Origin of the sequence: Microtetraspora glauca (genome assembly GCF_040656155.1) — a bacterium.
GTDB lineage: Bacteria > Actinomycetota > Actinomycetes > Streptosporangiales > Streptosporangiaceae > Microtetraspora > Microtetraspora glauca.
In genome coordinates, this window is sequence record NZ_JBFALK010000007.1 from 1 (window position 1) to 56,384 (window position 56,384).

At 71.0% G+C, this 56,384-nt stretch carries 53 protein-coding genes and 1 riboswitch; of the genes, 31 read left to right on the forward strand and 22 right to left on the reverse strand.

From position 1 onward, the window contains the following. Positions 1–1,493: DUF222 domain-containing protein (locus tag AB0I59_RS14540; RefSeq protein ID WP_358132869.1), on the reverse strand; the 1,493-nt coding region annotated here is incomplete at its 3' end. Between the two features lie 1,683 nt (positions 1,494–3,176). On the opposite strand from AB0I59_RS14540, the gene thyX reads away from it, so the two are divergent. The 3 genes from thyX (at position 3,177) to AB0I59_RS14555 (ending at position 5,788) form a co-directional block, all read left to right on the forward strand. Then, the gene (thyX, locus tag AB0I59_RS14545; RefSeq protein ID WP_061258634.1) at positions 3,177–3,959 is read left to right on the forward strand and encodes an FAD-dependent thymidylate synthase; all 783 of its coding nucleotides are present in this window, start codon (positions 3,177–3,179) and stop codon (positions 3,957–3,959) included. Between the two features lie 365 nt (positions 3,960–4,324). Beyond that, the gene (locus AB0I59_RS14550; RefSeq protein ID WP_358132871.1) at positions 4,325–5,095 is read left to right on the forward strand and encodes a hypothetical protein; all 771 of its coding nucleotides are present in this window, start codon (positions 4,325–4,327) and stop codon (positions 5,093–5,095) included. 48 nt (positions 5,096–5,143) lie between these two features. After that, entirely contained in the window at positions 5,144–5,788 is a 645-nt protein-coding gene (locus tag AB0I59_RS14555; protein WP_358132873.1) for a hypothetical protein, read from the forward strand. Here AB0I59_RS14555 and AB0I59_RS14560 read toward each other — a convergent pair. The 7 genes from AB0I59_RS14560 to AB0I59_RS14590 all read right to left on the reverse strand — a co-directional run bounded on the left by AB0I59_RS14560 (position 5,775) and on the right by AB0I59_RS14590 (position 15,080). Next, positions 5,775–6,491: a hypothetical protein gene (locus AB0I59_RS14560; RefSeq protein WP_358132875.1), complete on the reverse strand. Its 717-nt coding sequence runs from the start codon at positions 6,489–6,491 to the stop codon at positions 5,775–5,777. The two genes, AB0I59_RS14555 and AB0I59_RS14560, sit on opposite strands and share 14 nt — an antisense overlap. A gap of 23 nt (positions 6,492–6,514) precedes the next feature. Continuing rightward, a complete protein-coding gene (locus AB0I59_RS14565) occupies positions 6,515–7,498 on the reverse strand; it encodes a nucleotide-binding protein (protein WP_358132877.1) in 984 nt (327 codons plus the stop codon). Positions 7,499–7,524: 26 nt separating this feature from the next. Further along, positions 7,525–10,251, reverse strand: coding sequence for a hypothetical protein (locus tag AB0I59_RS14570; RefSeq protein ID WP_358132879.1), 2,727 nt, complete (start codon positions 10,249–10,251; stop codon positions 7,525–7,527). Then, positions 10,248–12,167, reverse strand: coding sequence for a hypothetical protein (locus AB0I59_RS14575; RefSeq protein WP_358132881.1), 1,920 nt, complete (start codon positions 12,165–12,167; stop codon positions 10,248–10,250). Before AB0I59_RS14575 ends, AB0I59_RS14570 begins: the two co-directional genes overlap by 4 nt. A 31-nt stretch (positions 12,168–12,198) precedes the next feature. Then, complete coding sequence (locus tag AB0I59_RS14580; protein WP_358132883.1) at positions 12,199–13,251, reverse strand: DUF8094 domain-containing protein; 1,053 nt, start codon at positions 13,249–13,251, stop codon at positions 12,199–12,201. A 443-nt stretch (positions 13,252–13,694) separates the two neighbouring features. After that, on the reverse strand, positions 13,695–14,003 hold the full coding sequence (locus tag AB0I59_RS14585; RefSeq protein ID WP_061258625.1) for a ubiquitin family protein: 309 nt from the start codon (positions 14,001–14,003) through the stop codon (positions 13,695–13,697). Further along, positions 14,004–15,080, reverse strand: a complete 1,077-nt coding sequence (locus AB0I59_RS14590) for a WD40/YVTN/BNR-like repeat-containing protein (RefSeq protein WP_061258624.1) — start codon at positions 15,078–15,080, stop codon at positions 14,004–14,006. It lies immediately after the preceding gene. Between the two features lie 326 nt (positions 15,081–15,406). On the opposite strand from AB0I59_RS14590, the gene AB0I59_RS14595 reads away from it, so the two are divergent. Continuing rightward, positions 15,407–16,090 (forward strand): gamma-glutamyl-gamma-aminobutyrate hydrolase family protein, encoded by a 684-nt coding sequence (locus tag AB0I59_RS14595; protein ID WP_358132885.1) that lies wholly within the window; start codon positions 15,407–15,409, stop codon positions 16,088–16,090. 174 nt (positions 16,091–16,264) lie between these two features. Beyond that, positions 16,265–17,185 (forward strand): alpha/beta hydrolase, encoded by a 921-nt coding sequence (locus tag AB0I59_RS14600; RefSeq protein WP_358132887.1) that lies wholly within the window; start codon positions 16,265–16,267, stop codon positions 17,183–17,185. Here the strand turns inward: AB0I59_RS14600 and AB0I59_RS14605 are convergent. Further along, positions 17,166–17,786 carry a class I SAM-dependent methyltransferase gene (locus AB0I59_RS14605; RefSeq protein ID WP_358132889.1) on the reverse strand — a complete coding sequence of 207 codons (621 nt, stop codon included), beginning with the start codon at positions 17,784–17,786 and terminating at the stop codon, positions 17,166–17,168. The genes AB0I59_RS14600 and AB0I59_RS14605 overlap by 20 nt on opposite strands. 133 nt (positions 17,787–17,919) lie before the next feature. On the opposite strand from AB0I59_RS14605, the gene AB0I59_RS14610 reads away from it, so the two are divergent. From AB0I59_RS14610 to AB0I59_RS14660, 11 genes are all read left to right on the forward strand, one after another. Next, on the forward strand, positions 17,920–19,503 hold the full coding sequence (locus AB0I59_RS14610) for a sensor histidine kinase (RefSeq protein WP_358132891.1): 1,584 nt from the start codon (positions 17,920–17,922) through the stop codon (positions 19,501–19,503). Beyond that, entirely contained in the window at positions 19,503–20,207 is a 705-nt protein-coding gene (locus AB0I59_RS14615) for a response regulator (RefSeq protein WP_358133413.1), read from the forward strand. Before AB0I59_RS14610 ends, AB0I59_RS14615 begins: the two co-directional genes overlap by 1 nt. Before the next feature lie 9 nt (positions 20,208–20,216). Beyond that, a complete protein-coding gene (gene clsA / locus AB0I59_RS14620) occupies positions 20,217–20,783 on the forward strand; it encodes a cardiolipin synthase ClsA (RefSeq protein WP_358132893.1) in 567 nt (188 codons plus the stop codon). Between the two features lie 4 nt (positions 20,784–20,787). Further along, positions 20,788–23,292, forward strand: a complete 2,505-nt coding sequence (locus tag AB0I59_RS14625) for a sugar phosphate nucleotidyltransferase (RefSeq protein WP_061258620.1) — start codon at positions 20,788–20,790, stop codon at positions 23,290–23,292. A gap of 202 nt (positions 23,293–23,494) precedes the next feature. Further along, positions 23,495–23,998, forward strand: a complete 504-nt coding sequence (locus AB0I59_RS14630) for an FHA domain-containing protein (RefSeq protein WP_061258619.1) — start codon at positions 23,495–23,497, stop codon at positions 23,996–23,998. Positions 23,999–24,023: 25 nt separating this feature from the next. Next, positions 24,024–24,680 carry a transcriptional regulator FtsR gene (gene ftsR, locus AB0I59_RS14635; RefSeq protein WP_061258618.1) on the forward strand — a complete coding sequence of 219 codons (657 nt, stop codon included), beginning with the start codon at positions 24,024–24,026 and terminating at the stop codon, positions 24,678–24,680. 73 nt (positions 24,681–24,753) lie between these two features. Further along, complete coding sequence (locus AB0I59_RS14640) at positions 24,754–25,224, forward strand: bifunctional nuclease family protein (RefSeq protein WP_157530732.1); 471 nt, start codon at positions 24,754–24,756, stop codon at positions 25,222–25,224. A 151-nt stretch (positions 25,225–25,375) separates the two neighbouring features. After that, complete coding sequence (locus tag AB0I59_RS14645) at positions 25,376–25,993, forward strand: MerR family transcriptional regulator (protein WP_061258616.1); 618 nt, start codon at positions 25,376–25,378, stop codon at positions 25,991–25,993. Positions 25,994–26,034: 41 nt separating this feature from the next. Beyond that, positions 26,035–26,126: riboswitch (glycine riboswitch) on the forward strand. Between the two features lie 172 nt (positions 26,127–26,298). Beyond that, positions 26,299–29,166 (forward strand): aminomethyl-transferring glycine dehydrogenase, encoded by a 2,868-nt coding sequence (gene gcvP / locus AB0I59_RS14650; RefSeq protein ID WP_358132896.1) that lies wholly within the window; start codon positions 26,299–26,301, stop codon positions 29,164–29,166. Positions 29,167–29,280: 114 nt separating this feature from the next. Beyond that, positions 29,281–29,793: a hypothetical protein gene (locus AB0I59_RS14655; RefSeq protein ID WP_358132898.1), complete on the forward strand. Its 513-nt coding sequence runs from the start codon at positions 29,281–29,283 to the stop codon at positions 29,791–29,793. A gap of 19 nt (positions 29,794–29,812) precedes the next feature. Continuing rightward, the gene (locus tag AB0I59_RS14660; protein ID WP_358132900.1) at positions 29,813–30,409 is read left to right on the forward strand and encodes an alpha/beta hydrolase family protein; all 597 of its coding nucleotides are present in this window, start codon (positions 29,813–29,815) and stop codon (positions 30,407–30,409) included. A 125-nt stretch (positions 30,410–30,534) separates the two neighbouring features. Here AB0I59_RS14660 and AB0I59_RS14665 read toward each other — a convergent pair whose 3' ends face one another. Next, entirely contained in the window at positions 30,535–30,735 is a 201-nt protein-coding gene (locus tag AB0I59_RS14665) for a DUF5999 family protein (protein ID WP_061258612.1), read from the reverse strand. A gap of 686 nt (positions 30,736–31,421) precedes the next feature. On the opposite strand from AB0I59_RS14665, the gene AB0I59_RS14670 reads away from it, so the two are divergent. From AB0I59_RS14670 to AB0I59_RS14690, 5 genes are read left to right on the forward strand one after another with little or no spacing between them, the layout of a single operon-like run. Continuing rightward, positions 31,422–32,357, forward strand: coding sequence for an N-acetylmuramic acid 6-phosphate etherase (locus AB0I59_RS14670; protein ID WP_061258611.1), 936 nt, complete (start codon positions 31,422–31,424; stop codon positions 32,355–32,357). Beyond that, positions 32,354–33,646 carry an extracellular solute-binding protein gene (locus AB0I59_RS14675; protein WP_358132902.1) on the forward strand — a complete coding sequence of 431 codons (1,293 nt, stop codon included), beginning with the start codon at positions 32,354–32,356 and terminating at the stop codon, positions 33,644–33,646. The genes AB0I59_RS14670 and AB0I59_RS14675 overlap by 4 nt, the downstream gene beginning before the upstream one ends. Continuing rightward, entirely contained in the window at positions 33,625–34,593 is a 969-nt protein-coding gene (locus AB0I59_RS14680; RefSeq protein WP_358132904.1) for a carbohydrate ABC transporter permease, read from the forward strand. The genes AB0I59_RS14675 and AB0I59_RS14680 overlap by 22 nt, the downstream gene beginning before the upstream one ends. Further along, positions 34,590–35,420 (forward strand): carbohydrate ABC transporter permease, encoded by an 831-nt coding sequence (locus AB0I59_RS14685; protein ID WP_061258608.1) that lies wholly within the window; start codon positions 34,590–34,592, stop codon positions 35,418–35,420. Before AB0I59_RS14680 ends, AB0I59_RS14685 begins: the two co-directional genes overlap by 4 nt. Before the next feature lie 51 nt (positions 35,421–35,471). Further along, entirely contained in the window at positions 35,472–36,377 is a 906-nt protein-coding gene (locus AB0I59_RS14690) for a MurR/RpiR family transcriptional regulator (RefSeq protein ID WP_061258607.1), read from the forward strand. A 39-nt stretch (positions 36,378–36,416) separates the two neighbouring features. Here AB0I59_RS14690 and AB0I59_RS14695 read toward each other — a convergent pair whose 3' ends face one another. After that, positions 36,417–37,001 (reverse strand): TetR/AcrR family transcriptional regulator C-terminal domain-containing protein, encoded by a 585-nt coding sequence (locus AB0I59_RS14695; RefSeq protein WP_063818871.1) that lies wholly within the window; start codon positions 36,999–37,001, stop codon positions 36,417–36,419. Between the two features lie 115 nt (positions 37,002–37,116). Here AB0I59_RS14695 and AB0I59_RS14700 point away from each other — a divergent pair, with 115 nt between their 5' ends. Continuing rightward, complete coding sequence (locus AB0I59_RS14700) at positions 37,117–37,515, forward strand: hypothetical protein (protein WP_061258606.1); 399 nt, start codon at positions 37,117–37,119, stop codon at positions 37,513–37,515. 157 nt (positions 37,516–37,672) lie between these two features. Here AB0I59_RS14700 and AB0I59_RS14705 read toward each other — a convergent pair whose 3' ends face one another. The 3 genes from AB0I59_RS14705 to AB0I59_RS14715 form a co-directional block, all read right to left on the reverse strand. Beyond that, on the reverse strand, positions 37,673–38,989 hold the full coding sequence (locus AB0I59_RS14705; RefSeq protein ID WP_061258605.1) for an RNA polymerase sigma factor: 1,317 nt from the start codon (positions 38,987–38,989) through the stop codon (positions 37,673–37,675). Positions 38,990–39,120: 131 nt separating this feature from the next. Further along, positions 39,121–39,480 carry a hypothetical protein gene (locus AB0I59_RS14710; RefSeq protein ID WP_061258604.1) on the reverse strand — a complete coding sequence of 120 codons (360 nt, stop codon included), beginning with the start codon at positions 39,478–39,480 and terminating at the stop codon, positions 39,121–39,123. Positions 39,481–39,515: 35 nt separating this feature from the next. Continuing rightward, the gene (locus tag AB0I59_RS14715; RefSeq protein ID WP_435830971.1) at positions 39,516–40,634 is read right to left on the reverse strand and encodes an AMP-binding protein; all 1,119 of its coding nucleotides are present in this window, start codon (positions 40,632–40,634) and stop codon (positions 39,516–39,518) included. Positions 40,635–40,817: 183 nt separating this feature from the next. Here AB0I59_RS14715 and menB point away from each other — a divergent pair, with 183 nt between their 5' ends. The 4 genes from menB to AB0I59_RS14735 all read left to right on the forward strand — a co-directional run bounded on the left by menB (position 40,818) and on the right by AB0I59_RS14735 (position 44,962). Then, a complete protein-coding gene (menB, locus tag AB0I59_RS14720; protein ID WP_061258602.1) occupies positions 40,818–41,648 on the forward strand; it encodes a 1,4-dihydroxy-2-naphthoyl-CoA synthase in 831 nt (276 codons plus the stop codon). Next, positions 41,648–42,583 (forward strand): o-succinylbenzoate synthase, encoded by a 936-nt coding sequence (locus AB0I59_RS14725; protein ID WP_061258601.1) that lies wholly within the window; start codon positions 41,648–41,650, stop codon positions 42,581–42,583. Before menB ends, AB0I59_RS14725 begins: the two co-directional genes overlap by 1 nt. Beyond that, positions 42,580–44,244: a 2-succinyl-5-enolpyruvyl-6-hydroxy-3-cyclohexene-1-carboxylic-acid synthase gene (gene menD / locus AB0I59_RS14730; protein ID WP_358132909.1), complete on the forward strand. Its 1,665-nt coding sequence runs from the start codon at positions 42,580–42,582 to the stop codon at positions 44,242–44,244. Before AB0I59_RS14725 ends, menD begins: the two co-directional genes overlap by 4 nt. An 88-nt stretch (positions 44,245–44,332) precedes the next feature. Beyond that, positions 44,333–44,962, forward strand: a complete 630-nt coding sequence (locus AB0I59_RS14735) for a DedA family protein (protein WP_061258599.1) — start codon at positions 44,333–44,335, stop codon at positions 44,960–44,962. On the opposite strand, the gene AB0I59_RS14740 is transcribed toward AB0I59_RS14735, so the two are convergent. Beyond that, positions 44,949–45,692 (reverse strand): GntR family transcriptional regulator, encoded by a 744-nt coding sequence (locus tag AB0I59_RS14740; protein WP_061258598.1) that lies wholly within the window; start codon positions 45,690–45,692, stop codon positions 44,949–44,951. The two genes, AB0I59_RS14735 and AB0I59_RS14740, sit on opposite strands and share 14 nt — an antisense overlap. Positions 45,693–45,813: 121 nt before the next feature. Between AB0I59_RS14740 and AB0I59_RS14745 the strand changes: the two genes are divergently transcribed. Next, a complete protein-coding gene (locus tag AB0I59_RS14745; RefSeq protein ID WP_358132912.1) occupies positions 45,814–46,926 on the forward strand; it encodes a winged helix DNA-binding domain-containing protein in 1,113 nt (370 codons plus the stop codon). Positions 46,927–46,987: 61 nt separating this feature from the next. Then, positions 46,988–47,638, forward strand: a complete 651-nt coding sequence (locus AB0I59_RS14750; RefSeq protein ID WP_358132914.1) for a YigZ family protein — start codon at positions 46,988–46,990, stop codon at positions 47,636–47,638. Here the strand turns inward: AB0I59_RS14750 and AB0I59_RS14755 are convergent. Further along, a complete protein-coding gene (locus tag AB0I59_RS14755) occupies positions 47,613–48,842 on the reverse strand; it encodes an isochorismate synthase (protein ID WP_358132916.1) in 1,230 nt (409 codons plus the stop codon). The two genes, AB0I59_RS14750 and AB0I59_RS14755, sit on opposite strands and share 26 nt — an antisense overlap. A 152-nt stretch (positions 48,843–48,994) precedes the next feature. On the opposite strand from AB0I59_RS14755, the gene AB0I59_RS14760 reads away from it, so the two are divergent. Next, positions 48,995–49,804, forward strand: coding sequence for an SGNH/GDSL hydrolase family protein (locus AB0I59_RS14760; protein WP_061258595.1), 810 nt, complete (start codon positions 48,995–48,997; stop codon positions 49,802–49,804). 63 nt (positions 49,805–49,867) lie between these two features. On the opposite strand, the gene AB0I59_RS14765 is transcribed toward AB0I59_RS14760, so the two are convergent. Genes AB0I59_RS14765 through AB0I59_RS14775 form a run of 3 tightly spaced genes read right to left on the reverse strand, consistent with a single transcriptional unit; the run spans position 49,868 to position 52,180 of the window. Continuing rightward, the gene (locus AB0I59_RS14765; RefSeq protein WP_358132918.1) at positions 49,868–50,473 is read right to left on the reverse strand and encodes a response regulator; all 606 of its coding nucleotides are present in this window, start codon (positions 50,471–50,473) and stop codon (positions 49,868–49,870) included. After that, the gene (locus AB0I59_RS14770) at positions 50,470–51,603 is read right to left on the reverse strand and encodes a sensor histidine kinase (protein WP_358132920.1); all 1,134 of its coding nucleotides are present in this window, start codon (positions 51,601–51,603) and stop codon (positions 50,470–50,472) included. The genes AB0I59_RS14765 and AB0I59_RS14770 overlap by 4 nt, the downstream gene beginning before the upstream one ends. 10 nt (positions 51,604–51,613) lie before the next feature. Beyond that, positions 51,614–52,180 carry an ABC transporter permease gene (locus AB0I59_RS14775; RefSeq protein WP_358132922.1) on the reverse strand — a complete coding sequence of 189 codons (567 nt, stop codon included), beginning with the start codon at positions 52,178–52,180 and terminating at the stop codon, positions 51,614–51,616. Here AB0I59_RS14775 and AB0I59_RS14780 point away from each other — a divergent pair. After that, positions 52,179–52,322, forward strand: a complete 144-nt coding sequence (locus tag AB0I59_RS14780; protein ID WP_358132924.1) for a hypothetical protein — start codon at positions 52,179–52,181, stop codon at positions 52,320–52,322. The genes AB0I59_RS14775 and AB0I59_RS14780 overlap by 2 nt on opposite strands. A 17-nt stretch (positions 52,323–52,339) precedes the next feature. On the opposite strand, the gene AB0I59_RS14785 is transcribed toward AB0I59_RS14780, so the two are convergent. Together AB0I59_RS14785 and AB0I59_RS14790 are read right to left on the reverse strand one after the other, a co-directional pair. Beyond that, complete coding sequence (locus AB0I59_RS14785; protein WP_358132926.1) at positions 52,340–53,239, reverse strand: ABC transporter ATP-binding protein; 900 nt, start codon at positions 53,237–53,239, stop codon at positions 52,340–52,342. Positions 53,240–53,366: 127 nt separating this feature from the next. Continuing rightward, positions 53,367–54,101 (reverse strand): alpha/beta fold hydrolase, encoded by a 735-nt coding sequence (locus tag AB0I59_RS14790; protein WP_358132928.1) that lies wholly within the window; start codon positions 54,099–54,101, stop codon positions 53,367–53,369. Between the two features lie 42 nt (positions 54,102–54,143). On the opposite strand from AB0I59_RS14790, the gene AB0I59_RS14795 reads away from it, so the two are divergent. Continuing rightward, positions 54,144–55,085: a helix-turn-helix transcriptional regulator gene (locus AB0I59_RS14795; protein WP_061258589.1), complete on the forward strand. Its 942-nt coding sequence runs from the start codon at positions 54,144–54,146 to the stop codon at positions 55,083–55,085. Between the two features lie 63 nt (positions 55,086–55,148). Here AB0I59_RS14795 and AB0I59_RS14800 read toward each other — a convergent pair whose 3' ends face one another. Further along, positions 55,149–56,258 carry a glycosyltransferase family 4 protein gene (locus tag AB0I59_RS14800; RefSeq protein ID WP_063818870.1) on the reverse strand — a complete coding sequence of 370 codons (1,110 nt, stop codon included), beginning with the start codon at positions 56,256–56,258 and terminating at the stop codon, positions 55,149–55,151. Between the last annotated feature and the right edge of the window lie 126 nt (positions 56,259–56,384).

Sequence of the window (56,384 nt, forward strand, 5' to 3'; positions counted from 1 at the left end):
ATGTCGAGGACCTCGCCGTCGGCGTTCATGACCAGGCGCGCCAGCGTGGAGGTGTTGGCCAGGCGGTGGACATCGGAGACGGGCAGGAACTGCCCGGTGGCCAGCAGCAGTCCGGGCAGCCTCCGGCCCGAGATCAACCCGTCCGGTGTCACCCAATCAGAGACCCGCTCGCCCTGTGCCGGACCCGGCTCATCCCGCGCCGCGCTCGGCTGGTCCCGCGCTGTGCTCGGCCGGTCCCGCGCCGCGCTCGGCCCACCCTGGGCTGATCTCCACCCATTCCATGCGGCCTCTCGTTCACCTACGGTCGATGGCTGGTCATCTCGGACCGCATTCCGCCCCTCTCGGGACGATGTGCGCTCATGCTGTGCCGTGCCCGGCCCTTCTCGGAACGGGGCGCGCTCATGCTGGGTGGTGCACGGCCCTTCTTGGGACGGTGTGCGCTCATCCCATGTCGGTCCCGCCCCGGCTCCGGGGAAGGTCGGTTCATGGGGGGACGACGCCTGGTCATCCCAGGCCGCACCAAGCTCTTCTCGTACGGCTTGCACGCCCGGCATTCCGCCGGATCGAGGAGCGCCATCACTCGCTTGCTCGCCGGGACGTGCGGATTCAACTTCCGGTCCCGCTGCCGCTTCCGTTCTGGATTCTGTGCCCGCTTCCGTGCCCGTTCGGGTTCCTGTTCGGGTTCCTGTTCCGGTGGCGGCGGCGCTGTCGTGGGTGGTTGTGTCCTGCGCGGTTGCGCCCTGGATGGTCGTGTCGCATGCGGAAGCGCCGACCAGGTCGTCGGGGAGGGACTCGGCGTTGATCAGAACAAGGAGTTCGGTACCGATCTGCCGCTCCAGCACGGCGATCAACGTGTCAGCGTTCCGCACCCGCAACGGCCGGCCATCACCCACAGCCCGAGGCTTGGCATAGGCGTCCAGCAACGCCCGCAACCGCGCCCCCGCCTCGCGAGGAAGCCGGAACTCCCCCTCCAGCCCACCCGAAGAACTCTCCCGCACCAGCAGGAAACGCTGCCGATAATCAGCCTCGGCATCGTCATCCTCACCATCGGGGTTAAGCACCGCATACAGATACCGGCCCGCCCGCGCGATCTCCGCCGGACCCGCCTGATCCGCCAACGCGACCAGAATCGACTCCGCCAGGCCGGCCTGCTCATCGGTCAACCGGCCGGTCGCCGCGCAGATCGCCGTCACATACCCCTCCGCCAGACTGCCGTCAGCGAACCGAGCCCGAACCACAGGCAGACGAGCCAGCTCGACCGCGAGCGCGACCAACCGCCCCGCCCCCGCGACGCTCATCCCCGCCGCCGTCCGCAACCACAACTTCGTCGACGCATGCCCATGCGCCCTGGCCGCACCAGCAGCGTGGACCCGCTCCACCCGCGCCGCGACCGCCGAAACCAGCCGATCCCGCGCGAACAACAGATCCTCAACCTCGGCCAGACACACCCCCGCGGACTCCGGCACCACCGCGAGCGCCAACGCGGACGCCATCTCCCGGACCGACGCCACCAACGGCCACGACACCCGACCCGCACCGGGAGAAGAACCCCCAGAGGCGTCGCCGGTGCCCGAGGGGTTGTGGCCACCTGCCGGAATGCCGGAACTGGAGGAGCCGCTCATAGGGGAGCCGTCGTCGGCAGATGAGCTGCCCGGTGCCTCAGCAGCGTCGACGCGGTTGGAGACGCCGGAAGTAACGGACGGGCATAGCCTGCCATCGTTCAGGCCGGATGTGTCCGAAAGGAACGAATCGCGGCCCTTGCCGACGCTGGCGCTGGCCCTACGAGCGCTGGACTTACAAACAGTGGGCTTGCAAGCGCTGGACTCGGCCGGCGAGAAGGACTCGCCGCTCACCAGCACGATCGGGTGGTCAGGGGCCGGAGAACAAGGTTCGTTGGTGGACGTCGAGAGCATGGGCGACGAAAGAGTCAGTGGAGCCGACGCGGGCGCCCCGGGCGAAGGCTCGGGCTGATCCTGTGGTGCTGGGGGTGTCGGGGTTGACGTGGCCTTCGGTGATGGCCACGTGGATGGTCGGCTCCGGAAGATCGCCCTCTCGCCGGGCCATCCGGGAAGCGGCAATGCGGCCTCGGCGTGCTCCAAAGCGTCGTCCTTGTCGTACGAAGGCTCGCCGACGGGGAGGGCGGAACTGCCATTGGATGCCCAGGTCGGGCGGATCGAGGTCAATTGCGCCCACCAGTCCGCGTCACACGGACCTGAGTCGGGGAAGGGTGGCTGCTTTTGCGATGCGTACTTGAAAGAGCCGAAATGCTTGGCCATGCCCACCCCCTCGTCTATTCGAACGCGTATATGAATGATGGCACATCGAACAGGCATTCGCAATCCAGTTCGGCGACGGATTTGCGAATGCTTTCGTTGGGAAATAGCGTCCGATGTCCATAGTTGTATGAATATCTGGTAGTAATAAATGGTGCATATGGGTTAATTGGTCGAAATCGGTTGGCGTCGTGCTGGGTCCGTGCCGCCTGGCCGGGGCCGGCTGGGTGATCAGCCGGACCGCGTGTTCGGGGCCGCGGCGGTCGGGTGCAAGCCCCGGCTCCAGGGGTGAGCGTCGGCCTTGGCTGCGCATTGTGTCCTCAGGCGCCCGGTCTCGGCCTCATCGGTACTACGCGTCCGTGCTCGCGTCCGTGGTGCGTGTCCGTGCTCGCGTCCGTGCGCCGTGTTTGTGTACCTGCGTCGCTCCGCGCTTCGTGTGCATGATCAGCGTGAGCGCGCCCGACATGTACACGCTCGCCGTGGCGCGCTTTCTGCTTTTCCTTACAGGCCCGGGTGCGTACGGGGACGGAGTGTCCATTTGACGCGTCCGCCATTCCGGCGACGGAATTCGGCAATATATAGAAACTTCCGGCCTGGGGTGTCGAACAGGGGTCGTCGGTCGCAACCAGATTGACGAACGCCAACGTCCAGCGTCGAGGCGTTCCGACAACGACACCCGATGGAGCAAGGAAGATCCATCTCACCGAGGGCCGTCCATCGTCCCTCTCCACCCACTGTTTGACCGTACGCTTTGGGGCACTCCGGCCCGCCGCGGGACGACCACGAACGGACGACGACGCGAACGGGGCACCTCAGGTGCCTGACGACGTCCCCTGGTTTCCTCCCCAGGCCAGACGGCTGGTTTGCTTGGACGGTCACATCCACCAACACATGAGGATCACCATGCGCAGCGTCGACCCCGAGATCTTTCTCGTCGCCCGGCCCGAGCTGGACTACGACGAGCTCGCCCGCTACCTGCGGGAGATCGGAGGCGAGACCTGGCTGGAGCGGCTGGAGCGGGGCGAGTTCGACGCGCAGAACCTCGCCGAGTTCGCCGGGCGCCTGTGCTACCGATCCTTCGAGCCCGGACTCAACCCCAACGTGACCCGGATCAGGAAGGACCAGACCGACTACCTCCGCAACATCCTCGCCAGTGCGCACGGCTCGGTTCTGGAGCACATCAGCTTCAGCTTCGTGCTGCACAACGTGAGCAGGGTGTTCACCCACGAGCTGGTACGGCACCGCCCGGGCGTCGCCATCTCCCAGGAGTCCCTCCGCTTCGTCCGGCTGTCGGAGATCCCGTTCTGGTTCCCCGAGTGGGCCCGGGAGGACTCGGAGCTGATGAAGCGAGCGAGCGCCGTGCTCGACCAGCTCGAGGAGTTCCAGACCTGGATGGCGGAGCACTTCGGGCTGGATGAGGAAGGCGTGCCGTTCGCGGAGAAGAAGCACCGCACCTCCTTCATGCGGCGGTTCGCCCCGGAGGGCGTCGCGACCGGCCTCGTCTGGACCGCCAACGTCCGCACCCTCAGGCACACGATCGAGGCCCGTACGGCGGTCGGGGCCGAGGAGGAGATCCGCCTCGTCTTCCAGCGCATCGGTGAGCTGATGAAGGAAGAGGCTCCGGCGCTCTTCGGCGACTACGTCGTCGAGGATGGCGCGTGGATTCCCGGCTGGCGGAAGGTCTGACGACACGGGCCCGCCCCCGAAGGGGGCACCCGCACACCTGCGCAGCCGTACGCGCACGGCCTGGACGCCGAGCCGGATGGGGGTCTGAGCATGCGGGCCCAGGTCGGATGTGCCGGTCATTCGTCGAAGATCGGATTCTTGCCGGGCGATCCCGAGGAGTTACCGGCCTCGGTGAGCACGGTTCTCAACGAGTGGCAACGGCTCCTCACGGAAGGTCGTTCAGCAAAGCCGATCTTCGACGAGATGATTCGGTGGAGCGGGGTTTGCGGGGTTTTCGTGGTTACTGCTGAGGACGGGCGCAGGCCTCGGAGGGGCTGAAGATCCAGCAGCCGGACCGAGCCGGTGCGGGACCCCACGACGCCGGGGTGACCCTGGCGGGGGCGATCCGGTGCGGGGGCGGCGCGAAGGCCCACCGAGGCGCCGCCGACCCCTGGCCCCCGACGGCCGCGGCTGGAGGCTGGTCGCCCGTACGGCCGCGCCAGGGAGCAAGGCTCCAGCACGCGGCGTCGGTCACCGACTGGCAGGACTCCGCGAAGGAGACCGCCAGCGGCGGCAGGGGAACGACGAGCGGGATCGACTCCGAGACATGCGTCTCGAGAATCGGCAGGCCGGTGACGTCTCCGGTAGCCCCTCCCGTCGTGTCACCCGGGTCACCGACAAGATCGGCGGCGGGGCTGGGCGCGTCCTTGGCCGGGTTCGCCTTCGCGGGGGGATTCGGCTGCGTGGGCCGAGGAGCGCTGGAGGCCCCGACCGTCGGTTTCGGAACGGTGCCGGCCCCGCCACCCGTACCGCTCGCGCTGGGAGACGGCGAGGGACTCGGGGCGGTGCTCTTCGACGGCGTCGGACTGGGCGTGGAGCTGGACGAGGTGGTCGCCGTAGGTGCGGGCGTGCCGCTGGTGGTGGGCGCGGGGCTCGCGGCGGTCGTCGTCCCCGCCGTGGGCGTCGTGGCCGGGGTGGAGCCGGTCGCCGGCGTCGTGCTCACCACGGGTTTCCCCGTGTCCGTCGGCGTCGCGGCCGGAGCGGACGACGCGGTGGCCGTGGTGGGTGTCGGATCGGGAGTCGCGGCGGTCCTGTCACGGGCGGCGGCGCCGGATGCCTCCGGCGTGGACCTGGCCGCTGTGGAACGGGTGTCCTGATCCGGCGCCGTCCTCGACGTCGAGTCGGGCCGGGCTCCGGTGTCGCCGGTGCTTGTGGAGGCGGACGAGCCGGTGCTTCCCGGCGAATCCGCGGCCGAGGCGGCCGTGCTGTCGCCGGTGGCGGGCGAACCCGTTCCCGTGGAGGCGGCGCCCGAGGAGTCCGTGCTCGACGATCCCGTGTCCGAGGACGCCGCGTCCGACCTGCTCGCGTCCGACCGGGATCCGCCGGACGAAGGCGTGTCGGAGGAGGGGGTGTCGGAGCTCCCCGAGCCGGACGAGCCCGAGTCCGGAGCGGAGTCGGTGGAGCGCGACGCGGCGTCACGGGAACTCGAGGTGGTATCGCCCGATTCGGCCGAGTCCGGTGTGGTGGAGCCGGAACCGCCAGAGTCCGATCCGGTCGAGCCTGATCCGGGTGAGTCGGGTGTGGTGGAGCCGGAACCGCCAGAGCCCGAGCCGCCAGAGTCCGATCCGGTCGAGCCTGATCCGGGTGAGTCCGGCGTGGACGAGTCGGCCGCCGGAGCTGCGGGGGCGGGGGCGTCCGGGCCGGGGTCGGCGCCCGCGGCCAGGGGCTGGGCGACGATCGCGCCCGTCGCCACGGACACCCCCACAAGGAGGAGGTTGGAGAGCAGACCGGCACGCCGGGGAGAGGTGCGAGGGGACATGGGGGCTCTTCCTCGTATCAGGGGGTTTTGAGGGGTTTCCAGCCGGCCGCGGTGAACTCGGGAGTGCCCGGAAGGGCGGTCTGCGGCACGGTGGGTGGCGTGGGATCGGGGATGTTGACCCAGTCGCCCTGGTTGTCACCGCGTACGCCGGGATACCAGGCCATGAGCAGGGTCATCGCGTACGGGCTGGAGTACGTCTTGCCGTCGGCGCCGGCGCCCGTCGTGGCCGTGACCTGGACCAGGACGGACACCTGGATCTGGTCCTGCGCGCGGGCGCGCCACTGGACGCCGATCGTCTGCGTACGCAGTGAGGCTCCCTCGGGCAGCTTGCCCTCCTTCGGCAGGCCGAGCGTCTCGCGCCACCCGCTCACGGCGGCCCGGGCGCCGTCGCTTGCGGCCTTGCGCTGCTCGGGCGGGGCGTACAGGGCCGCGGCCTGCTCGGCCTGGGTGTCGTCCAGCGTCCAGGCCGCCTCAAGGGCCGCCGCCGCCGCGGAGGCCGCGCCCAGCTCCGTGTGCGGGAAGCTGATGGGATACCCCGCCTCCCCCTCGTACGCCAGGGGCTGCGCGAGCGCGATGGCGGTGGGGGTGGGCGTGGGCGTGGGCGTCGACGTGGCTTCAACGCCCCGCGACATCCCCACGGTGACCACGATCGCCACGACGGCGACCGCCACCGCGATGACGATCACGGTCGCGGTACGGACACGGCGAGGGGGGCCGAGATCCCAGTTGAGCACGGGATCCTCGACGACCGGGGGCACTATCGTCCCGCCCGTTCCGGCCGCAGGCCGAACGACTGCCCGGCCGCCGCCGCCAGTCGCAGGTAGGCGCCCCGCGTCGTCGGGCGGAGGCGGACCAGGTCCACCTCGGCGCCCTCCTTGAGATGCGGGTCGTACGGCACGCGGATCACCGTCCGGCAGCGTGCGCGGAAGTGGCGTTCCAGCAGGTCGACGTCGACGTCGGACTTGCTCTCCACCGCGTTCAGTACGACGATCGCGTTCTTGACGAGGTCGGCGTACCCGTGGGCGGTGAGCCAGTCCAGCGTCGCGGCGGCCGAGTTCGCCCCGTCGACCGCGGGCAGGCTGACCAGAACGATCTGGTCGGCCAGTTCGAGGGTGGCGCGCATCGCCCCGTGGAGCAGTCCGGTTCCGCAGTCGGTGATGCAGATCGAGTAGTAGCGCTCGATCAGCCCTGCCACCGTCCGGTAGTCGTCCGCGTTGAACGCCTCGCTGACGGCGGGATCGGTGTCGGAGGCGAGCACCTCCAGCCGGGCGGGGGACTGGGACGTGAAGGCCCGCGCGTCCGCGTAACGGACGATGTGGTCGGCCTCGGCGAGCAGCGTGCGGATGGTCGCGGCGGTCTCGGACTTGACCTTGATTCCCAGGGTCCCACGGTCGGGGTTCGCGTCGATCGCGATCACCCGGTCCCCCCGCAAGGAGGCCAGCGTGTTGCCGAGGGCGGCCGTCGTCGTGGTCTTGCCCACCCCGCCCTTGAGGCTCATGACCGCGATCCGGTGGTGCCCGCTCGCCACGGGCGTCTGGGCCTGCGCGATGAGAGTACGCCGCTCGCGTTCGGCGGTGGACTCCGAGGGGATGTACTTCCGGCCGGAGAGTCGCCAGACGAGGCGTCGCCATCCGCCCGCGGGCTCAGGGCGCCGGTTGGTGAGCAAGTGTTCCGCGGTGAGCGGGACCGTCTCGGGGACTTGCTCGGCCGGGGCGTCGGCCGAGGTATGGATCTCTGTCAAGGCACGGTCCTTTCGAACGTGAGCTATCAGCAGGTGCGCCAGCGCACCGTTGTGGTGATCGACTCGGCTGGTCCGTGGACCGTGAGCGGCGCGGTCACCGCTTCGGGGGCGCCGCACCAGTAGCGGACCCTCAGCGCGCGCACGCTGACCACGCCGCTGCCGCCTCGCTTGAGGGTGCCCTTGGAGGGCGTCACCACCAGGCCGGGAGCGGAGATCCGCCAGGTGACCGAGGCTTCGGCCCCCTCCGAGACGGTGAGCGTCATGGTGCCCTGGCCGAACTCGTCGAGTGTCACCGTCGCGGGTATCCGCAGTGGACCGTTGCCCATGCTCTGGTCCGCCTCGTCACCGGGGTCTCCGAAAACCCCCTGCGTTCCCTGGTCGCTCCGCGCGGTCTCGACCACGGCGGACTGGAGCGATCGGGCGGTGGGCGCCTCTCCATCGAGAGCCGGCCCCAAGATCTTGATTCCTGTCACGGTCCCGGCCGCGCCGGCGAGGACGATGACGGCGATCTTCAGGGAGGTGTTCCTGGCGATCGGCCGCTCTTTCGGGACGACCGGGACCGGCCGGGTCGGCTGACCGGACAGGGGCCGGTTCCGCCCCCCGCCCAGGCGCCCGCCTCGTGACCGGTCACGCCGCTCCTCCAGGGGCCCGGTCAGCTCGGCGGGCAGCGGTCCCGTCAGTTCGGCGGGCAACGGGGACGGCAGCGGCGCGGAGAGGGGGGAGGCGGACGTCCCGGCCGCCGACGAGACCGGCATCGACGTAGGCGACGAATCAGGTGGTACCGCCCGTCCCGGCGGTTGCGCCGTACTCGCCGGCGTTTTCGGTGGCGTTTTCGGCGGCTTGGACGACCGTGCGGTCCGTCGTGAGGCGGGAGGCGAGGCGGGAGGCGAGGTGGGAGGCGAGGTCGAGGCGGTCGGTGCCCCACCCGATGGCGCCGGTGGTACGGCGGGGATCGGCTGGGTGGCCGCGGTTGTCTCCGCGGCTCGGGCGAGAACCTCGCGTGCCCACGCCTGGGTGCGCAGGGCGTTGTAGAGAGGTGTGTCATAACCGGCCCCGGTCTCAGCGGGGGCGGCGGGTTCCGGCGAAGACGGCCGCGTGAGGGGAGACCGGTTCGCCTGTGACCCGGGCACGTCAGGCAGAGGGCCCGTAGAGGAAGCACGGGGCTCGGTGGAGCGGTCTCCTGCCGTACTCGCGGCCGAAGGTTCGGGTACGGTCCCGTCGGCGGCGTCTGCCGAGTCACGGTCGTTCTCCGTGTAACCAGAGTCGTCGCTCGCCGGAGTGGGGCCGTCCGTGTCCGGGGCGGGATCACCACCGGCCGCGGGGTGGTCGTCACCTGTCAGGGTGGTGCTGTTCCCGGCAGGGGCGTCCGTGCCGGGGTTGTCACCGGCCGGGACGATATCGTCACCCGTCGGAGCACCATCCTCCGCCGGAGGAGCGGTGCCGTCCCCGCCGGGGGCGGTATCGGCGGTGGCCCGATCCGAGTGGTCCGTCGCCGTGGCGGACGTGTCACCACCCGAGACAGCACCACCGGAGGCGGGGGCGCCTGTGTTCGCGCCCTCCGTGCTCGCACCGTCCGAGGCAGCGGCATGGTCGCCGTCCGGGCCCGTGACGCGGTCGTCGCCCGCCCCTGAGCCCCCGCCACTGCCCGTGGCCCGATCATCGCCTGTGCCGACACCCTTGTGATCCGTGCCGGCGCTTGCGGCACGGTCGTCACTCGTCAGGGACGGGTCATCCGGAGCAGCATGCCGTGCCCGCGCCGGACGATCGGGGGGAGGGACCGGGTCTTTCGCGGTGGATCCCGGGGCGTCCGCAGGCGTACCGGGGCCTGCGACAGCGGGGTCGTCCATAGGCGGGATGACCAGCGGCGTCAGGGGAGCGCCGAGATCACCCGCGACCGTGTGAAGCGTCCACGGCGGATCGTCCCTCGGTGGGGGAGCGAAGGCCGGGGGCGGTTCACCGGGCCCGCCCATCCCCGGGAAGGCGGAAGGCCGGCGTGGCCGCGGAATGTCAACCGGGCGCTGGGCGAAGCCTCCGGGGAAGGACGGAGGTCCGTACGGGTCCACGCGGGACGGGGCGGAGCCCTCCAGTTGCGCTCTCGACTCCGCTGTGAGCCGCGGGATCGGCGGGTGAGAGGTCATCTGCGGGACCGTGTAGCGGATGTTGATCGGCCGCTTGCACACGGCGCAGCCGACGATGTGCGTCATCAACGCCATGCGACCGTCGGCGAACTCCGCCGGAGTGGGAGCGCCCGGCGGATCCGGGAACAGCACGTCGAACAGCGGGGAGAGTTCGGGGCAGACGGCACGGCCATGGACGAGCGCGTCCATGGCGCTCACCATGATCTCGATCAGATCCTGGGTGCGGGTGGCGAGCCGCGCGGTGTCCTCCACGGACAGTCCCAGCACGTGGCCGACGTCCCCGACAGCGAGCTCGTGCCGGTACATCAGCCGGAGCGCCTCGGCGCCCAGGGGATCGGCGAGCATCCAGGCGCGCTCGACGGAACGCAGGTCCGGGACGCCCGGCCCCGGACCGGGCACGTAGCCCGTCCGGTACTCGGGGTCGGTACGGCACCGCTGCCGTACCGACCCGAGCAGCCACGCCGCAGGGGAGACGCCGTCGGGCGGTCCCCCCTGCGTACGGCACGCGGCCAGCACGGAGGCGACCACGACCGGCGCCCTCGCGGGCCCGAGAAGGCCGCCGGCGTAGTCGAGCAGGTGCGCCCCGTGCGCGTTCACCCATTCGGGCATGGTCATGAGCCGGCGTACCCGGTGGTGTCAGGCTCGATCCGGCCCGGCTCTCCGGCAGGCGACGGCATCGCCGACGGGCTCATCACCACGAGCTCCAGATTGCGTTCGGGCAGGCCGGTGAACTTGGTCCAGTTGCTCACCTGCCCCGGCGCCGGATCCGCGTACAGCCAGCGGACGAACGCCGGCAGCGCGCAGGAGTCGCGGGGGATGCCGCGCCGGGAGAGCTCGCTCGAGGAGTAGTCCCGGCAGGCCGGAGTGCCGGGCGGAGCGATGTTGAGGTCCCAGACGCCGTTCTCGTCGGTGTAGCTCCTGCCCTGGTCCAGTCCCAGTGCCTCGGACGCCTGCTGGAGCAGTGCCGGGTCCTGGAGAACGGGGAGGGAGCCGTCGGCGCTGGGTACGGACACGGTCCCGCCGTCGCCGGCGGCTTCGGTGCCGGTTCCCGTTCCGGCCCCGGCTCCGGTGCCGTCACCGCTGACGGCACCGGCCGCGGTTCCGTCAGCGGCTCCACCCACGGTCTCGGCGGCGCCTCCGGCAGTGCTTCCGTCAGAGCCTCCGGTCGCGGTCCCGGTGTAGGCACCGCCTTCGGCGCCACCCTGGCGGGTGTCGCGCCCTGCGCGGTGCTCACCGCCGTGCCTGGTCCTGTGCCGGTCCCCGTGATCGGTCCCGGTCGAGGTGCCGCCTCCGCCGGTGATCGTCGATCCGGTGGTGGTATCGGTGGTCCCGCCGGCCCCAGTGGTTCCGGTGGTTCCGCCAGTCGTTCCGGTGGTCCCGCCTGTCGCACCGCCACTGCCGGTGCGGGTTCCGCCGGTGGTCCCCGTGGTGCCGTTACCCGTCGCTCCGGCTGCGCCCGCCGTTCCTGTTCCCGTTCCGGCGGCGGCCGCCGGTGACGGGGTCGGCGTGGCGGTGTTCTGCTGGGGGGCGAGCTCCTGGCCGGCCGGGCTCACGATCATGCGGTCGCCGTTGGGCCGGAGCAGGAGCCAGTTCCCGTCCGGCAGCACCTTGACGCCCGTGGCCCACGGCCCTGGCATCACCCGGACCAGCTTGTTGTCCGGCCCGAAGATCGCCCGGCTGCCGTCGGCGCGTTCCACCAGCCGGGTGCCGTTCTGCGTGGTGCCGATGACTTTCCCCCACTGGGCGGCGGGTGAGGGCGCGGGCGATCCGGAGGCGGTGCCGTTCGTGACCTTTGTGCCGTTCGACCCATTCGTGCCGCTAGAACCCTTGGAGTCGTTCGAGCCCTTCGCGGCGGACGAGGTCACGACGGGCGCGGCCGAGGCCGTGGCGACGGGGGTGGCCGTGACCGTGACGAACCCCTGTGTCGGACTCGGAGCCGCGGTCGCGCCGATCGTCTTGGTCGTCACCGGAGGCGCGGTCGTGGCCGCGGGGGCCCGGGTGGGCGCCGCCGTGACCACCGGCGGCTTCGTGGCCGCCTTGGCCGTGGGCCGAGGCGCGGACGAGGTACCCGTCTTCTTGGCGGTCTCCTTGGGGGTGCTCTTCGGCTTGCTCTCGGGAGTGCTCTTCGGCGCCGCCGATCCCGTCGCGTTGGGGTTGGCCGGCCGGCGCAGCGCGGCGAACTGGCTCGCGGCCAGCACGGGCAGCGAGGTGCAGCCGTCGGCCGCCGCGTTCACGGCGCGGCCGTCGGTGGTGGTGGCGAGACAGACCCGCTGCTTGCCGGAGCCCGCCGTGATCGTGCTGCCCGCGTCCGCGCCGGAGAGCGAGGAGGGCCCGCCCGTGCCGTCCGAGGCGAGGGACGTCCAGGCGTCCGCCCCGTCGTCCAGCCGGTAGGTACCGGCGATCAGGCGTGCCGTGTTCAGGTCGGCGGGTTGGGAGCCCGTGGCGATGACGGTTCCCACCGCGGTCCCGGCTCCGAACACACCGATCGCGACGCTCGCGGTGATCACCGTCGCGCGTGAGGGTGTCGACATGGATCCACCTCTTCCTCTGCTGGTGGTGACGTCAGGCGCCGTCGGTCTCCAACACTTCGCTCCACTCGCCGAGCACCCGCACCGGGTCGCTGGAACCGGCGGGCGGCACGTAGGCGACGTACATCCGCCCGTAGGTCGCGCTCACCCAGCGGCCGAAGGCCTTGTGCGCGGTGCGCACCGCGGCCGACCCCTTCAGCGAGACCTTGGCGCCCGCGCGCCGGGCCGTGCGGGTGTCGGTCGATCGGGCCGCGTACCAGACGAGCGCGCCGCCATCCGTGGTCTGCAGCGCGCGCACCGCGCCCTCCGGCTCGTACGACAGGGTGAGGCCCCAGCCTGCCTGGACCAGCTGCTCGCGCTCCCGCTGCCAGAACAGCGCGGCGTCACTGGTCCACCGTCCTTGGGCGAACCGCTTGTCCGGCTGTGCCTTCTCCAGGCTGGCCAGGTGGGCACGGACGATCTGGCGGGGGGTTCCGACCAGGCCGGCGGCGTTCTCCGGCAGGCTGACGGCGTAGCCCGCGGAGTCGGTCGCGATGGCGGGAAGTTCCGCCGCGTTGACCCGTGCGTCGGCGGCGGAGACGACGAGTCGCCATCCGCTGCCGGTCTTGGTCATCACGTCGCTGATCCGGGCCACTTCCGGCTCGTACGAAACCGCGACGAACCAGTCGGCCAGGCCCTCGATGTGGCGAGGGACCCACACCCGCGTGTTGGGCCACATGCCCGACGCGACCTTGGTCCCCTCCATGCGCGCGGTCGAGATGCTGGCCCGTGTCATCTCCAGTGCGAGACCCTGCTCCAGCCCTCCGATCGCCTTCTCGTCCATCCCGGCCTGAGCGGATGAGATCCCGTGCTGGAAACGGTCGTAAATCTCACTCGCCTTCTTGGCGGTGAGCTGGGGTGACGTGGACTTCGCCGCGGTTTTGGCCGTCGATCGTTTAGAGCCCGACGACGATGGTGACGGTGATGCGGGGGACCGCTCGGCGTCCCATCCCGCGGCGGCACGCTGGGGTGGTGAAGACGGTGGCGAGTCGCCCGCGCGTACCGCGATGACGACGACGCCCAATCCGACGAGAGTCGCCACGGCCACGCCGACCGGGACGATCTTTCGCCATCGAGAATCAGAAAGCTGCTCGGGTTCCCACTCCATTGGTGGGCCGATGGCCTCCCATGCATGCTCGGCGTGCGCATCATTGCGGCGTGCTCCCCTGTCTGGGAAATCTGATGCATACCGAGACATAGAACCAGATATTAGACTGACACTGATTCGTTGGGAAGGTAAATGAAGACCGCAAATACTTTATGGGAATAAGTAACCGAAAAGCCACTCTTCGGGCCAGCCGAAACCCGCAATCCCTGCCCTTGTGGGACAAGGGGTTCTCTAGAGATTAACACCGCGTTCGACCGGAGATTCCCGGTTCGTGATCCGGATCGGGGAACGAGGAAAGGCCCCGCTGTTGGGGACGGATGCCCGCCGGTTAATTGACGTCCAATTCCGCTGCAATTGCAAATGCGCGCGCATGTGCCGGATTTTCACGCCAGTGCGGGAAGGACGTACACCTCGGCTCCCGGAGGCAGGGTGCAGTCCAACCCGCCGAGGCGGCTCGCGTTCGCGCCGCACACGAACATGGCGATATGCCGTCTGATGTGCCCGTACTCGTCGCGGAGCCGCTCCTCCAGGGACGGGTGCGTACGGCGAAGCGTGTCGAGGGCCCCGCCCAGCGTCGGGATGCCGTGGTCGGAGGCGGCCACGGCGAACACCCGAACCTCGTTCTGGTCGTTCACCCAGCGTCGCAGCGTGTTCGGCAGGACGAAGGTGACGAGGGTGACCGGCTTGGCCACTCAGAGCACCGCCGTGCGCACCGTCAGCACGTCCGGCAGGTGCTTGGCGATGAGCGTCCACGTCTCGCCGTGGTCGCGTGAGCCGTACACCTCACCGTCGCGGGTGCCGAAGAACACGCCCGCCTCGCCCGCGCACATGGCGTCGCGCAGCACGGCGGAGTGGACCGGCTCGTCGGGGAGGCCGTGCGCGAAGCCCTTCCAGGTGACTCCGGCGTCGTCGCTGCGGAACACCTGGTAGCGGTGGTCCACGGGCGTGCGGTCCACGTCGGCCCGCAACGGGAACACGTACAGGGTGTCCGGCCGCGTCGGGTCGACCACGATCGGGAAACCGAAGTCCGACGGGAGGTCGGCGCCGACGTCGCGCCACGACCCGCCGAAGTCGTCCGACCGGTAGACGCCGAAATGGTGCTGGAGGAACAGCCGCTCCGGGCGCGCGGGATGCATGGCCACCTTGTGCACGCACTGCCCGAACTCGGGGTACTGCGCGCCCTCGGGGAAGAACGGCGCCCGGATGTTCTTGTTGGACGGCTCCCACGAGGCGCCGCCGTCCGAACTGCGGAAGAACCCGACGGCCGAGGCGGCGACCGCGATCCGCTCGGGATCGACCGGATGCGGGATGATCGTGTGCAGGCACAGGCCGCCGCCTCCCGCCTGCCACATCGGCCGGGTCGGGTGGTTCCAGAGCCCCTCGACCAGGGAGAAGGTGGCGCCGCGGTCCTCGGACCTGAACAGCGCCGCGGGCTCGGCGCCGGCCCAGACCACGCCCGGCTCGGTCGGCGACGGCTGGAGCTGCCAGACCTTGGCCAGGGCCGCGCCCGTGTGCTCGGGGAACGCCACCGGCGGCCGGTCGGCCTCCTGCCAGGTCTCGCCCAGATCGTCGGACCACATCACCGACGGGCCGAAGTGGCCGTACTCGATTCCGGCGAGCAGCCGGGGGACGGGACCGCGCGTGTCGATCGCGACGGACGGGACGCCGACGGTGGTGAACCTGACCGGCTCCACCTCGAACGGCCCGCCATTCGTGGAACGGGCGAGGAAGAGCCCCTTGCGGGTGCCGACGGCGAGCAGCGCATCCATGGAGACCTCCATGTACAGATTTGCACGGACTTGTACGGACTTGCACGGACTGTCGTTCACGGCTTTCCTGGCCGCGCCTCCACGTCCCGGTCCGGACCTGCTTCCCGGGTCCATGGCGTACGGCTATCGCCATCGTGCCAGGCCGCCCCGACAGATTCGGGCGGTCGCCGGATCCGGGTGTCGGAGGTGTCAATTCGGATACGCGCCAAGCGGAAGATCCACTCTGAACTGGGGCGACGCCACCGATGTGGCGGATAGGTGACAAAACCGAAATCAGGTGCGCCATTATGGGCGTGCCCGAATGTGAGAGTCCGCTGGAGAACACCATGCCCCGTCCGCTCATTGGCATCACCGCCTACCTCGAGGCCGCCCGGTGGGGGACGTGGGTGCGCGAGGCGGTGCTGTCCCCGCACGCCTACGCACGCGCGGTGGAGAAGGCCGGCGGTGCGCCCGTCCTGCTGCCGCCGATGAGCCCGTACGCCGCCGGGGACTACGCGCGCGGGCTCGACGGCCTCATCCTCGCCGGCGGTGCCCCCGTCGACCCCGCGTTGTATGGCGAGAGCCGCGACGACCGGGTGGAGGAGCCGCAGGCGCACCGTGACCGGTTCGAGATGGCGCTGGCCGAGGCGGCGGTCCGGGCCGACCTGCCCTTCCTCGCGATCTCCCGTGGGATGCACGTGCTCAACGTCGCCCAGGGCGGCAGTCTCATCCCCTGGCTCCCGGAGGCCGTCGCGCACGAACGTCACGGGACGGCACGGCACATCGTCACCGTCAGCGTGTCGAGCAAGCTCGGCAAGGCGATCGGCGACCACGCCGAAGTGACCGGCCCCCACCACCAGGCCGTGAAGCGGCTCGGCACAGGCCTGCTCGCGGTGGCGTGGGCCGACGACCAGATCGTCGAGGGTGTCGAGCTCCAGGGCCACAGGTTCGGCGTCGGCGTCCAGTGGCACCCCGAGCGCGGCGCGGACAACCGGCTGATCCAGGCGCTGGTCGACGCCGCCCGGCCCTGAGCCGAGAAGCCGGGCGCGCGCGGCGGCACAACCAGGTCAGCTCAACCAGGTCAGCTCAACCAGGTCAGGACCAGCGGCCCGGCACCGGCTCCATGCCACCGGCTCCGCGACGCCTGGTCCGCCACGGACGGCCTCCGCCGGGGTGACCCCCACAGGCGCTGTTACTGTGCGGCCATGGCGTTGCATCCTCAGGCCGCGGCCTATCTGAAGCTCTTCCCCGCCGACCTCAACGTGGACCTGGCGGCCCTGACGCTCCCGGAGATCATCCGGATGCGCGGCCTGGACGGTGTGGCCGAGCAGCGCGGCAGGGCGGCGGCACTACCGGAGGTCCGGGACCACGTGGTGGACGGTGTCCGGGTGCGGGTCTACCGGCCGGAACCGGGCGACCGCCCGCTGCCCGTGGTCGTGTACTTCCACGGCGGCGGCTGGGTGTTCGGCAGCGTGGACCGCAACGACGCGCTCGGACGTGACCTGGCCTTCCGTTGCGGTGCCGTCGTGGTCTCGGTCGACTACCGGCTGGCGCCCGAGCATCCGTTCCCGGCCGCGGCGGACGACGCATTCTCGGTGGTGCGGGACGTCTTCGCCCGGCCGGAGCACTACACCGGCGACGCGGGACGGGTCGCGGTGATCGGCGACAGCGCGGGCGGCAATCTCGCCGCCGTCGCGGCCTGGCGGGCACGGGACGCCGGTCTCGCGCTGGCCCACCAGGTGCTGCTCTATCCGATCACCGACGTGGCGATGGACACCCCGAGCTACCGGTCGTACGCCTCCGGGTTCGGCCTGGACGCGGTGGAGATGGCCTGGTTCGTCGAGCAGTACGCCAGGGGCGCCGACCCGCTCGACCCGCGGCTCTCGCCGCTCCGGTTGGCGGACAAGTCGGGCCTCGCTCCGGCTACGGTGATCACCGCGGAGTGCGACCCGCTGCGCGACGAGGGGGCGGCCTACGCGCGCGAACTGTCCGGCGCGGGCGTCTCCGTCGAGTACCGCTGTTACGACGGGCTGCTGCACGGGTTCTTCGGCGTTCCCGGCTTCTTCGACGACGCCGAGGACGCGCGCGAGTACGTCGCCGCGCGGCTCAAGGAAGCCTTCGCGTAGCCGGGCCGGCCGCCGCGCGGGCCCTCCTGGCGTGGAAGACGAACGCGGGTGGCAGGTTGCCCCACACCGTGCGCCCGGGGACGACCTCCTCGAACGCCTGGCTCAGCCGCCGCCGGAACCGCACCGCCGGGCCGAGCATCCGGGCGTGCACATAGGAGAAGGTCGTGAACGCCCCGTCGGGGCCGAGCGCGTCGACCACCGCGCGCAGCAGCCTGGCCTGCCGTTCCTGGGAGAACGCCGCCCACGGCAGCCCGCTCACGATCACGTCCGCCGCCTCGACGCCCCGCTCCGCGAGGAGATGGGGAAGCCGCGCGGCGTCGTCGACCACCACCTCCAGGCCGGGGTGCCTGGCCTGGAGGTGGCCCGCCAGCCGCGGGTTGATCTCCAGCGCCAGATGGCGCCCGCGGCCGCCCAGCCGCCGCTGGATCTCCGCCGTGAACGGGCCGGTGCCCGCGCCGAGCTCGACCACCACGGGGTCGCCCCGCTCGGGGATCGGCGCCGCCACCGCCGAGGAGAGCCGGCGCGAGCTGGGCGCTATCGCGCCGACCGCGGTGGGAGACCTGAGGAACTCGCTCAGGAAGAGAGCCGATTCGTTCGCCATGTCCCAGGACACTAGGGCGCCGCCGAACGACTGATCATCCGTCGAGCAGCCCATTTCGGTGGCCACTTGGAGGAGGGCCGCCGTCCTCCCTGAGGAGGAAGGACGGGGACGGCGGCCCCGATAACGTTCACCCATGCGATGGCGCGGCGGATACCTGGACGTCTCTCTCGCCGCCTCGGGAGTCGTGCTCAACGTGCTCGTGGCGAGCTCGTCCTGGGGCGGCCCGTCGGCGCCGTCCTGGATGGTGGTGCTCCTCGCGCTGCTCGGCGGGCTCCCGCTGGCGCTGCTACGCCGTCGGCCGGGCCACGCGGCCCTCTGCCTCACGGTGCTGCTCGTCGTCTACGACCAGCTCGACGCCTCGACCGTCGACGCCGTGCAGATCCTGCTCCCGGTCGCGGTGGGCGTGCTGGCGCGACTGCGCGGCTGGAAGTGGACGGTCCCCGTCGCCGTCCTCGCCTGCGTGGCCACCGGCCTGAACCTCGCCGACCCGGGGATCGCGTTCACCCGTGGTGCGTGGTTCTACACGGTCGCCATCGTCGCCGTCCCGGTGATCATCGGCCGCTACCTGCGCGGTACGGCGATCCGCCGGCCGCAGGAGGAGAGCGCCCCGCTGCTCGACCTCCTGATGGCCGGGGGCGGCGTGGCGCTCGCGGTGCTGGCGACCTGGCCGAACTGGGATGACGGCGCCGTTCCCGTCTGGGGGGTCGGCCTGCTGGCGATGTCGTCCGGGCTCGCCCTCGGCGTGGTCCGCCGCCTGCCCGGAGCCGTGCTGCTACTGGAGAGCGGTTTGGTGATCCTCGCCGACCAGTACGCCGGTGAGGTGGGCACCACCCTGCAGATCCTGCTGTTCGTCGCGCTCGGAGTGTTCGTGACGCGGGCGAACTGGGTCTGGGTGGCCGCCGGTTACCTGCTGACCTGCGCCGCGTCGGTGATCACGATCGTCGACGACACCACGGAGATCACGGTCTGGCGGGGGCTCGCCCTCACGGCCATGGTGGCGGCCCCGGTCGCCATCGGCGGCTACATCCGGGCCCGGCAGGCCGCCGCGCGTCAGGCCGTGGAGCTCGCCGCCGCGCGCACCCGGGCCAGCCGGCTGGCCGAGCGGGAGCAGATCGCCCGGGACGTCCACGACATCGTCGCCCACCACGTCGGCGCGATCGTGCTCCGGGCGAGCGCGGCGCAGTACGCGGGGGCGGACGGCCCCGCCGGGGAGGCGCTGGCCGACATCCGCGCCACCGGGCACCGCGTCCTCGAGGACCTGCGCGGCCTGCTCGACGTGCTCAGGGACCCCACCAAGGAGGACATCCCCTCGGCCGACCCCGACGACGTCGTACGGGACGCCGTGGCCCGGATGACGGCGGCGGGACTTCGGGTCGCGCTCGATCTCGCGCCGGACACGGAGCGTGCGCCGCTCGTCGTGCGCGCGTCCGCGGCGAGGATCGTCCAGGAGGGCCTGACCAACGTGCTCAAGCACGCGGGGCCGGGAACGAACGCCCAGGTCCGCGTGGGCATCACGGGTGGCGAGCTGGCCGTGGAGATCAGGAACGGGCCGGGTGCGGCGGCCACGCCCGTCGAGCTGCCCTCCACCGGGCAGGGCATTCCGGGCATGCGGGAACGGGCCCGAGCGCTCGGCGGCCGGCTCACGGCGGGACCGGCTGAGGACGGCGGCTGGCGGCTGGCCGCCGCGCTGCCCGTGCGGACGAGGAGGAAATGCTGATGATCCGGGTGCTGGTGGCCGACGACCAGGCACTGGTCCGCGCGGGAGTGCGGATGATGCTGGACGCCGCGGGGGACACGGAGATCTGCGGCGAGGCGGCCGACGGGGCGCAGGCCGTACGGCTCGCGGAGGAACTCCTGCCCGACGTGATCCTGATGGACCTGCGCATGCCCCGCGTGGACGGGCTGGAGGCGACCCGGCGGATCCTCGCCGCGCGCCCGTCGGCGCGGATCGTCGTGCTCACCACGTTCGGCGAGGACGAGAACGTCTACGGCGCGCTCAGGGCGGGCGCGCTCGGTTTCCTCGTCAAGGACGACTCGCCCGAGCGGATCGTCGACGCCGTACGGCGGGCGGCCCAGGGGGAGCCCCTGCTCGCGCCGTCCGTGCTGCGGCGGGTGGTGGAGCGGGCGCTGGCCGCCGAGCGGGAAGCCGTCCCTCTCCCGCGCGGGCTCACCGACCGCGAGGTGCAGGTTCTCACCCTCGTCGGCATGGGACTGTCCAACGCCGAGATCGGCGAGCGGCTGCACGTGGGGGTGACGACGGTGAAGAGCCACGTCGCCGCCGTCATGGAGAAACTGGAGCTGCGCAACCGCACCCAGGCCGCCGTGGTGGCGCACCGGCTCGGGCTGGTGGACGCCGGGTTCCGGCCCGTGCCCAGCCCTGCCGCCGACCGGAGCGCGGGGCGGGACAGGGGCGCGATGTAGGGTCTGACCGTGGAGTCTGCCGAGGATCGGATCTTTACCCTGCCCAATTTGCTGAGCTTCCTGAGGTTGCTCGGCGTTCCGGTGTTTCTCTGGCTCGTGCTGGGGCCGCAGGCGGACGGCTGGGCGATACTCCTGCTCATAGCGGCGGGGATCAGCGACTGGCTCGACGGGAAGCTCGCCCGCGCGTGGAACCAGACCAGCAGGCTCGGGCGGCTGATCGATCCCCTCGCCGACCGGCTCTACATCTTCGCCACCCTCGTCGGGCTGGTCCTGCGCGAGGTGATTCCGTGGTGGCTGGCGCTCCTGGTCGTGGGACGCGACGTTTTCCTGCTCTTCACCGTCCCTATCCTGCGCCGCCACGGCTACGGCCCGGCGCTGCCCGTACATTTCCTCGGTAAGGCCGCGACCGCCTGCCTCATGTACGCCTTTCCCCTCCTGTTCCTCGCGTCCCATCAGGGGTGGTACGCCGAGATCACGGGGATCTTCGGCTGGGCGTTCGCCATATGGGGGACTGGTCTGTACTGGTGGGCCGGGGTGTTGTATGTGGTACAGGTCCGCCAGCTAATAAGGGGGTGAGCCCGTGAAGGCCGTCGTCATGGCGGGCGGGGAGGGAACGCGGCTGCGGCCGATGACCGCCAACCAGCCCAAACCCCTGCTCCCCATCATCAACCGGCCCATCATGGAGCACGTACTCCGCCTGCTGAAGAAGCACGGCTTCACCGAGACCGTGGTGACCGTGCAGTTCCTCGCCGCCCTCATCCGCAACTACTTCGGCGACGGCGACGAGCTCGGGATGCGCCTGCACTACGCGACCGAGGAGATCCCGCTCGGCACCGCGGGCAGCGTGAAGAACGCGGCGGACCGGCTCAGGGACGAGCGGTTCCTCGTCATCTCCGGTGACGCGCTCACCGACATCGACCTGACCGACATGCTCAGGTTCCACGAGGAGAACGGCGCCCTGGTCACGATCGGGCTCAAGCGGGTGCCCAACCCCCTGGAGTTCGGGATCATCATCGTGGACGAGAACGGCCGGGTCCAGCGCTTCCTGGAGAAGCCCACCTGGGGCCAGGTCTTCTCCGACACCGTCAACACCGGCATCTACGTCATGGAGCCCAGCGTCCTCGACGAGGTCCCCGCCGGGCGGTCCGTCGACTGGTCCTCGGACGTCTTCCCCAAGCTGCTCGAGCGCGGCCTGCCGCTGTTCGGATACGTCGCCGAGGGCTACTGGGAGGACGTCGGCACCCACGAGAGCTACCTCAAGGCCCAGGCCGACGTCCTGGAGGGCAAGGTCAAGGTCGACTTCGACGCCTTCGAGCTGGCGCCCGGCGTCTGGACGGCCGAGGGCGCCTCCGTCGATCCCGACGCGGTGCTCAAGGGACCGCTCTACATCGGCGACTACGCCAAGGTGGAGGCCGGCGCCGAGCTGCGGGAGTACACCGTCCTCGGCAGCAACGCCGTGGTCAAGGAGGGGGCCTTCCTCCACCGCGCCGTCGTCCACGACAACGTCTACGTCGGCCCTGCCGCCCACCTGCGCGGATGCGTGATCGGCAAGAACACCGACGTGATGACCGGTGCCAGGATCGAGGAGAACGCGGTCGTCGGCGACGAGTGCGTGATCGAGTCGGAGGCGTACGTCTCCTCCGGCGTGAAGATCTATCCGTTCAAGACGGTCGAGGCGGGCGCCGTCGTCAACACCAGCGTGATCTGGGAGTCGCGCGGCCAGCGCAGCCTGTTCGGCCCGCGCGGCGTCTCCGGCCTGGTCAACGTCGAGATCACCCCCGAGCTGTGCGTACGGCTGGCCAGCGCGTACGCCACGATGGTCAGCAAGGGCGACACGATCGTCACCTCGCGTGACGCCTCCCGGGCGGCCCGCGCCTTCAAGCGGGCGGTCATCAGCGCGCTGAACTCCAGCGCGATCAACGTGGTGGACCTGGAGGCGACCGCGCTCCCGGTGGCCCGCTTTCACACCTCCAGGGGCAGCGCCCGGGGCGGCATCGCGCTGCGGACCAGCGCGGGCGACCCGCAGAGCGTCGACATCGTCTTCATGGACGACACCGGGGCGGACCTCTCCCAGGGCGCCCAGCGCAAGCTGGAGCGCATCTTCTCGCGCCAGGAGTACCGGCGCGCCTTCCCGGGGGAGATCGCCGAGCTGACCTTCCCGGCCCGCGCGGTGGACACCTACGCGCGTGAGCTGCTGCGCTGCGTCGACATGAGCGGCGTGAAGGACGCTGAGATGAAGGTCGTCGTCGACTGCGCGGGCGGCACGTCGTCCCTGGTGCTGCCGAGCCTGCTCGGCCGGGTCGGGGTGGACGTGCTCACCGTGAACAACCGCCTCGACGACGCCTCGCCCACCGAGACCTTCGCCGAGCGCCGCCGCGACCTCCAGCGCCTCGCCGAGCTGGTCGGCTCCTCCCGCGCCGCCTTCGGCGTACGGTTCGACCCGGTCGGGGAGCGGGTCTCCTTGGTCGACGAGATGGGCCAGCTCATCAGCGAGGAGCGGGCGCTGCTCGTGGTGCTCGACCTGGTGGCGGCCGAACGCAGGGGCGGACGGGTCGCCTTGCCGGTGACCACCACCAGGGTGGCGGAGATGGTCTGCCGGTTCCACGGAGTGCAGGTGGACTGGACGCCCACCAGTCTCGACGCGCTGACCACCGCCGCCACGCACAGCGACATGATCTTCGCGGGTGACGGGCGCGGGGGCTTCATCGTCCCGGAGTTCGGGCCGACCGTGGACGGGCTCGCGGTGTTCCTGCGGCTGCTGGGACTGGTGGCGCGTACCCGCCTGTCGCTTAGCCAGATCGACGCGCGGATCCCGGAGGCGAAGCTGCTGCGGCGGACCATTCCCACTCCGTGGGCGCACAAGGGCACGGTCATGCGCTCGGTGGTTGAGGCCGCCGAGGGCCTGCATGTGGACACCACCGACGGCGTACGGGTCGTGGGCGAGGACGGCAGCTGGGCCCTGGTCCTGCCCGACCCGTCCGAGGCGGTCACCCACCTGTGGGCCGAGGGAGGTGACGTGGACACCGCCCAGGCCCTGCTCGAACGCTGGGCCCGCGTGGTGGAGCAGGCCGCCGGAGCACAATAACAATCTTCGTGATCATGTACAAATATTGTTGGAGGTCACGTTCGGGAAGTCAGGAAACGGTGTGGCGGGATGGACCTTGGACCGCGCTGGGCTGTAGCGTTGGTCAGTCCATGTCGAGCACGCTTCTTGACCTTTGTGCGTGATCAGCGTAAGTTGCGGCATTCGCCGTCTGAGCAAGTCATAAGAGAGGCCGAGCCGTTCGATGCCCAGCGTCTACTGCACGCAGTGCGGTCATGCCAACCCCGAGGATGCCCGTTTCTGTTCCAGATGCGGTTCGCCGCTGAGCGCTCCGGCGCCGGCCGCTCCCGACACCACCTCGACCATCTCGCTCGAGGCGCTGGAGAACGAGACGGGGCAGACCCTGCTGCCCGACAGGTCGGCCATCGAGCAGCTCCCGCCGGGCACCGCCCTCCTGGTCGTCATGCGGGGCCCGAACGCGGGCAGCCGCTTTCTGCTGGACAGTGATCTCACGACGGCGGGTCGCCACCCCGAAAGCGACATTTTCCTGGACGATGTGACCGTGTCCAGAAGGCACGCGGAGTTCTACCGGCGGGGCGGCCACTTCACCGTCCGCGACGTCGGCAGCCTCAACGGGACGTACGTCAACCGGGAGCGCATCGAGGAGTTCCCCCTCGCGGGGGGCGACGAGGTGCAGATCGGCAAGTTCCGGCTGGTGTTCTTCGCGCGTGGCCTTGGAGGCCAGTGATCGCTGAGGGAGGGGCGGGTAAGTCATGAGCGCGCAGGCGTTACGGGCGTTCATGAGCATCGGGGAGGTGCTCGCGCTACTGCAGGGCGAGTTCCCCGACGTGACGATCTCCAAGATCCGTTTCCTGGAGGGCGAGGGGCTCATCGAGCCGCAGCGGAGCCCCTCGGGATACCGCAAGTTCACCCATGGTGACGTCGAGCGGCTGCGCTACATCCTCACCGCGCAGCGTGACCACTACCTTCCGTTACGGGTGATCAAGGAGAACCTGGACGAGCAGGCGGCCCGGCCGAGGGCGCTGCCCCAGGAGGCCCCGCCCGTACGGCTCAGCCGTGAGGACCTGCTCCAGGCCGCCGACATCGACGAGGACACGCTGGCAGAGCTGGAGAGCTTCGGCCTGGTGGCATCCGTGGCCCGGTGGTACGACGCGGACGCCCTGGAGATCGCCCGCAGCGTCGGCTCGCTGGCCAGATTCGGCCTGCACGCCCGCCATCTGCGCGCGGTGCGGGCGGCCGCGGAACGCGAGGCCAGCCTCGTCGAGCAGGCGGTGGCGCCGCTGCTGCGCCGCCGGGCGCCCGGCGCGATCGGGCAGGCCGATGAGACAGCTCGGGAAATATCCGGACTTCTCCTCGAATTGCACAGTGCGTTGCTTCGTGGCAGTGTTCGCCGCGTTCTGGGGCAGTGACCAGGCCGACCCGCTCCGGGTGTTACGTTGAAGTCCTGGTGATATGCCGCGCCGCTTTGAGACGGAGTCGCCCGTGTTGCAGATGGAGGTCGTGGGGGTTCGCGTTGAGATGCCCACCAACCAGCCGATCGTCCTCCTGAAGGAGACGAACGGTGATCGGTACCTGCCGATCTGGATCGGCATGACCGAGGCGACGGCCATCGCGCTCGCCCAGGCGGAGGAACCGCCGCCGCGCCCGCTCACTCATGATCTGTTCCGTGACGTGCTGGAGGCGCTGGGGGTGCGCCTGCGTACGGTCAACATCGTCGCGCTACGCGATCAGATCTTCTTCGCCGACCTGGTCTTCTCCAACGGTGTGGAGGTGAGCGCCCGGCCGTCGGACTCGATCGCGCTCGCGCTCCGCACCGGTGCGACGATCTACGCCAGCGAGGACGTCCTCCGGGAGGCCGGGGTCAGCATGCCTGACGACCAGGAGGACGAGGTGGAGAAGTTCCGCGAGTTCCTGGACAACATCACGCCCGAGGACTTCGGGCGTGCCGGGTAGGGGTTGATTTCGGGAATTTAACGCTTCACGACGCGCCGTGCGGGGTCGTTGACTGAGAATGTCCCCGGTCCTACGGTGCAAGGGAATCCACGGTTGTAATTCATGAACCCCCAGATCAGACCGTGGGATGAGAGAAAGCCGGAGGTCCGCAGTGGCGGTCAGCAGCGGCGAGGGAAAAGCGGCCGACCAGCATGATCCGGTCCGTGAGTCAGCGCGTGAGCGCGCCGGTGAACAAGGACTGCTGTTCGACGAGCAGCCCAGGAGACTGCCCGACGACATCGGGTATCGCGGCCCCACCGCCTGCGCGGCGGCCGGCATCACCTACCGTCAGCTCGACTACTGGGCCCGGACGGAGCTGGTCCTGCCGACCATAAGAGCCGCGCACGGCTCGGGTTCGCAGCGTCTGTACAGCTTCCGCGACATCCTCGTGCTCAAGGTCGTCAAACGCCTTCTGGACACCGGCGTCTCGCTCCAGCAGATCCGCACCGCCGTACAGCATCTGCGTGACCGCGGGGTGAACGACCTCGCCCAGATCACTTTGATGAGCGACGGCGTCAGCGTCTACGAGTGCACCTCCGCCGACGAGGTCATCGATCTGCTCCAGGGCGGGCAGGGAGTGTTCGGCATCGCCCTGGGACGCGTCTGGCGCGAGGTCGAGGGTTCGCTGGCCGAGTTGCCCGGCGAGCGCGCAGAGTCCGGCTCCGATGCGGAGGCCGACCATCCGGCCGACGAGCTGGCACGACGCAGGAAGTCCCGCAAGACCGGGTGAACGGCCCGCCTCAGGGTAGGCGGTAGAGTGACACAAGCTGGCGACCCCGTGCGGGAGAGACCTCTTTAAGTGGAGGCGCCGAAGGAGCAACCCTCCCCGGAATCTCTCAGGCATCCCGTACCGCACGGGAGAGGCAACTCTGGAAAGCAGCACGTCCACCAGGCGTGCTCACCGACGGTGCAAGCCCTTCGGGGTGAAGCTCTCAGGTCGTGGTCCCGCCGCCGGTCGGCTGGTCGCGATGACAGAGGGGGAGACCAGGCGCACGCGTGCGCCGCCTAGGTCTCGACCGCTCCAGGAGGCTTGCCATGACCGACCGGTCACCACTTCGCGATCTTTCCGGCCCGCCCTTCGCGTCCCGCCACATCGGCCCGTCCGACGCCGAGCAGGCGCGCATGCTGGAGGCCGTCGGATACGCCTCCGTGGCGGACCTGGTGGCCGTCGCCGTACCCGAGGCGATCAGGACCGAGACCCCGCTCGCGCTCCCCGAGGCGGCGAGCGAGACACGGGCGCTGGCCGAGCTGCGCACGATCGCCGGGCGCAACCGGGTGCTGACCTCGATGATCGGCCTTGGCTACCACGACACGATCACCCCGGGCGTCGTCCTGCGTAACGTGCTGGAGAACCCCGGCTGGTACACCGCGTACACCCCCTACCAGCCGGAGATCTCGCAGGGACGGCTGGAGGCGCTGCTCAACTTCCAGACCGCGATCATCGACCTGACCGGTCTCGACGTGGCCGGGGCCTCGCTCCTGGACGAGGGCACGGCCGCCGCCGAGGCGATGACTCTGGCCCGCCGGGCGAGCCGGGTCAAGAGCGACGTCTTCGTGGTCGACATCGACGCGCTGCCGCAGACCAAGGCCGTCCTCGCGACCCGGGCGGAGCCGCTCGGCATCACGCTGGTCGAGGCCGACCTCGCGGATCCCGCCGCGCTGCCCGAGTGCTTCGGGGTGCTGGTGCAGTACCCCGGCGCGAGCGGGCGGGTCGCGAGCTTCCGCGTACTCGCCGAGGTGGCGCACGAGCGGGGCGCCCAGGTGATCGCCGCCGCCGACCTCCTCGGCCTGACGCTGCTCGCGTCGCCGGGTGAGCTCGGCGCCGACATCGCCGTCGGCTCCTCCCAGCGCTTCGGCGTGCCGCTCGGTTTCGGCGGCCCGCACGCCGCCTACATGGCCGTACGCGAAGGGCTCCAGCGGCAGATGCCCGGCCGGCTCGTCGGGGTGTCCGTCGACGCCGACGGACAGCCCGCGTACCGGCTCGCGCTGCAGACCCGCGAGCAGCACATCCGCAGGGAGAAGGCCACCAGCAACATCTGCACCGCGCAGGTCCTGCTCGCGGTCATGGCCTCGATGTACGCCGTCTACCACGGACCGGACGGCCTGCGGCGGATCGCGCAGCGGGTGCACCGCCACGCGGCCGTCCTGGCCGCCGGGCTGCGCGAGGGCGGTGTCGAGGTGGTGCACGAGGAGTTCTTCGACACCGTCCTGGCCCGCGTCCCCGGGCGCGCCGCGGTGGTCGTGGCCGCCGCCGAGGCGGCGGGCGTCAACCTCCGACTGGTGGACGCCGACCACGTCGCGGTCGCCTGCGACGAGAAGACGGCGGCCGAGCACCTTGCGGCCGTGTGGGCGGCGTTCGGCGTGCCCGGCGGATCGCAGGGCGGCTCGGGCGGCGTGGTCATCGACGACCTGGACCGGGTGACCCCCGACGCGCTCCCTGCCGGCCTCGCCCGGACCACCGACTTCCTGACCCATCCGGTGTTCCACTCCTACCGGTCGGAGACGGCGATGCTGCGCTACCTGCGCAGGCTCCAGGACAAGGACGTCGCCCTCGACCGCTCGATGATCCCGCTGGGCTCCTGCACGATGAAGCTCAACGCGACCACCGAGATGGAGCCGATCACCTGGCCGGAGTTCGCCGGGATCCACCCCTTCGCCCCGATCGGCCAGGCTGCGGGCTACGTCGAGTTGGTCGAGACCCTCGAAGGCTGGCTGGCCGAGGTCACCGGCTATGACGCGGTGTCGATCCAGCCCAACGCGGGGTCGCAGGGAGAGTTCGCCGGGCTGCTCGCCATCCGCGCCTACCACCACGGCCGGGGCGAGGCCGGGCGGGACGTCTGCCTCATCCCGTCGTCCGCGCACGGCACCAACGCGGCCAGCGCGGTCATGGCCGGTATGCGCGTGGTCGTGGTCGCCTGCGACGACAGCGGCAACGTCGACCTCGCCGACCTGTCCGCCAAGATCGAGAAGCATCGCGACGCGCTCGCCGCGATCATGGTGACCTACCCGTCCACGCACGGCGTGTACGAGGAGACCATCGTCGAGATCTGCGACCGGGTCCACGAGGCCGGGGGACAGGTCTACGTCGACGGCGCCAACCTCAACGCCCTCGTCGGCCTGGCCAGGCTCGGCGAGTTCGGCGCGGACGTCAGCCACCTCAACCTGCACAAGACGTTCTGCATCCCGCACGGCGGCGGCGGTCCGGGTGTCGGGCCGGTCGCGGTCAAGGCCCATCTCGCCCCCTACCTCCCTGGCAAGGGCACCGGTGCCGTCTCGGCCGCGCCGTACGGCTCGGCGGGCATCCTGCCGATCTCGTGGGCGTACATCCGGATGATGGGCGGGGATGGGCTGCGCCGGGCGACCGAGCAGGCGATCCTCTCGGCGAACTACCTCGCCGGGCGGCTGGCCCCGCACTATCCCGTGCTGTACACCGGACGGGACGGCCTCGTCGCGCACGAGTGCATCGTCGACCTGCGGCAGATCACCAAGGAGACCGGTGTCACCGTGGACGATGTGGCCAAGCGCCTGGTCGACTACGGTTTCCACGCGCCGACCATGTCGTTCCCCGTCGCGGGGACCCTGATGATCGAGCCCACCGAGAGCGAGGACCTGGCCGAGCTCGACCGGTTCGCCGACGCCATGATCGCCATCCGCGAGGAGATCGCCCGCGTCGCGTCCGGAGAGTACGACAGGACCGACAACCCGCTGCGCAACGCGCCCCACACGGCGGCCTGCCTGGTCGCCGACGAGTGGCCGCACCCGTACTCGCGCACGGTCGCGGCCTACCCCGTGCCCGCGCTGCGGGACAACAAGTACTGGTCGCCGGTCCGCCGCATTGACCAGGCCTACGGCGACCGCAACCTGGTCTGCGCCTGCCCTCCGCTGGAGGCGTACGAGGACTGATCACGCCCGCGGGGAAGATTCGCGGACCCGAACCGTCCATCATGCGCATGTCTTCCCCGCACGGGCCCGCCGATCGTTAGGATCTTGGCGATCCCCGATTATGGAGGGCCTGGCATGACGGCCATCGACCCCGGACGGCAGATCGACCACGCGCGCAGGCTGGCCGAGGCGGGCGATCTCGACGCCGCCGCGGCGATCTTCGCGGAGGTCGCGGTCGACGTCGAGGCACCCGACCGGGCGGAGGGCGCCGCGGGGCTCTCCGCCGTCGCCGAACGGATGGCCGAGCAGTTGCTGGAGGACGGCGAGCCGGGGCAGGCCGCCGACCTCCTGCTGCGCGCGCTGTCCGTGCCCGGCGTCACGGATCCGGCACGGCTGCGGGTCCTGCTCGGTCTCGCGCATCTCGACATGGCGTGCGGGGAGTTCGCCGGAGCGGTCGAGGAGGGCGACGGAGCCGAAGCGGGCACCGGTGCGCTCGCCATTGAGCTGCTCGCGCGGGTGCTGCCCCTCAGAGGCCGGGACGACGACGCCGAGACGGTCTGGCGGTACGGCCTGGCCCACCCCGACGCGGCGCTGGCCGAGGAGGTACGGCTCCGCCTGAGCAGGGACGTCCGCCCCCCGATAACGTGACCGGGTGGAATCTGGGACGGTGGAACTTGTGACGCCGCACGGCCCGGGAGCGGTCGAGGTGGACGAGGCGGCCGATCCCTGGCTGCTGCTCGTGCTCACCCACGGGTCGGCCGGGGGAGTGGACGCGCCCGACCTGCTCGCCGTGCGGGATGCCGTGCTGGCCATCGGAGGAACGGTCGCCCGGGTGACCCAGCCGTTCCGGCTCAGGGGCGCGAGGGCGCCGGGCTCGGCGGTCCGGCAGGACGAGTCGTGGATCACGATGATCGAGGAGCTGCGGGCCCGCCATCCGGGGCTGCCGCTCGTGCAGGGCGGTCGGAGCAACGGCGCCAGGGTGGCCTGCCGTACGGCCCGAGCGGTGGAGGCGGACGCGGTGGTCGCGCTGGCGTTCCCCCTGCACCCGCCGGGCAAGCCGGAACGTTCCAGGGCGGATGAGCTGCGGCAGGCGGGAACCGACGTTCTGGTGATCAATGGGGATCGTGATCCGTTCGGCGTGCCGTCGGCGTCCGACACGGCGCGGCTCGTGGTGCTGCCGGGGGAGGGACACGATCTGAAGAAGGACCCCGCCCGGGTGGGCGAGGAGGTGGCCCGGTGGCTGCTGGCCCGGAGAGCGAGCTGAGGGCCGGGGGTCGGCCACGGGACCGCGAGCGGTGGAACGGACGGGGGATGGGGCGAGCGGAATCGGGTGAAGGGACGGGAGGGCCCCGGCTGGACGGACCAGCCGGGTGACCTGGCCGCGATCGATCAGGCGGCGCTGGAAGCCAGGTCGGTGGGGCGGTGCGGGGCGATGACCGCTCCGTCGGGCAGCAGCTCGCCGGTGTCCTCGAAGAGGACGACGCCGTTGCACAGCAGGCTCCACCCCTGCTCGGGGTGCGCCGCGATGGTGCGGGCGGCTTCTCGGTCCTTCGCTTCCGCGCTCGGACAGGACGGGCTATGAGGGCACATCGCCGGGGCTCCGTGTCTTATCGTTCGCCCGTCGCGCGAGGCGGCGGGCGTCTGGGGTTGATGTGTGACTAACCGCACAATGGACGAGACCAGTGTGCCGTCCGCTCGCCTCGTGGCGACATAGTCCGTTAGGACGGTTTCCGCCGGTCCTGGAAAGGGGGCCGGGGGGCGCCCATACGGGTTCCGCTCACCACGCTGTGAGCTATCCCACAAGGGTGCCCCAGGGATGATAACGGTCCAAGCTCGACACGCCGTCCGTCTGATAACCGGCGGATTACGGTTTCCGGAGCCGCCTCCAGGTCGTCCGGGAGATCGTCCAGGCGCTGTGTGACGGCCGGGTCGGGGCGGGCCGACGCCGGGTGGTCGAGGCCGCCGGCCCGCGGCGAGGAGCTTGGCGGCCGGGCCCACATCCGCCGGGTCGGCCCTTGCGTGGCTGAGATCGGCTCGCGTGAGATTTCAGTCAAGCAAACGTTGACCATCCGGGCCGAATGTAAGTAACTTCCAGTCAAAGCGGTGACCTTGCATGACATTTTCCTACATCTGAGGAGTTGGAGGACATCACGCCGCGGGCCGGAGCCCCGCGCGGCGCGGGGCTGTACGTCCCCGGTGGCTGGATCCAGGTATTGACGCCCGGCTCATTGTGAAACTAATTTTCCAACACGTTCTCCTTTGGGGTGGAAAACTTCGTGACGGACGACGAGTTTGAGGCGGTCAGGGTGGCGGCCCCCACGGAAGGCGCCAACCCGCGCACGCTCGACATCGACCTCCGTTCGACCCTCGAGATGCTGAAGCTCATCAACGACGAGGACGGCCTGGTCGCTCCCGCGGTCCGCGCCGTCCTCCCCGAGCTGGCCACGGCGGTCGACTTCGGAGTGAGCGCGCTGCTGACGGGCCGGTCGATCCACTACTTCGGCGCGGGCAGTTCCGGCCGCATCGCGGTGCTCGACGCGGCCGAGCTCGTGCCGACGTACACGATCGCCCCGGAGCGGGTCGTCGCGCACCACGCGGGCGGCACCTCCGCTTTCGAGCAGGCGATGGAGAACGTGGAGGACGACGCGGCGACGGGCGCCGCCGAGGCGCTCGGCCTGGGGGAGGGCGACCTGGCGATCGGGCTGTCGGCGAGCGGCCGCACGCCGTACGTCGCGGGGGCGCTGCGCGCGGCGAGTGCGGCGGGGGCGGCGACCGTCCTGGTGTCGTCGAACCCGGCGGCGCCGCTCGGTGACGAGGTCGACGTCCACATCGCGGTCGACACCGGCCCCGAGGTCATCGCGGGATCGACGCGGATGAAGGCGGGAACCGCGCAGAAGCTCGTGCTGAACGCGTTCTCCACCGCGGTCATGATCCGGCTCGGGCGGACGTACTCGAATCTCATGATCGATGTGACCGCCACCAACGCCAAACTCCGCGGCCGCCTGGTCACGATCCTCGAAGAGGCCACCGGCCGCACCGAGGCGCAGTGCGCCGAAACGCTCACCGCGGCAGAAGGGGACCTGAAGGTCGCCCTGGTCTGCCTCCTCGCCGATGCCCCCGTGGGAGAGGCGCGAATCGCATTACAGGCCGCCGGCGGCAGGGTCCGCGCGGCGCTCGCCGAACTGGCTACCGGCCGAAGGGAAGTCTCATGAAGAGAAGGTGGATCGCGGGGGCGATCGGGGTGCTCGCGGTGGCGCTGGCGGCGTGCGCGCCCGGCGGCGGCGCGTCCGACGGGGGCGACAAGGCGGACGCCGGCAAGGTCACGCTGAATCTGTGGTCGTGGCGGGTGGAGGACGTCAAGGCGTACGAGAAGATCCTCGCCACGTTCGAGGAGTCACACCCGAAGATCCACGTCGAGTTCAAGCCGTTCCAGGCCACCGAGTACAACAACATCCTGGCGACCGGCCTGTCCGGGAGCGGAGGGCCGGACGTCGCCCAGCTTCGGGCGTACGGCGGACTCCAGCCGCTGGTCGAGGCGGACCAGCTCCTGCCGCTGGACGGCAAGGTGGACGCGCTGTCCGGCTTCGACGCCAAGCTGCTGGAAGGCGCCAAGGGCCACAAGGACGGCAAGATCTACGGCGTGCCGTTCGCGTACCAGACCCTCCAGGTGCTCTACAACAAGAAGCTGTTCGGCGACAACGGCATCCAGCCCCCCGCCACCTGGGACGAGATGATCGCGGCGGCCAAGAAGCTGAAGGCCGCGGGGATCACGCCGTTCGCCGTCGCGGCCGGCCCCGACGCCACCTGGACGCTGCCGATCGTCCACGAGATCTTCGGCAACGCCCGCTACGGCGGCACCGCGTTCCGGGACGCGGTGCTCGGCGGACAGAAGAAGTTCACCGACCCCGACTTCACCGCCTCCGTCAAGCTGGTCAAGGACCTGGAGCCGTACTTCCCCAAGGACGTGGTGGCGGTCAAGATCCCCGACGTCCAGGCGCTGTTCGCCACCGGGAAGGCCGCGATGTACCCGACGGGCACCTTCGACCTGGCGCCCCTGCTCAAGGCCGACCCGAGCCTGGAGATCGGCGTCTTCCAGGTGCCGCCGCCGCCCGGCTCCCCCGAGACCACGCCCGTCACGCCGGGCTGGGCCGACGGCTCGTTCGGTGTCAACGCCAAGTCGGCCCACCAGGCCGAGGCGCTCGAACTGGTCAAGTGGATGGCGACGCCGGAGTTCGGGCAGCTCTACGCGACCGAGCTGAAGCAACTCTCCGCGGTCCCCGGGGTCACGCCGTCGGACCCGCTGCTGGCCGAGATGGCCAAGAACTACGCCGCCAACGGCGCGCCGTACACACTGCTCGTCGACTTCCGGTACGGCCAGCCGAACGGTGACGCGGTCTTCCGGGACGAGCTGCAGAAGATGCTCGCGGGCCAGACCGGCCCCGAGGCGGCCGCCGAGAGTGTGCAGAAGGGCATCGAGCAGTGGTTCAAGCCAGGGAACTGAGCGCTCCCCGGCGTCGCGCGGCACGTACCGGCGCCGGTCGCCGGTACGTGCCGCGGTGGCGGGTGCTGGCCGTCTTCCTGCTGCCCGCGCTTCTGCTCTATTCGGTCTTCATCGTCTATCCGCTGGTCAGCGCGCTCGACTACAGCTTCTTCGAGTGGCGTGGGATCCGGCAGGTGGGGTTCGCCGGGTTCGACAATTACCGTGACCTGCTCGGCATCTACCCGTACGACGAGCAGTTGTGGCGGGCGTTCGCGCACAACGCCCTGTTCTTCGCCGGGACGATGCTGATCCAGACAACGGTCGGGCTGCTCTTCGCCCTCCTGCTGTTCCGTTACGGCCGCGGCAAGCGGTTCCTGCAGGGCGCGTTCACCACCCCGTACCTCGTGGACCCGCTGGTCGTCGGCTACCTGTGGAGCCTTCTGCTCAATCCGATGTTCGGCCCGGTCAACGCGCTGCTCGAGGCGGTCGGGCTGGACTCGTGGGCGTTGCCCTGGCTGGGTGACACCCGTACGGCGCTGCCGATCGTCGTCCTGGTGAACGCGTGGCAGTGGGTGGGCTTCCCCATGCTGCTGTTCTCCGCCGCGCTCGCCGGAATCCCGGCCGAGTACCACGAGGCGGCCCGGGTCGACGGGGCCTCGGCCTGGCAGGCGTTCCGGCGGGTGACGCTGCCGCTGCTCACGCCGGCGATCGGCGTGGTGAGCGTGCTGACGTTCATCGGAAACTTCAACGCCTTCGGGCTGGTCTACGCGATGTCCGGCTCGACCGGGTCCCCGGCGGGTTCGACCGACGTGCTCGGTCTGCTGTTCTACCGGGTCGCGTTCGTGGAGGGCGGCGTGGAGGCGATCGGGCGGTCGTCGGCACTCGCCGTGCTGATGTTCGTGTTCATCTTCGGGGTGTCGATGCTGGCCACCTCGTACTTCCGCCGCCGCGAAAGGAAGCTGGTGTGAGGGCCGGACGCCGGGCTCCGGGGCGGGTCGCCGTCCACCTGCTGCTGTGGGGGTACGCGGTCGTCGCGCTGCTGCCGTTGGTCATCATGGTGCTCAACTCGCTGCGGCCGACGGGCGAGATCTTCACCGCGCCGCTGGGGCTGCCGGCGTCCCCCACGCTGCACAGTTACCGCCAGGTGTGGACGGAGGCGTCGTTCAGCACGTACTTCCTGAACTCGCTGACCGTCACCTGTGGCGCGGTGCTGCTGGGGACGGTGGTCTCCGCGCTGGCGGCCTACCCGCTGGCCCGCTACGACTTCTTCGGCAACCGGGTGCTCGGGGCGTACTTCCTGGCCGGGCTGATGCTGCCGATCCGGCTGGGCCTGGTGCCGATCTTCTACCTCATGGACTCCATGGGGTTGATCGACTCGCTGCTCGGACTCACGCTGCTGTACGCCGCGTCCGGGGTGCCGTTCTGCGTCTTCGTGCTGTCGGCGTTCTACCGTTCCCTGCCCGGCGAACTGGACGAGGCGGCCCGGATCGACGGCGCCGGAGAGTTCCGGATCTTCGGGCGGATCATGCTGCCGCTGGTGCGGCCCGCGCTGGCGTCGGTGATGCTGTTCCAGTTCGTGCCGCTGTGGCATGAGTTCCTCTACCCGCTGGTGCTGCTGCGCTCCGACGAGAAGTTCACCATCCCGCGCGGGTTGTCGCAGTTCTTCGGCGAGTACACGACCGACTGGTCGGCCTTGTTCGCCGGGCTGGTCCTCGCCACGGCGCCGCTCTTCGTGCTGTTCGTCCTGGCGACCAAGCAGATCATCGCCGGATTGACCGCCGGCATGAGCAAGTAGTGAGCAACCCCGCGATTCGCAGTGCGTTTCAGAGACTCCCAGGGAGGCGGCGTGGACCCCGGCAATGACTACTCGGGCGGCATCCTGGTACGGCTGCGTGGCGCGCTCCCGTCCCTGCGGCCGGCCGAGCAACGGGTCGCGCACGCGGTGCTGGCCGATCCCCAGGGCGTCGCCGACCGGTCGATCGGCATGCTGGCCCGCGAGTGCGGCACCTCGGAGACCACGGTTCTGCGGTTCTGCCGGGCCCTGGGACTGCGCGGCTATCCCGAGCTGCGGTTCGCGCTCGCCCGCGAGGCGACGCTGGAGGCCTCCCGGGCCGGCGGCGCCCGCCCGCTCGACGGCGACATCAACGCCGGCGACCCGCTGGAGGAGATCGTCGCCAAGATCGGCTACAGCGACTCCCGCGCGGCGGCGGAGACCGCCGAGCACCTCGACGTCGCCGCCCTGGAGCGCGCGGTCGAGGTGATCGCCCCGGCCCGCCGAGTGGATCTCTACGGCGCGGGGGCGAGCGGGTATGTCGCGGCCGACCTGCACCAGAAACTGCACCGGATCGGCCTGGTGGCGTTCGCCTGGCCGGACTTCCACAGCGCGCTCACCTCGGCCGCGCTGCTGCGCGAGGGCGACGTCGCGATCGGCATCTCGCACACCGGCACCACGGTCGACGTCCTGGAGGCGCTGCGGCTCGCCGGCGACCACGGGGCGACCACGATCGCGATCACGAACTTCCACCCCTCGCCGATCACGGAGCTGGCCGACATCGTGCTGAAGACCGCGGTACGCGAGGCCCCGTTCCGCCCCGGAGCGATGGGCAGCAGGATCGCCCAGCTCACCGTCGTCGACTGCCTCTTCGTCGGGGTGGCCGCCCAGCGCACGTACGACGAGACCCTCACCGCCCTGGAGGACACCTTCCGTGCGATCAGCGGCCGACGGAGCAAGGGAGCGCGGCCGCGCTCATGACCCGGGGCGGCGGCTCAGGTGGCATGGCCACCCCGCCTCTCAGGTGGCGTGGCCGGTGGCCTGGAGGCCGGCGAGGAGCGCGTCGAGGCCGCGCTCGAACTCCCGCTCGCCCTCGGCGGTCCGCGCGTCCCGCACGGTCGCGTCGGGGTCGGCCCAGCCCGACTGCTGCACCTCCACCGCGACGCTGCCGAAGACGTACGCCCGCAGGGCCCGTACGGCGTCGGCCGCGCCGCCGAGCCCGGCCTCGGCGAGCTGCTCCGTCTGGTCCCTGATCGCCATCAGCGCGGTGCCCTTGGGGGGTTTGGTGAGGGCGAGCGACAACACGCCGGGGTGGTCGAGCAGGGCGACCCGGCCGGCGCGGGCCCAGGCGCGGGCGCGCTCCTGCCAGGTGCCCTCGGCCTCCACCCGCACCGTGGTCACGTGCTCGGCCAGGACGTCCATCAGCGCCTCCTTGCCCCGGGGGAGGTGGTGGTAGATCGCCATGGCCTCCACCTGGAGCGCGTCGCCGAGGCGGCGCATGGTCAGCCGGCGCAGGCCCTGCCCGTCGGCGATGTGCAGCGCGGCGTCGATGATGCGTTCGAGGGAGAGCGGGACCGGCGGTCGCTTGGCAGGCATGTCGATCATGCTGCCACAGTCCACCTTACTGTGTAAAGGACGCCGCCCGGCCCGGATGTGAGGGACGCGGCGAAACGGCGTACGCTACGGCCAGCGATATGTGCTCGATCTGGAAGGACCGTCGATGGCGTTTTTCCGTCCGCGTGTGAGCCGGGAGGCGGAGGTCAGGTACCACGCCGACCAGGAGGTCGGAAAGGGATACCACGACCTCCTGGAGAAGGCGAGGGCGGCCGAGCTCGCCCTGCGCGAGAAGCAGGCCGTGGCGGCGTCCGAGCAGGAGCTGCGTGAGGCCGGTCTCGAACTCGACCGTGCGCTCACCGACGCCCTGCGGGCCGCGGAGGCCGCGCAGCGCGCCACGTTCGGCGTGAAGTCCTATGACGACCGCATCCGCCGCAGGAAGGGTAAGGCTACTCCCCAGGGCGCCATGTGGACCGCCGAGGTGAACCGCCTGCGCACCGTGCGGGAGGCGCACCGGCTCACCGGCATCGTCCGGCTGCCGCGTGCCGCCGCGGTGGCCCGCTGAGCGGTCTCCGGAACGGCCCGTGGTGGACCGCCGGGTCCTCGGGTCCTCGGGAGACGCCCCTTGAAACGCCGATACGGCCCGTGCCCTCATGAGGGCACGGGCCGTATCCGTGTGATCGCCGGTGTGATCGTGTCCGGCCGGCATGGGCCGGCGGCGGTCAGCTGGCCCAGTCGAGCAGCGGCCGGGTGTTGCTCGGGTGGCGCAGCTTGGACAGCGACTCCTTCTCAAGCTGGCGGATCCGCTCCCTCGTGAGGCCGAGGAACTTTCCGATCTCGTCGAGGGTGTGCGGCTTGCCGTCGGCCAGGCCGAAGCGCAGGGCCATTATCTTCGCCTCGCGGGGAGACAGGTTCCCGAGCACGCCCTTGAGCTGCTCGGCCAGCAGCTGCCGGTCCACGACCTCGGACGCCTCGGGGGAGTCCACATCCTCGATCAGGTCGCCGATGCGGGTCTCGCCGTCCTCGCCGATCGTGGAGTCGAGGCTGATCGGCTGCCTGCTCGTACGGAGCAGCTCCTCGATCTGGTCGGGGGTCTTGTCCAGCTCGACCGCCAGCTCCTCGGGCGAGGGCTCCCGGCCGAGACGCTGGTGCATGTCACGCTCCACGCGGGACAGCTTGGACAGCATCTCCAGCACGTGGACGGGCAGCCGGATGGTCCGGGCCGAGTCCGCGAAGCCGCGCTGGATGGCCTGCCTGATCCACCACATGGCGTACGTGGAGAACTTGTAGCCCTTGGTGTAGTCGAACTTCTCGACCGCCCTGATCAGGCCCAGGTTGCCTTCCTGCACGACGTCGAGCAGGGCCATGCCGCGATCGGTGTACTTCTTCGCGACCGACACGACCAGGCGGAGGTTGGCCTCCAGCATGTGGTCCTTGGCGCGCTTGCCGTCCTCGATGACCCATTCGAGGTCCTCGCGGACCTCGGGACGGAGCATCTCGCCGTTCTCCAGCGCGGTCTCCAGCTTGTGCTCCGCGTACAGGCCGGCTTCGATGCGCTTGGCCAGCTCGACCTCCTGCGCGGCGGTGAGCAGCGTACGCCGTCCGATGGACTTGAGGTAGGTGTGGACGGAGTCGCCCATGACCGAGGAGTTGTCGTCGAGGTCGATCGGCGCGCTGTCGTCGCCCGAATCCTCCTCGGCGTGCCGCTCGGCGGTCCACTCCTCGTCCTCGTCGGGGACGTCACCCCGGGCCTCGTCGGCCGCGTTGGCGCGCTTGGACTTCCTGGGCTTGGCGGCCTTCGCGGCCTTGCGTGGTGCCTTCTGTGCCGGCGCGGCCTCCGTGAGGTCGACACCCGCCTCGGTGAGCTCGCGCAGGATCGCGCGGCCTTCCGCGGGAGCGACTCCGGCCTGGCCGAACGCCTCGCGAAGCTCCGGCAGGGAAAGGTGACCCTGCGTGCGGCCTCGGTCCAGCAGTTGGTCCAGGGTCGTCATCGGGGTCGCCGCGCGCTCAGGCGGGGTCGCCACGGCGGTCGGGGGCATGAGGACACCTCCTCCATGACGGAGTAGTCGTTCTGGGTGGCAATGGCTGGGCGCGGCGGTTGCGGCGGCGCGGCGCACCTGTATGGATAACGTCGCCGAGCCCAGTTTGTTCCCCCAGGACGCGGGAGGGGTCAGTTCGACGGCGTGATGACGCTGATGCTCACCTGGGGCATCGGCATGGGGTCGGCGCCCTCAAGTCGCTCGGTCGTCCAGTAGTCGCCGGTCGCGCCGGGGTCGATGCTGAGGTGGTTCTCGACCACGTAGGGCGCGATGTTCTCGATGAGCTCTTCGGGCTCGATCGTCTGGTCGTCGGCCGGCGCGACAGGGGACGCGCTCGGCGTCGCCCTGCCTTTCGCGGGCTCCTTGACCGACCGTACCTTGACCGCCTGTTCCAGGCGGCCGGCCGACGCGGTCGTGGCCACGGAGACCCCGCCCACGACGATGGCGGTGACGACACCCGCGGAGATCAGCATCCGGCGATCCGGCTTCATATGGACGTCCTCCCTACATATGTGACGCGTGGAGGTCATTTTTGGTTTCGCAGGGCGACCATATCCGGTTTTCCGTTTGGCAACATCGGAATCTCTTGCACCGTTTGCACCATTCGTGGTGCGGCGTAGGCGGGCAGCCGCTCCTTGGCGTACTCGCGGAGCTCCGCGAGCGTCGCCGTACCGACGACCACGGCCACGACGACCTCGCCCCACTCCGGGTCCGGGCGACCCACCACGGCGACGTCGCGGACGCCGGGGTGCCCGGCGAGGACGCGCGCGACGGAGCCGGCGACCACCTTCTGGCCGCCGGTGTTGATGACGTCGTCGGCCCGCCCGAGGATCGCGAGCCGCCCGGCGTCGATCGAGCCCAGGTCGGACGTGACGAACCAGTCGCCCTCGAACGCGTCGCGCGCCTCCCGCAGCCGGTACCCCGAGAACAGGACCGGGCCCGAGATTCGGATCCGGCCATCGGCCCCGATTTTGAGATCTACATTGTCAAGGGCGGCGCCGTCGTACACGCATCCGCCGCTGGTCTCGCTCATGCCGTACGTCGTGACGACGTGGGCGCCGCGGCCCCGCGCCTCGGCCAGCAGACCGGGCGGCGCCGCGGCCCCGCCGAGCAGGATGGTGCGGAACGCCGAGACGTCCGCGCCGAGGTCGAGGAGCCGCCTGAGCTGGGTCGGCACGAGAGAGACGTGCTCGGCTCCGCTCCCGGCCACGTCCTCGGGGGTGAAGCGCGGATGGATGACCGGGTCCGACGCGCTCAGCAGCGACCTGACCAGCACCTGCATCCCCGAGATGTGCGACGGAGGAAGGCAGCACAACCATCGCTCACCCCGTGCGGCGCCCACCCGCTCCAGCGACGCGCGCGCCGAGGCGGTCAGCGCCTCCGCCGTCAACTCGACCCCCTTGGGCACGCCGGTCGATCCGGACGTCGCGATGATCACCGCCGCGCCGGTCGGCGCCCCGTCGGGCTCCCGCCGTACGCCCTCGGGGGTGACGACGTGCGTGGGCCGGAGCGAGGCCAGCGCGGCGGTGAGCGCGGGACGCGGCAGGTCGGGGGACAGCGGCAGGACCGCCGGGCCGTCTCCGGAGAGCGCGCGCTCGACGGCGGCGAACAGCGCCGGTCCGGGCGGCAGGAGCAGGGCGTGCACCGCCCTCTCCGCGCCGCCGTGTCCGTGGCCGTGTCCGTGGCCATGTCCGTGGACCTGGGCGCCGCCGGGTTCGCCGCTGTGTTCACGGGGCTTGTGTTCGCGACTGATGGGCACGGTCGTAAGGTTAGTCCCGGCAGACGGAACCGCCGGTGAACGGGCGGATCGCTGGAGTGAGGAGCGAGTGTGACGAGCGGCGTCGACTGGAAGCGGTCAGGCGAGTACGAGGACATCATCTACGAGACCGCCGAGGGCATCGCGAAGATCACGATCAACCGGCCGGAGCGTCACAACGCGTTCCGCCCGACGACGCTCTTCGAGCTGCGGGACGCGTTCAACACGGCCCAGGAGGACACCGCCGTCGGTGTGATCATTTTCACCGGTGCCGGCGACCGGGCGTTCTGCTCCGGCGGTGACCAGAAGATCCGCGGTGACGACGGCTACGTCGACGAGACCACGCACGGCATGGGCCGCCTGAACGTCCTCGACCTGCAGGTGCAGATCCGGCGCTGCCCCAAGCCCGTCATCGCGATGGTCGCGGGCTACGCGATCGGCGGCGGCCACGTGCTGCACGTCTGCTGTGACCTCACGATCGCCGCGGACAACGCCAAATTCGGGCAGACCGGCCCCAAGGTGGGCTCGTTCGACGGCGGATACGGCTCGTGGCTGCTGGCCGAGACCGTCGGCCTCAAGCGTGCGCGCGAGATCTGGTACCTCTGCCGGCAGTACGACGCCGAGACCGCCCTGCAGTGGGGCCTGGTCAACGCGGTCGTCCCGCTGGAGCGCCTGGAGGAGGAGACCGTCCAGTGGGCGCGCGAGCTGCTGGAGAAGTCGCCGCTCGCGCTGCGCATGCTCAAGGGCGCGCTCAACGCCGTCACCGACGGCGCCGCGGGCATGCAGCAGTTCGCCGGTGACGCGACGCTCCTCTACTACATGAGCGAAGAGGCCCAGGAGGGCCGCGACGCGTTCAAGGAGAAGCGCACCCCGGACTTCGCGAAGTTCCCGCGCCGCCCCTAGTGCACGTCTTCCGTATCCCGATGACCCTGCGGTTCCGGGGGCAGACCGTCCGCGAGGGCGTGCTGATCCACGGGCCCGCCGGGTGGGGGGAGTTCTCACCCTTCCCCGAGTACGGCCCCGCCGAATGCGCCCGCTGGCTGGCCTGCGCGAACGAGGCCGCGTTCGACGGGTGGCCGGAGCCGCTCCGCGCCTGGATCCCGGTCAACGCCACCGTGCCCGCCGTGGGCCCGGAGAAGGCCTTCGAGATCGTCAGGCTCTCGCACTGCGGGACCGCCAAGGTCAAGGTCGGCGAGCGCGGGCAGGACTTCGCCGAGGACATGGCGCGGGTCGAGGCCGTACGCGACGCGATCGGCCCGGCGGGCCGGGTCCGGGTGGACGTCAACGGCGGCTGGGACGTCGATTCCGCGGTCCGCAGGCTCAAGGAGCTCGACCGGTTCGACCTGGAGTACGCCGAGCAGCCGTGCGCCACGCTCGACGAGCTCGCCGAGGTCCGGCGGCGGGTCAACGTCCCGATCGCGGCCGACGAGTCGATCCGCCGTGCGGAGGACCCGCTCAAGGTGCGCGCGGCGGAGGCGGCGGACATCGCCGTGATCAAGGTGCAGCCCCTCGGCGGGGTGCGGGCCGCGCTGCGCGTCGCCGAGGCGTGCGGTCTGCCCGTCGTCGTGTCGAGCGCTGTCGAGACGTCGGTCGGCCTGGCGGCGGGGCTGGCTCTAGCTGCCGCATTGCCCGAATTGCCGTACGCTTGCGGCCTCGGGACGATGCCTTTGCTCAGCGGTGATGTCGTCACGGACTCCCTCGTCCCCGTCGGCGGGGCGATAGCCGTACGACGTCCGGAGGTGGATCAGCGCGCCCTCGCGGCGTATGAGATCGAGTCGCCCGCCTGGAAACGACGGATGGAGGAGGCCGCCGGAACGGCCGGAGAGGGGCGGCAGTGAATCCCGCCACCGCGCTTGCCACGGTGCTGGTCGACGAGCTGGTGCGTTGCGGGGTGACCGACGTCGTCCTCGCTCCCGGGTCCCGGTCGGCGCCGCTGGCCCTGGCCGTGCACGAGGAGCCGCGGGTGCGGCTGCACGTGCGGATCGACGAGCGGTCGGCGTCCTTCCTCGCGCTCGGGCTGGCCAAGCGCTCGGAGCGGCCCGTCGTGATCATCTGCACGTCGGGCACCGCGGCGGCGAACTTCCACCCCGCCGTGATCGAGGCGTCCGAGTCCGGCGTGCCGCTGCTCGTGCTGACCGCCGACCGGCCGCCGGAGCTGCGCGGCACCGGCGCGAACCAGACCATCGACCAGGTCAAGATGTACGGCTCGGCGGTCCGCTGGTTTGCCGAGGTCGGCGTGCCGGAGGACCGGCCGGGGCAGGCGGCCTACTGGCGGTCGCTCGCCTGCCGTGCCTACCAGCGGGCGGCGGGGCCGCCGGATCCGGGGCCGGTCCACCTTAACCTGGCCTTCCGCGAGCCGCTGATCCCTGACGGTGACGGCTCGTGGTGCGAGTCGCTCGACGGAGACGCGGGCGGCGCGTGGATCAGGGCGAGGGTGGCGCCTCCCGCGTCCGCGCTGCACATCCCGCCGACCAGGCGCGGCGTGCTGGTCGTGGGCGACGGAGCGGCGGGCGTCCGCAGGTACGTCGCGGCAGCCGGGATGGCCGGCTGGCCGGTGCTCTCCGAGCCCAACGGCGGCGGCCGCTACGGCGACCACGCCATCTCGACCTATCACTTCCTGCTGGGGAACCCCGAGTTCGCCAAGGCCCACCGGCCCGACGTCGTCGTGACGCTCGGGCGTCCCGGACTGTCGCGGCCGCTGCTGTCCTGGATCCGCAGGGCCGAGGAGCACATCGTGGTCGCCTCGGACCTGACCCGCTGGCCCGACCCGACCAGGTCGGCGACGCAGGTCGCGCAGGCGGTGGAGATCCCGGTCACCTCGGGAGACGACTCCTGGCTGCGGTCGTGGCGGCACGCCGAGCACGTCGCCAGGGAGGCGATCGACGCGGTGCTCGACTCCTCGGGCCTGAGCGAGCCGAGGGTGGCGCGCGACCTGGTCGAGCTGCTGCCCAACGGGTCGTTGCTGTTCTGCGGTTCCTCGATGCCGATCAGGGACCTGGACCAGGCCATGCGACCCCGCCGGGGGCTGCGCCTGATGGCGAGCCGCGGCGCGTCCGGCATCGACGGGCTGGTGTCCACGGCCATCGGCGCCGCGCTGGCGCACAACGGCCCGTCGTACGCGCTGATCGGCGATCTGACGCTGCTGCACGACCAGAACGGGCTCATCCTCGGCCCCCAGGAGCCGCGGCCCGACCTGTGCCTGGTCGTGGTCAACAACGACGGCGGCGGGATCTTCTCGCTGCTGCCGCAGGCGGCCGTGGGCGACCCGTTCGAGCGGATCTTCGGGACGTCCCACGGGGTCGATCTGGAATATCTCGCCGCCTCGACCGGCCTGCCGTACACGCGGGTCGAGGACCTCGACGAGCTGCCCAGGGCCGTCAAGGGGGACGGCATGCGCCTGGTCGAGGTGCGCACGCGCCGTGACGCCAACGCCGCGGTACACGCCGCCATGGGCGAGGCCGTACGCTCCGCGATGATGGCGAGTGCTACCGGAGACTGACCCGCGGTGGTCCTCGCGATGGATGTGTCATTGCCGGGGCGACGGCAGAATGGAGCGTGCCCGACCCGCCCCATTTATGAGGAGTGACATGCACATCGAGGAGTGGCTGCAGACGATCCCAGCCGTCTGGGTCTACATCCTCGTCGGTGTGGTCATCGGGCTGGAGAGCCTGGGTATCCCGCTTCCCGGTGAGATCGTCCTGGTCAGCGCGGCGCTGCTGTCGTCCAAGGGCGTGGTCAGCCCGATCGTGGTGGGGGTGTGCGCCAGCGCCGGGGCGATCATCGGCGACTCGATCGGCTACTACATCGGCTGGAAGGGCGGCCGGCCGCTGTTCGACCGGTTGGGGCGGAGGTTCCCCAAGCACTTCGGGCCCGCCCACATCGCGAAGGCCGAGCGGCTCTTCGACCGGTGGGGCATGTGGGCGGTGTTCTTCGGCCGGTTCGTGGCCCTGCTGCGGATCCTCGCCGGTCCGCTGGCGGGCGCGCTGCGCATGCCGTACTGGCGGTTCCTGATCGCCAACGTGCTCGGCGGCGTCGTGTGGGCGGGCGGCACCACGACCGCCATCTACTATCTGGGCGTCGTGGCCGACAAGTGGCTGAAGGGCTTCTCCTGGGTCGGGCTGGTCGCCGCCCTGCTCTTCGGCCTGGGCACCACGGTCTGGCTCAAGCGGAAGGTCCGGGCGGCCGAGGACGAGCCGCAGTCCGTCACCGCTCGATGAGCGTGACCTCCAGCGAATAGTGCGATGCCCGATAGAGGTGGGAGCCGTGCTCGACGGCCCTTCCCTGGTCGTCGTAGGTCGTGCGGACCATCGTCAGCAGGGGAGCGCCGCGCCGCTCATCGAGGAGGCGCGCCTCGGACGGGGTGGCGGCACGGGCGCCGATCCGCTGGTTGGCGACCCGCATCCTGACCCCGGCCGCGCGCAGCAGCTCGTACAGCCCGCGCTCCTGGAGCGACGTCGCGGAAAGGTCGGCCAGCCCGAGCGGCAGCCAGTTGTGGAGCAGGGCCAGCGGCTCTCCCGCGGCGTAGCGGAGCCGTTCGATCCTGAGCACCTCGGTGCCCTCCGGCAGCGCGAGGACCGCCGCGACGCTCTCGTCGGCGGGCTCGGTGTCGATGGACAGCACCCGGGTGGCGGGTTCCTGCCCGGACCGCCTGAGGTCGTCGTAGAGGCTGGTGAGCTCCACCGACCGCTTGACCTGGCCGTGGACGACCTGGGTGCCGACACCGCGCTTGCGGACGAGCAGACCCTTGTCCACCAGGTACTGGATCGCCTGGCGGATGGTGGGACGGGAGAGCCCGAGCCGGTCGGCGAGCTGGATCTCGTTGTCGAGCCGGGAGCCGGGAGCGAGGTCGCCGCGCCGGATCGCCTCCGAGATCTGCTCGGCGACCTGGAAGTAGAGGGGGACGGGGCTCGACCGGTCAAGGTCGATGTCCAGGCGCTCGGAAGTCACACGTCGAGGTTAGCGGACATCAGAATGTCCTGACGAAACGGTCCGTGTCCGTTGGATGCCCGCTTATGGTGACGATGCGCGGGGCGGCCGTCTGTCGGTGGAGGGGTGTAGAACATCGGGCGTGACTCTTCACCTGACCTGGCCCCAGGTGCTCGCATGGCGGCTGGAGCGCCAGTTCGTCGAGCCGGCCGCCGGATCCGGACCCGTGATGATCGCCCGTCGGCTGTGCGGGGTGCAGGCCCAGGTGGCCTCCTCCGCGGAGCTGGCGCTGGCGGTGCGGTCGGCCGACCCGAGATCCGGCGCGGTGGACGAGGCGCTGTGGGAGGACCGCACGCTCGTCAAGACGTGGCTGATGCGCGGAACGCTGCACCTGGTCCCGGCGGACGAGCTGGCGACGTACTGCGCGACGCTGGGCGCGCTGCGGTTCTGGGAGAAGGGGTCATGGCAGCGGGGGCACGGGGTCACCGCCGCCGAGGTCGAGGCGATCATCGGCGCGGTGCCGCAGGCGCTCAAGGGGCGCTCCCTGACCCGCGAGGAGCTGGTCGAGGCCGTGACCGAGGTCACCGGCGACGGCCATCTGTGTGAGGCGCTCACCTCCGGCTGGGGTGCGCTGCTCAAGCCGCTGAGCTTCCTGGGGGAGCTGTGCTACGGCCCGCCCCGCGACGGGCGGGTGACCTTCGCCCGGCCCTCCGACCGGCTGCCCGGCTGGCCGGACGCGCCGCCGTCCGCGGAGGAGGGGGGCACGGCCCTCGTGCGCGCGTTCCTGGGCGTACACGGCCCGGCCACCCCTGAGATGTTCGACGGCTGGCTGTCGCGGGGCACGATGCGCAAGGCGGTGCTGCGCGGGTGGTTCCGCGACCTCGGCCCGGAGCTCGCCCAGGTCGAGGTGGAGGGAGCGCCCATGGTGGCGCTCGCCGAGCACGTGGACACGCTGGCCGCCGCCCGGCCGTCGGAGTCCGTGCACCTGCTGCCGGGGTTCGACCAATACGTGCTGGGCGCTCCGCGCGGCCTCGACGCTCTGCTGCCCGCGGCTGCCCGGGCCAAGGTGAGCCGGGCGGCGGGCTGGATCTCCCCGGTCGTGGTCCACCGGGGGAGGGTGGCCGGGGTGTGGGAGGCCAAGGACGGGCGGCTGGCCGTCGAGCTGATCGATCCGGTGCCGGGAGGGCCGCTGGAGGCCGCCGCCGAGCGGATCACCGCGCTGCTCGGCCGTCCCGCCGAGCTCGTCGTCGGGTGAGCGGACCCCGCGGTGTAATGAATCTACATTGTAAAGGCGGTGGGCTGGCTACGCTGGCGTGATGCCCTCCTACCTGACCATCACCGATCCCATCGAGCACGAGACCGAGGTTCGCCGCTCGCGGTTCATCTGCGCGCTCGCTCCTGTGGGGACGGAGGAGGAGGCCAGGGCGTTCATCGCCGGCCGCAGGCGGTTGTACGGCGACGCCAACCACAACTGCACGGCGTACGTGATCGGGTCGCGGGCACAGAAGGCCGACGACGACGGGGAGCCGGGCGGTACGGCCGGCACGCCGATGCTGGAGGTGCTCAACCGGCGCGGCTTCGCCGACGTCGTGGCCGTGGTCACCCGCTACTTCGGCGGCGTGCTGCTCGGGGCGGGCGGCCTGGTCCGGGCGTACGGCGGCGCCGTGGGGGAGGCGCTCGACCGCGCGACGAGCGTGCGGATGGTCCCGGCGACGATCATGTCAGTGGTGGTCGACCACGCGCACTCGGGGCGGCTGGAGAACGACCTGCGCGCCTCGCCGTACCCTGTCCGGGCCGTGGACTACGGCGCGGACGTCACGTTCGAGGTGGCGGTCGCCGACGACGCGCGGGGCGGGTTCGCCCGCTGGCTCGCGGGCGTGACGGCGGGGCGGGCCATCGCCCTTCCGGGCGATGGCGTCCACCTCAGGGAGGACCGGGCGGTCAGCTCTCCAGAGCGGAGCGCATGACGCGGAACTTGGCGTGGGCCTCGGCGAGTTCCGCGACCGGGTCGGAGTCGCCCATGATGCCGCACCCGGCGAAAAGGCGGGCGCGGTTGCCGGAGATCTGCGCGCAGCGCAGGGCGATGCCCCATTCGCCGTCGCCCCTGGCGTCGATCCAGCCCACGGGCCCGGCGTAGCCGCCGCGGTCCATGCCCTCCAACTCGCGGATGACGTCGAGGGCGGTGCCGGTGGGCGTGCCGCCGACCGCCGCCGTCGGGTGCATCGCCGCCACCACGTCGAGGACGGAGGCGCCGTCGGACAGCCGACCGCTGACCCGGCTGGCGAGGTGCTGCACGTTGGGCAGCACGAGCAACTCGGGTTCGTCCGGCACGTCGAGCGTGGAGCACAGGGGAGCGAGGGCCTCCCTGACCGAGCTGACGGCGCAGACGTGCTCGTACCGGTCCTTCGGCGACGCGTACAGGGCCGCGCCTCGGGCCAGGTCCTCGGCGGGCTCGTCGGCGCGCGGGGTGGTCCCGGCGAGGACGAGCGACTCGATGGCGTTGCCCCGGTGCCGGACCAGCAGTTCCGGTGTCGCGCCGGTGAGGCCGTCCACCGAGAAGGTGTAGCACTCGGGATAGCGGGCGGACAGCCGTGACAGCAGGACCCGGACGTCGATGTCGTTCTCGGCGACGGCCGTCAGGTCGCGGGCCAGGACGACCTTGTCGAGCCTTCCGTCGTTGATCTGCTGGACGGCCCTGGCGACGGCGTGCTGCCATTCGGGAGCGGTCAGCGAGCCGTCGCCGTACCGGATGCGGCCCGGCGGGGTGGGAGGTGTCCTGAGCTCGGGGCTGTGATCGTCCGCACCGATCGTGGTGAGCCAGGCGCGGCCGCCCCTGCGGGCGAGCACCACGCGCGGGACGACGAGGGTCGACCCGGGGGCGTCCGCCTCGAAGGTGAACGAACCGAAGGCGACGGGCCCGGAGCCGGGCGTCGCCACGTCGTCGTCGATGCGCGCGTCCCGGAAGAGCGACGACACCCAGTCACGGGCCCGGCGGAACCGGTCCGGGCCCGGGGGGATCGTGGCGCGGGCGGCTTCGCCCCAGCCCACGAGCCCTTCTCCGTGCCGGATCCACGCGTACGGCGCGGCGTCAGGCAGGCAGGAGACGAGCTCTCCGGGATCGCTGACGGAGACCGTGCGCACCACGAGGGGGCGGATGAGAGCGACACTCACTTGAACCACTTTACGCAGAAACTGAACGTGTTCGACATGAGCCCCCCTTCGCGGGACCCCTTGTCAAGCGGTGATAGGAAGTTGGTCACGGAAGACACGCCTTCCCCGGAGGTGATGGAGCAGGCCAGGCGAGGCTCCCTACCTTTGGGCGCATGAAGATCGCGTCCGTTCTCGCCGTCGCGGCCCTCCTGCTGCCGGGCACGGCGTACGCCCAGACCAGTCCGGTGGTGATGGCGGCGCTGGGCGACTCGATCAGCGCCGGGTTCAACGCCTGCGGCTGGTACGTCTCCTGCGCCTCACGGTCCTGGTCCACCGGGGACGACGCCGAGGTGAACAGCCACTATCTGCGGTTGCGCGAACTGGTCCCGGCGGTAGCGGGACACAACGTGAACCTCGCGGTCCCGGGATCGACGAGCGCGGACCTCGCCGGGCAGGCCCGCGCGGCGGTCGCGAAGGGCGCCGCGTACGTCACGATCCTGATCGGCGCGCAGGACGCGTGCGTGGGCTCGGAGAAGGACATGACGCCCGTGGACGTCTTCGGGCGGCGCGTGGACGAGGCGCTCGCCGTGCTGCGGCCGACCGGCGCGCGGGTGATCGTCGGCAGCATCCCCGACCTCCAGCGGCTGTGGTCGGTGGGGAAGGCGAGCATGGTCGCGCGGGCCTTCTGGACGGTCGGGCACATCTGCCCGTCGATGCTGGCCGAGCCCTCCTCGACCGCGCGGAAGGACCGGCTCCGGCGCGAGCGGGTCAGGGCGCGGGTCATGGCGTACAACGAGCGGCTGGGGGAGTCCTGCCTGGCGTACGGCCCGGCCTGCCGTTATGACGGCGGCGCCGTCTTCTCCTTCCCGTACACGCTCAAGCACGTGAGCGCGTGGGACTACTTCCATCCCAGCGGCGACGGCCAGCGGGCACTCGCCAAGGTGACGTTCGACGCGGCGTTCTCCGGCGGCGCGCTCGTGTGACCGTCGCCGGAACGCGACGGCGTCAGGTTGTGCCGGGCGCCGGAGCGGTGGGCGCGGCGCGGGTCAGAGCCAGCCGTTGTGCCTGGCCTGGCGCGCCGCCTCGATCCGGTTGCGGGTGCCGGTCTTGCCGATCGCCGACGACAGGTAGTTGCGCACGGTGCTCTCCGAGAGGTGCAACCGGGCGGCGACGTCGGCGATCGTGGAGCCGTCGCCGGCGGCGGCGAGCACGTCACGCTCCCGGTCGGTGAGCGGGCTCGGCCCGGTGCTGAGCGCCGCCGCCGCGAGCGCGGGGTCGATGACCCGCTCGCCGCCCAGGACCCGGCGGATCGCCGCGGCCAACTCCTCGACCGGCCCGTCCTTCACGAGGAAGCCGTACGCGCCCGCCTCCATCGCCCGCCGGAGGTAGCCGGGCCGCCCGAACGTCGTCAGGAACAGCACCCGGCACTCCGGGAGGTGTTCGCGCAGCTCGGCGGCGGCGTCGAGGCCGCTCTTCCCGGGCATCTCGATGTCCAGGAGCGCGACGTCCGGCCGCTCGCGCAGCGCCGCCGGGAGCACGCCGTCCCCGGTCGGCACCTGGGCGACGATCTCGATGTCTTCTTCGAGGCCGAGCAGCAGGGCGAGCGCGCCGCGCATCATGCCCTGGTCCTCGGCCAGCAGGACCCTGATCATGCGTTCAGGCTCACCTGCAGCCGGAACCCGCCGGAGGGCGGGGAGTCGGTGGACAGCCGCCCGCCGGCCGCCCGGACCCGCTCACGCAGACCTGTGAGGCCGTTTCCCTGTCCTCGCGGCCGCGTCTGGTCGTTCCTGCCGGGGAGGCCGCCGCCGTCGTCCGTGACGCGCAGCACCATCCCCTCGTCCAGTTCGATCTCGCACCGGGTCGCCCCGCTGTGCCGGATCACGTTCGTCACCCCTTCTCGTACGGCCCAGCCGAGCAGCGCGTCCGTCTCGGGCGGGAGGTCCAGGGACGGCGTGCGGATCGTGAGGGCGATCCCGGCGTCGGCCAGCGCCGTACGCGCGGAGTCCAGTTCGGCGGCCAGGCCGCGGCCCCGGTAGCCGGTGACGGCGGCGCGAACCTCGGTCAGCGCCTCGCGCCCGATCCGCTCGATGTCGGCGGCCTGCCCGGCCGCCGCCTCGGTGTCCCTGGGGATCAGGCGGCGTACGGCCTCGGCCTTGACGACGATGACCGACAGGGTGTGGCCGAGGAGGTCGTGCAGGTCGCGGGAAAAGCGCAGCCGCTCCTCGGTGACCGCCGCCTCGGCGAGCTCCTGCCGGGTGCGCTGGAGCTCGCGGATGGCCTCCCACAAGCGGATGATCATCGCGGGGATCAGGCCCGAGCAGAAGATGCCCCAGTCCAGGGTGAGGACGGCCGCGAGTCCGGCTCCCCGCCACCACGCGATCGCGGCGGCGGAGGCGCAGAGCACGAACAGCAGGAACGGCATCGTCCTGTTCCTGACGGTCACACCGAGCGCGACCGCCAGGACGAGCAGGAGGTAGAGCCAGTTGTCGCCGAACGCGGCGGCGCTCGGGAGAACGACCACGGCCAACAGGGGCAGCCAGAGGCGCCGTGCCCGGTGGTTGTCGGCGAAGGCGAGGCGGATCGTCACGATGTAGAGCGCGGTCGTGAGACCCACCGCGGTCCAGGCGAGCCAGAGCGGATGGGAGCGCCCGTGCGCGATGTCCCACACCCCGCCGGTGGCGAGCAGGACCCATACGTACATGCCCTTGGCGTCCGGGCCGCGCTCTCCCTCGCTGAGCGGGTTCAGCCAGGTATCTCGGTCGGAGGCCGGGTTTGCGCCCATCTGCCGCTCTTCAGGCTGTCTTGCCCGCACGGCGGTAACCGTACATGGCGTAGAGGCCGAAGACGACCAGCCAGCCGGCCAGGATCGCGATCTCGCGGAGGGCGGGCGCCTCGCCGAACGCGGCGTGCCAGGAGAGCGCGGCGTAGCTGTTGGACGGCGTCCACTCCGAGATCGCGCGCAGCCAGCCGGGGAACCCGGTGGCCGGGATCCACAGGCCGCCGAGGATGGACAGGCCCAGCATCGTGGCGAGGTTGGCCATCGCCGCGGTCTGCCCGGTCAGGCGGTATCCGTTGCCCAGGCCGAGCAGGGAGAAGGGTACGGTCCCGACCCACAGCAGCACGATGATCTCCAGCCACTGGCCCGGAGTGAGGGTGACGTGGTTGACCAGCGCACCGGTGAGCAGGACGGCGGCGATGCTCGGGACGACGCCCAGCACGCCGGTGGCGACCTTTCCGGCGACGACCTGAGCAGGCGTCATCGGGGTGAGCCTGAGCTGGCGCAGCCAGCCAGCCGCGCGGTCCTCCGCGATGCCGCTGCCGTTGTTGAACGCGCTGCCCAGCGCGCCGTAGGCGGCCATGCTGACCATCGTGAAGATCGCCGCGTCGTTGCTTGTCGCCCTGTGCCAGACCGAGGTTGGTGAAGAGCAGGTACATCACGACGGGCATGACCACGCCGAAGACGATGTAGCCGCCGTCCCTCACGGACCTGATCAGCTCTAGCCGGATATATCCCCACATCACGCGTTCTCCTTCGCGAGCGGTCCGGTGGCGGTGAGGGCGACGAAGGCGTCCTCCAGGTCCGCCGGGGTCACCTCGATGTCCCGTACGGCTCCCGCCCGGGCGAGGGCCATGACGGTCGCGTCGGGGTCGGAGCTGTGCAGGCGGGCCCGGTCGCCGGCGACCTCCATGCGGGTCACGCCGGGAAGCCGGCCCAGCCAGGCGGCCTCCCCGCCCACGGTCACGCTGACGGTGGTCATCGCCACCTCGCGCTTGATCTCGGCACTGGTGCCGTCCGCCGCCACCCGGCCCCGGTTGATCACGATCACCCGGTCGGCCTGCTCGTCCGCCTCCTCGAGGTAGTGCGTGGAGAACAGGATCGTCCTGCCCCGCTCGGCGAACCCGCGCATGCTCGCCCAGAGCTCGCGCCTGGCCTCGACGTCGAGCGCGGCGGTCGGCTCGTCGAGGACGATCAGCTCGGGGTCGCCCGCGATGGCCATCGCGAACCTGACCCGCTGCGCCTGGCCGCCGGAAAGCCTGTCCACGCGCCGGTCGCGCAGCCCGGTGAGCTGGGCGAGAGCGAGGAGCCGGTCGAGCGGGAGCGGTTCCCGATAGGTCCGGGAGACGAAGGACAGGAGTTCACGGACGGTGACCCTCGTGATGATCCCGCCCTCCTGCGGCATGGCGCCCACCCGGCCGTGCCGTACGGCCTGCTCGGGGTCGCGGCCGAAGAGGGAGACCGTTCCGGAGTCGGGCGGGAACAGCCCGAGGAGCATGCCGATCGCGGTGGACTTGCCCGCGCCGTTGGGGCCGAGGAGGGCCACGGTCCGGCCCCGGGGGATGGTGAGGGTCAGCCCGTCCACGGCCCGGGTCGCGCCGAAAGTCTTGGTGACGTTCGCCAGGGATACTGCGTTTTCCATGGTCAGAACGCTACGGAGGCGAGGCTTTCGCCCATAGATAAAAGCATCCCGGGTTCCGTGGGACAAATGTCCTGCTGTGCTGTGCGCGGCGCCCGCGCGGGCGGGCGCCGCGCGGCGGGCCCGCCGATCAGGTCCCGGGCGTGATCTCGGCGAGCAGCGCCGCCGTGTCGGCGGGGCGGGAGAGCATCGGCCAGTGGCCGGTGGGCAGCTCGCGCAGCTCCCACTCCGGTCCCGCCAGCGGCGCGAAGAAGGGGTGCCCCTGGGCGATCAGACCCCTGACCTGGTCGAGCGGGAATGAGCAGCTGATCAGGGTCTTGGGCAGCGCGTCGAACGCGCCGGTGAGGCGGAGCGGCCCGCTGATCGTGCCCAGCGGGTGGTCGGTCGCGCGCGAGGCCATCAGCTCGCGCTCCGCCGGTCCAAGACCGTCGAGGCTGGATCCGGACGCCTCCATGTCGTCCCACGACAGGAAGGGATAGCGCCATTCGTCCTTGAGGCGGGCCTCGACGAACTCGCGCGCCATCATGTCGATCGGGGCGACGCCGTCCGGCACCGGTCCGCCCTCCAGGTAGACCACCCGGCCGATCCGGTCCGCGACCCGGTCGGCCGCGCCGGTCACCGCCGCGCTGCCGCCGCTGTGCCCGACGAGCACGACGTCGCGCAGATCCTCGTACGCGATCAGGTTGGCGATGTCGTCGATGTGGGTGTCGAGCGTGAGCTCCGGCGAGGCCAGATGGGATCGGTCGGCCAGGCCGGTGAGCGTCACGGGACAGGCGGTGTGGCCGCTCGCGCGCAGTGCGGACGCGACGCCCTGCCACACCCACGCGCCGAGCCAGAGACCGGGAACCAGTACGTATGTCGTCATGGGTCGACAGTAGAACCGAATCAGGTCAGAATCGGTCCTGATATGTCCACGAATCGTGTTCTGGCGTTCCTCGAACTGCTGCAGGCGCGTCCGGGGATCACCGGGCCCGAGCTCGCCGCCCGGCTGGAGGTGGACGAGCGCACCGTGCGTCGCTATGCCGTAAGGCTCGGCGACCTGGGCGTACCGGTCGAGGCGGAGCGGGGGCGCTACGGCGGCTACCGGCTGCGGCCCGGGTACAAGCTGCCGCCGCTGATGTTCGGCGACGACGAGGCGGCCGCCGTCGTCCTCGGCCTGCTCGCGGGCCGCCGTACCGGCCTGTCGGTGGGGGAGGCGGCCACCGAGAGCGCGCTGGCCAAGATCCAAAGGGTACTGCCCGAGGCGTTGCGCGAGCGCGTACGCGCGGTCGAGGAGACGGTGGACGTGACGTCACGGGCGGCGGACGCCCCGCGCCCCGCCGCGGCCACACTGCTCACACTCGCCGACGCGGCCAGGCGCCTCCGCCGGGTGCGGCTCTCCTACCGCTCCTACCAGGGGAGCGAGAGCGAGCGGACGCTCGACCCCTACGGGCTGGTCTTCCATTCCGGCCGGTGGTACGTCACCGGGCACGACCACCGCAGCGGGGAGGTGCGGACCTTCCGCGTGGACCGGGTGTCCGGCGCGGAGGTCACCGACGACGACTTCGCCGCACCCGGCGGGTTCGATCCCGTCGCGCACGTGCTGGAGTCCCTCGCGGGCGTGCCGTACAGGCACGAGGTGGAGGTCGTGCTGGCGACGAGTCTCGAGGAGGCGCGGCGCCGCATCCCGCCGACGGTCGCGGCGCTCACCGAGGTCGACGGGGGAGTGCGCATGACGGGCCGCGCCGAGCGGCTGGACGGCATGGCCCAGCTGCTCGCGGGCCTCGGCTGGCGCTTCACCGTGATCAGGCCGGAGGAGTTGCGGGACGAGGTGCGCGCCCTCGCGCGGCGACTGCTCGACGGGACCTGACCCCGCCGCACCCGGGGGAGGACACGTCAGGAGGTGGCGGCGGGTGGCAGTGGTGGAGGCGCGTCAGGGCTGTCCGCCCGGGTCCCCGGTCAGGCCGTGGAGGAGTTCCTCCCAGCGTGCTCCCACGACGTCGATGTCGTAACCCGCGGCCTTGTCCGCGGCGTTGGCGCCGAGCTTTCTGCGTCGCTCCTCGTCCTCGATGAGCAGGCAGATCGCGTCGGCCATCGCGTGGATCTTCTCCGGCTTGACCAGCAGTCCGTCGTGATCGTGGGTGATCAGCTCGGCGGGGCCGGTCGGGCAGTCGTAGCTCACGACGGGCAGGCCCTTGCTCATCGCTTCCAGGATGACCATGGGCATGCCCTCACGGCGCGAGCTGAGCACGTACATCGACGCCTGGGCGAGTTCGCTGCCGACGTCGTCGACCGATCCCATGAGCAGCACCTTCGCGGTCAGCTCCCGCTTGTCGATCGCCGCCTGCAGCTTCTCGCGGCGGGGGCCGTCGCCGAAGATGCGCAGCGTCCAGTCGGGATGCCGGGCCGCCACATGCGCCCACGCCCGGATCAGCAGGTCGTAGCCCTTTCCGTAGGTGAGACGGCCGACGGCGACGACGGTCTTCGCGGTCAGAGGGGAGAGGCCGCCCTTCAACCTGGTCACCGCGTTGGGCATCTGCGCGAGCAGGCGCGGCCGGGTCTTGAGTGCCCGCTCGTACGCCTGGAGGTCGGACTGCGTCAGGGTGACCACGGCGTCGAGCCTGCCGTAGCGGCGGGTGATCTGCTTGCGCAGCTCAGGGCCGTGACCGCCCAGGTTGCCGTGCTCCTGAGCGATCGTGATGATCTCCGGAGGCGCGACCAGGGACATGATCAGGTTCAGGCCGGGTCTGGTTCCGATGAGGACGCCGCGCCGCCGCCCGCGGATGTACCGGATGAGCTTGAGATCGGTACGCAGCGTGAACCAGTGGTGGGCCGCCTCCTCCTTGGGGATCAACCTGCTGGGGAAGCGGGACAGCAGCCCCTTCCTGCGGGGAAGGCGGTCGTCCAGGTAGCGGATGCGGACGCCCGGCGGGACCGGGAAGAACGGCTCCTCACGCTCCCGGACCACGCTCACGATTTCGACGTCGTGTTCCCGGGCGAGATATCCGGCGAGGTTGAACACCGTCCGGATCGTTCCGCCCATCCCGTTCGCGTGCAACAGGAGAATGCGTACCTCGTGTACGTTTCGTGGCTCGGCGTGCCGCGCGCGGCTACTATCGCGCGCCTCTCGTATTTTGACCGCCGAACGCCGCAGAATCCCCGTAAACGA

What these genes read in the sequence shown, in the direction of transcription:
- AB0I59_RS14735 (WP_061258599.1), top strand. Translation starts at nt 44,333, where the DNA reads ATGCACATCGAGGAGTGGCTGCAGACGATCCCAGCCGTCTGGGTCTAC.
- ftsR (WP_061258618.1), top strand. Translation starts at nt 24,024, where the DNA reads ATGAGCGCGCAGGCGTTACGGGCGTTCATGAGCATCGGGGAGGTGCTC.
- AB0I59_RS14775 (WP_358132922.1), bottom strand. Translation starts at nt 52,180, where the DNA reads ATGGCCGCCTACGGCGCGCTGGGCAGCGCGTTCAACAACGGCAGCGGC.
- AB0I59_RS14605 (WP_358132889.1), bottom strand. Translation starts at nt 17,786, where the DNA reads ATGGCGAACGAATCGGCTCTCTTCCTGAGCGAGTTCCTCAGGTCTCCC.
- AB0I59_RS14615 (WP_358133413.1), top strand. Translation starts at nt 19,503, where the DNA reads ATGATCCGGGTGCTGGTGGCCGACGACCAGGCACTGGTCCGCGCGGGA.
- AB0I59_RS14785 (WP_358132926.1), bottom strand. Translation starts at nt 53,239, where the DNA reads ATGGAAAACGCAGTATCCCTGGCGAACGTCACCAAGACTTTCGGCGCG.
- AB0I59_RS14610 (WP_358132891.1), top strand. Translation starts at nt 17,920, where the DNA reads ATGCGATGGCGCGGCGGATACCTGGACGTCTCTCTCGCCGCCTCGGGA.
- AB0I59_RS14570 (WP_358132879.1), bottom strand. Translation starts at nt 10,251, where the DNA reads ATGACCATGCCCGAATGGGTGAACGCGCACGGGGCGCACCTGCTCGAC.
- AB0I59_RS14760 (WP_061258595.1), top strand. Translation starts at nt 48,995, where the DNA reads ATGAAGATCGCGTCCGTTCTCGCCGTCGCGGCCCTCCTGCTGCCGGGC.
- AB0I59_RS14770 (WP_358132920.1), bottom strand. Translation starts at nt 51,603, where the DNA reads ATGGGCGCAAACCCGGCCTCCGACCGAGATACCTGGCTGAACCCGCTC.
- AB0I59_RS14710 (WP_061258604.1), bottom strand. Translation starts at nt 39,480, where the DNA reads ATGAAGCCGGATCGCCGGATGCTGATCTCCGCGGGTGTCGTCACCGCC.
- AB0I59_RS14700 (WP_061258606.1), top strand. Translation starts at nt 37,117, where the DNA reads ATGGCGTTTTTCCGTCCGCGTGTGAGCCGGGAGGCGGAGGTCAGGTAC.
- AB0I59_RS14750 (WP_358132914.1), top strand. Translation starts at nt 46,988, where the DNA reads ATGCCCTCCTACCTGACCATCACCGATCCCATCGAGCACGAGACCGAG.
- AB0I59_RS14800 (WP_063818870.1), bottom strand. Translation starts at nt 56,258, where the DNA reads ATGGGCGGAACGATCCGGACGGTGTTCAACCTCGCCGGATATCTCGCC.
- AB0I59_RS14765 (WP_358132918.1), bottom strand. Translation starts at nt 50,473, where the DNA reads ATGATCAGGGTCCTGCTGGCCGAGGACCAGGGCATGATGCGCGGCGCG.
- gcvP (WP_358132896.1), top strand. Translation starts at nt 26,299, where the DNA reads ATGACCGACCGGTCACCACTTCGCGATCTTTCCGGCCCGCCCTTCGCG.
- AB0I59_RS14630 (WP_061258619.1), top strand. Translation starts at nt 23,495, where the DNA reads ATGCCCAGCGTCTACTGCACGCAGTGCGGTCATGCCAACCCCGAGGAT.
- thyX (WP_061258634.1), top strand. Translation starts at nt 3,177, where the DNA reads ATGCGCAGCGTCGACCCCGAGATCTTTCTCGTCGCCCGGCCCGAGCTG.
- AB0I59_RS14665 (WP_061258612.1), bottom strand. Translation starts at nt 30,735, where the DNA reads ATGTGCCCTCATAGCCCGTCCTGTCCGAGCGCGGAAGCGAAGGACCGA.
- AB0I59_RS14655 (WP_358132898.1), top strand. Translation starts at nt 29,281, where the DNA reads ATGACGGCCATCGACCCCGGACGGCAGATCGACCACGCGCGCAGGCTG.
- AB0I59_RS14675 (WP_358132902.1), top strand. Translation starts at nt 32,354, where the DNA reads ATGAAGAGAAGGTGGATCGCGGGGGCGATCGGGGTGCTCGCGGTGGCG.
- AB0I59_RS14595 (WP_358132885.1), top strand. Translation starts at nt 15,407, where the DNA reads ATGCCCCGTCCGCTCATTGGCATCACCGCCTACCTCGAGGCCGCCCGG.
- AB0I59_RS14695 (WP_063818871.1), bottom strand. Translation starts at nt 37,001, where the DNA reads ATGATCGACATGCCTGCCAAGCGACCGCCGGTCCCGCTCTCCCTCGAA.
- AB0I59_RS14600 (WP_358132887.1), top strand. Translation starts at nt 16,265, where the DNA reads ATGGCGTTGCATCCTCAGGCCGCGGCCTATCTGAAGCTCTTCCCCGCC.
- AB0I59_RS14790 (WP_358132928.1), bottom strand. Translation starts at nt 54,101, where the DNA reads ATGACGACATACGTACTGGTTCCCGGTCTCTGGCTCGGCGCGTGGGTG.
- AB0I59_RS14575 (WP_358132881.1), bottom strand. Translation starts at nt 12,167, where the DNA reads ATGTCGACACCCTCACGCGCGACGGTGATCACCGCGAGCGTCGCGATC.
- AB0I59_RS14780 (WP_358132924.1), top strand. Translation starts at nt 52,179, where the DNA reads ATGCTGACCATCGTGAAGATCGCCGCGTCGTTGCTTGTCGCCCTGTGC.
- AB0I59_RS14795 (WP_061258589.1), top strand. Translation starts at nt 54,144, where the DNA reads ATGTCCACGAATCGTGTTCTGGCGTTCCTCGAACTGCTGCAGGCGCGT.
- AB0I59_RS14590 (WP_061258624.1), bottom strand. Translation starts at nt 15,080, where the DNA reads ATGGATGCGCTGCTCGCCGTCGGCACCCGCAAGGGGCTCTTCCTCGCC.
- AB0I59_RS14705 (WP_061258605.1), bottom strand. Translation starts at nt 38,989, where the DNA reads ATGCCCCCGACCGCCGTGGCGACCCCGCCTGAGCGCGCGGCGACCCCG.